Annotated in this window: 48 protein-coding genes and 2 pseudogenes (2 of these 50 only partly in view); 27 read left to right on the top strand and 23 right to left on the bottom strand. The window is 71.3% G+C overall.

Going from position 1 to position 57,358, the window contains the following annotated elements; genetic code table 11:
- Positions 1–590, bottom strand: partial view of an FG-GAP repeat domain-containing protein gene (locus tag WME89_RS13220; RefSeq protein ID WP_438009534.1) — the start only. Its footprint begins 634 nt before the window's first position; 590 of the gene's 1,224 nt are visible here — the first part of the coding sequence; its start codon is at positions 588–590; its stop codon lies off the left edge, out of view.
- Between the two features lie 481 nt (positions 591–1,071).
- Here WME89_RS13220 and WME89_RS13215 point away from each other — a divergent pair, with 481 nt between their 5' ends.
- From WME89_RS13215 to WME89_RS13200, 4 genes and pseudogenes are all read left to right on the top strand, one after another.
- The gene (locus WME89_RS13215) at positions 1,072–2,061 is read left to right on the top strand and encodes a serine/threonine protein kinase (protein ID WP_438011929.1); all 990 of its coding nucleotides are present in this window, start codon (positions 1,072–1,074) and stop codon (positions 2,059–2,061) included.
- A pseudogene (locus WME89_RS13210) lies at positions 1,964–2,434 on the top strand (AAA family ATPase); the annotation flags it as partial. The gene WME89_RS13215 and the pseudogene WME89_RS13210, both read left to right, overlap by 98 nt.
- A 1,355-nt stretch (positions 2,435–3,789) precedes the next feature.
- On the top strand, positions 3,790–4,521 hold the full coding sequence (locus WME89_RS13205; RefSeq protein ID WP_438009533.1) for a glutathione S-transferase family protein: 732 nt from the start codon (positions 3,790–3,792) through the stop codon (positions 4,519–4,521).
- Positions 4,522–4,583: 62 nt separating this feature from the next.
- Complete coding sequence (locus WME89_RS13200) at positions 4,584–5,036, top strand: GNAT family N-acetyltransferase (RefSeq protein ID WP_438009532.1); 453 nt, start codon at positions 4,584–4,586, stop codon at positions 5,034–5,036.
- A 33-nt stretch (positions 5,037–5,069) separates the two neighbouring features.
- Here WME89_RS13200 and WME89_RS13195 read toward each other — a convergent pair whose 3' ends face one another.
- The gene (locus WME89_RS13195; RefSeq protein ID WP_438009531.1) at positions 5,070–5,396 is read right to left on the bottom strand and encodes a hypothetical protein; all 327 of its coding nucleotides are present in this window, start codon (positions 5,394–5,396) and stop codon (positions 5,070–5,072) included.
- 357 nt (positions 5,397–5,753) lie between these two features.
- Positions 5,754–7,070 carry an L-fuconate dehydratase gene (locus WME89_RS13190; RefSeq protein WP_438009530.1) on the bottom strand — a complete coding sequence of 439 codons (1,317 nt, stop codon included), beginning with the start codon at positions 7,068–7,070 and terminating at the stop codon, positions 5,754–5,756.
- A 340-nt stretch (positions 7,071–7,410) separates the two neighbouring features.
- Between WME89_RS13190 and WME89_RS13185 the strand changes: the two genes are divergently transcribed.
- From WME89_RS13185 to WME89_RS13175, 3 genes are all read left to right on the top strand, one after another.
- Positions 7,411–8,727 (top strand): hypothetical protein, encoded by a 1,317-nt coding sequence (locus WME89_RS13185; protein ID WP_438009529.1) that lies wholly within the window; start codon positions 7,411–7,413, stop codon positions 8,725–8,727.
- Between the two features lie 161 nt (positions 8,728–8,888).
- Positions 8,889–9,908, top strand: a complete 1,020-nt coding sequence (locus tag WME89_RS13180; RefSeq protein WP_438009528.1) for an AraC family transcriptional regulator — start codon at positions 8,889–8,891, stop codon at positions 9,906–9,908.
- Positions 9,909–10,198: 290 nt separating this feature from the next.
- Entirely contained in the window at positions 10,199–11,026 is an 828-nt protein-coding gene (locus WME89_RS13175) for a BPTI/Kunitz domain-containing protein (protein ID WP_438009527.1), read from the top strand.
- Between the two features lie 179 nt (positions 11,027–11,205).
- Here the strand turns inward: WME89_RS13175 and WME89_RS13170 are convergent, their stop codons facing one another.
- The 4 genes from WME89_RS13170 to WME89_RS13155 all read right to left on the bottom strand — a co-directional run bounded on the left by WME89_RS13170 (position 11,206) and on the right by WME89_RS13155 (position 15,488).
- Positions 11,206–12,900, bottom strand: a complete 1,695-nt coding sequence (locus WME89_RS13170) for a hypothetical protein (protein ID WP_438009526.1) — start codon at positions 12,898–12,900, stop codon at positions 11,206–11,208.
- Positions 12,901–13,567: 667 nt separating this feature from the next.
- Positions 13,568–14,155: a protoglobin domain-containing protein gene (locus tag WME89_RS13165; protein ID WP_437667206.1), complete on the bottom strand. Its 588-nt coding sequence runs from the start codon at positions 14,153–14,155 to the stop codon at positions 13,568–13,570.
- A 224-nt stretch (positions 14,156–14,379) separates the two neighbouring features.
- Positions 14,380–15,039 carry a MarR family winged helix-turn-helix transcriptional regulator gene (locus tag WME89_RS13160; protein WP_438009525.1) on the bottom strand — a complete coding sequence of 220 codons (660 nt, stop codon included), beginning with the start codon at positions 15,037–15,039 and terminating at the stop codon, positions 14,380–14,382.
- Positions 15,040–15,062: 23 nt separating this feature from the next.
- Positions 15,063–15,488, bottom strand: coding sequence for a DUF4419 domain-containing protein (locus WME89_RS13155; protein WP_438011928.1), 426 nt, complete (start codon positions 15,486–15,488; stop codon positions 15,063–15,065).
- Between the two features lie 5 nt (positions 15,489–15,493).
- Here WME89_RS13155 and WME89_RS13150 point away from each other — a divergent pair, with 5 nt between their 5' ends.
- The 11 genes and pseudogenes from WME89_RS13150 to WME89_RS13100 all read left to right on the top strand — a co-directional run.
- Positions 15,494–16,195, top strand: coding sequence for a histidine phosphatase family protein (locus WME89_RS13150; RefSeq protein ID WP_438009524.1), 702 nt, complete (start codon positions 15,494–15,496; stop codon positions 16,193–16,195).
- A 452-nt stretch (positions 16,196–16,647) separates the two neighbouring features.
- Positions 16,648–18,702 (top strand): sodium-translocating pyrophosphatase, encoded by a 2,055-nt coding sequence (locus WME89_RS13145; RefSeq protein WP_438009523.1) that lies wholly within the window; start codon positions 16,648–16,650, stop codon positions 18,700–18,702.
- A gap of 38 nt (positions 18,703–18,740) precedes the next feature.
- Positions 18,741–19,904, top strand: a complete 1,164-nt coding sequence (locus WME89_RS13140) for a pyridoxal phosphate-dependent aminotransferase (RefSeq protein WP_438009522.1) — start codon at positions 18,741–18,743, stop codon at positions 19,902–19,904.
- Positions 19,901–20,110: a hypothetical protein gene (locus WME89_RS13135; RefSeq protein WP_438009521.1), complete on the top strand. Its 210-nt coding sequence runs from the start codon at positions 19,901–19,903 to the stop codon at positions 20,108–20,110. The genes WME89_RS13140 and WME89_RS13135 overlap by 4 nt, the downstream gene beginning before the upstream one ends.
- A gap of 260 nt (positions 20,111–20,370) precedes the next feature.
- A complete protein-coding gene (locus WME89_RS13130) occupies positions 20,371–20,778 on the top strand; it encodes a hypothetical protein (protein ID WP_438009520.1) in 408 nt (135 codons plus the stop codon).
- 104 nt (positions 20,779–20,882) lie between these two features.
- Entirely contained in the window at positions 20,883–21,434 is a 552-nt protein-coding gene (locus tag WME89_RS13125; RefSeq protein ID WP_438009519.1) for a hypothetical protein, read from the top strand.
- The gene (locus tag WME89_RS13120) at positions 21,434–22,453 is read left to right on the top strand and encodes an HTTM domain-containing protein (RefSeq protein ID WP_438011927.1); all 1,020 of its coding nucleotides are present in this window, start codon (positions 21,434–21,436) and stop codon (positions 22,451–22,453) included. The genes WME89_RS13125 and WME89_RS13120 overlap by 1 nt, the downstream gene beginning before the upstream one ends.
- A gap of 163 nt (positions 22,454–22,616) precedes the next feature.
- Positions 22,617–24,545, top strand: coding sequence for a sensor histidine kinase (locus tag WME89_RS13115; protein WP_438009518.1), 1,929 nt, complete (start codon positions 22,617–22,619; stop codon positions 24,543–24,545).
- A 21-nt stretch (positions 24,546–24,566) separates the two neighbouring features.
- Positions 24,567–24,860: a hypothetical protein gene (locus tag WME89_RS13110; RefSeq protein ID WP_438009517.1), complete on the top strand. Its 294-nt coding sequence runs from the start codon at positions 24,567–24,569 to the stop codon at positions 24,858–24,860.
- A gap of 194 nt (positions 24,861–25,054) precedes the next feature.
- Complete coding sequence (locus tag WME89_RS13105) at positions 25,055–25,885, top strand: EI24 domain-containing protein (RefSeq protein ID WP_438009516.1); 831 nt, start codon at positions 25,055–25,057, stop codon at positions 25,883–25,885.
- Between the two features lie 179 nt (positions 25,886–26,064).
- A pseudogene (locus WME89_RS13100) lies at positions 26,065–26,181 on the top strand (DUF6886 family protein); the annotation flags it as partial.
- A gap of 28 nt (positions 26,182–26,209) precedes the next feature.
- Here the strand turns inward: WME89_RS13100 and WME89_RS13095 are convergent.
- The 5 genes from WME89_RS13095 to WME89_RS13075 form a co-directional block, all read right to left on the bottom strand.
- A complete protein-coding gene (locus tag WME89_RS13095) occupies positions 26,210–27,340 on the bottom strand; it encodes a substrate-binding domain-containing protein (RefSeq protein ID WP_438009515.1) in 1,131 nt (376 codons plus the stop codon).
- A 75-nt stretch (positions 27,341–27,415) separates the two neighbouring features.
- Positions 27,416–28,786: an ABC transporter substrate-binding protein gene (locus tag WME89_RS13090; RefSeq protein ID WP_438009514.1), complete on the bottom strand. Its 1,371-nt coding sequence runs from the start codon at positions 28,784–28,786 to the stop codon at positions 27,416–27,418.
- A 559-nt stretch (positions 28,787–29,345) separates the two neighbouring features.
- Positions 29,346–29,750 (bottom strand): hypothetical protein, encoded by a 405-nt coding sequence (locus tag WME89_RS13085; RefSeq protein ID WP_438009513.1) that lies wholly within the window; start codon positions 29,748–29,750, stop codon positions 29,346–29,348.
- A 189-nt stretch (positions 29,751–29,939) separates the two neighbouring features.
- Positions 29,940–31,913, bottom strand: coding sequence for a metallophosphoesterase (locus tag WME89_RS13080; protein ID WP_438009512.1), 1,974 nt, complete (start codon positions 31,911–31,913; stop codon positions 29,940–29,942).
- Between the two features lie 9 nt (positions 31,914–31,922).
- A complete protein-coding gene (locus tag WME89_RS13075; RefSeq protein WP_438009511.1) occupies positions 31,923–33,980 on the bottom strand; it encodes a hypothetical protein in 2,058 nt (685 codons plus the stop codon).
- A gap of 510 nt (positions 33,981–34,490) precedes the next feature.
- On the opposite strand from WME89_RS13075, the gene WME89_RS13070 reads away from it, so the two are divergent.
- Positions 34,491–34,694: a hypothetical protein gene (locus tag WME89_RS13070; RefSeq protein WP_438009510.1), complete on the top strand. Its 204-nt coding sequence runs from the start codon at positions 34,491–34,493 to the stop codon at positions 34,692–34,694.
- A 3-nt stretch (positions 34,695–34,697) separates the two neighbouring features.
- Here WME89_RS13070 and WME89_RS13065 read toward each other — a convergent pair whose 3' ends face one another.
- The 4 genes from WME89_RS13065 to WME89_RS13050 form a co-directional block, all read right to left on the bottom strand.
- Positions 34,698–35,981, bottom strand: coding sequence for a ferritin-like domain-containing protein (locus tag WME89_RS13065; protein ID WP_438009509.1), 1,284 nt, complete (start codon positions 35,979–35,981; stop codon positions 34,698–34,700).
- A gap of 556 nt (positions 35,982–36,537) precedes the next feature.
- Entirely contained in the window at positions 36,538–37,242 is a 705-nt protein-coding gene (locus tag WME89_RS13060) for an SCO family protein (RefSeq protein WP_438009508.1), read from the bottom strand.
- Positions 37,243–37,515: 273 nt separating this feature from the next.
- A complete protein-coding gene (locus WME89_RS13055; RefSeq protein WP_438009507.1) occupies positions 37,516–37,956 on the bottom strand; it encodes a DUF3574 domain-containing protein in 441 nt (146 codons plus the stop codon).
- 148 nt (positions 37,957–38,104) lie between these two features.
- On the bottom strand, positions 38,105–39,706 hold the full coding sequence (locus WME89_RS13050; protein WP_438009506.1) for a hypothetical protein: 1,602 nt from the start codon (positions 39,704–39,706) through the stop codon (positions 38,105–38,107).
- 395 nt (positions 39,707–40,101) lie between these two features.
- Between WME89_RS13050 and WME89_RS13045 the strand changes: the two genes are divergently transcribed.
- Complete coding sequence (locus tag WME89_RS13045; RefSeq protein WP_438009505.1) at positions 40,102–41,061, top strand: hypothetical protein; 960 nt, start codon at positions 40,102–40,104, stop codon at positions 41,059–41,061.
- Between the two features lie 52 nt (positions 41,062–41,113).
- On the opposite strand, the gene WME89_RS13040 is transcribed toward WME89_RS13045, so the two are convergent.
- From WME89_RS13040 to WME89_RS13030, 3 genes are all read right to left on the bottom strand, one after another.
- Positions 41,114–43,039: a PAS domain S-box protein gene (locus WME89_RS13040; protein WP_438009504.1), complete on the bottom strand. Its 1,926-nt coding sequence runs from the start codon at positions 43,037–43,039 to the stop codon at positions 41,114–41,116.
- Between the two features lie 13 nt (positions 43,040–43,052).
- Positions 43,053–43,847, bottom strand: a complete 795-nt coding sequence (locus tag WME89_RS13035) for an alpha/beta fold hydrolase (protein WP_438009503.1) — start codon at positions 43,845–43,847, stop codon at positions 43,053–43,055.
- 234 nt (positions 43,848–44,081) lie between these two features.
- The gene (locus tag WME89_RS13030) at positions 44,082–44,453 is read right to left on the bottom strand and encodes a DMT family transporter (RefSeq protein ID WP_437625474.1); all 372 of its coding nucleotides are present in this window, start codon (positions 44,451–44,453) and stop codon (positions 44,082–44,084) included.
- 185 nt (positions 44,454–44,638) lie between these two features.
- Here WME89_RS13030 and WME89_RS13025 point away from each other — a divergent pair, with 185 nt between their 5' ends.
- The 4 genes from WME89_RS13025 to WME89_RS13010 all read left to right on the top strand — a co-directional run bounded on the left by WME89_RS13025 (position 44,639) and on the right by WME89_RS13010 (position 48,602).
- A complete protein-coding gene (locus tag WME89_RS13025) occupies positions 44,639–45,736 on the top strand; it encodes a type III polyketide synthase (protein WP_438009502.1) in 1,098 nt (365 codons plus the stop codon).
- Entirely contained in the window at positions 45,730–46,323 is a 594-nt protein-coding gene (locus WME89_RS13020; protein ID WP_438009501.1) for an isoprenylcysteine carboxyl methyltransferase family protein, read from the top strand. Before WME89_RS13025 ends, WME89_RS13020 begins: the two co-directional genes overlap by 7 nt.
- Positions 46,320–47,423, top strand: a complete 1,104-nt coding sequence (locus WME89_RS13015; RefSeq protein WP_438009500.1) for an NAD(P)/FAD-dependent oxidoreductase — start codon at positions 46,320–46,322, stop codon at positions 47,421–47,423. The genes WME89_RS13020 and WME89_RS13015 overlap by 4 nt, the downstream gene beginning before the upstream one ends.
- Positions 47,424–47,570: 147 nt before the next feature.
- Positions 47,571–48,602, top strand: coding sequence for an OmpA/MotB family protein (locus tag WME89_RS13010; protein WP_438009499.1), 1,032 nt, complete (start codon positions 47,571–47,573; stop codon positions 48,600–48,602).
- Between the two features lie 45 nt (positions 48,603–48,647).
- Here WME89_RS13010 and WME89_RS13005 read toward each other — a convergent pair whose 3' ends face one another.
- Together WME89_RS13005 and WME89_RS13000 are read right to left on the bottom strand one after the other, a co-directional pair.
- Positions 48,648–51,266, bottom strand: coding sequence for a VIT domain-containing protein (locus WME89_RS13005; protein ID WP_438009498.1), 2,619 nt, complete (start codon positions 51,264–51,266; stop codon positions 48,648–48,650).
- On the bottom strand, positions 51,263–51,766 hold the full coding sequence (locus WME89_RS13000) for a helix-turn-helix domain-containing protein (RefSeq protein ID WP_438009497.1): 504 nt from the start codon (positions 51,764–51,766) through the stop codon (positions 51,263–51,265). The genes WME89_RS13005 and WME89_RS13000 overlap by 4 nt, the downstream gene beginning before the upstream one ends.
- A 286-nt stretch (positions 51,767–52,052) precedes the next feature.
- Between WME89_RS13000 and WME89_RS12995 the strand changes: the two genes are divergently transcribed.
- Positions 52,053–53,558, top strand: coding sequence for a lysyl oxidase family protein (locus tag WME89_RS12995; RefSeq protein ID WP_438009496.1), 1,506 nt, complete (start codon positions 52,053–52,055; stop codon positions 53,556–53,558).
- 125 nt (positions 53,559–53,683) lie between these two features.
- Positions 53,684–54,778 (top strand): DUF2252 family protein, encoded by a 1,095-nt coding sequence (locus tag WME89_RS12990; RefSeq protein ID WP_438009495.1) that lies wholly within the window; start codon positions 53,684–53,686, stop codon positions 54,776–54,778.
- 21 nt (positions 54,779–54,799) lie between these two features.
- Here the strand turns inward: WME89_RS12990 and WME89_RS12985 are convergent, their stop codons facing one another.
- Positions 54,800–55,858, bottom strand: coding sequence for an SDR family oxidoreductase (locus WME89_RS12985; protein WP_438009494.1), 1,059 nt, complete (start codon positions 55,856–55,858; stop codon positions 54,800–54,802).
- 129 nt (positions 55,859–55,987) lie between these two features.
- Between WME89_RS12985 and WME89_RS12980 the strand changes: the two genes are divergently transcribed.
- Complete coding sequence (locus tag WME89_RS12980) at positions 55,988–56,878, top strand: LysR substrate-binding domain-containing protein (protein ID WP_438009493.1); 891 nt, start codon at positions 55,988–55,990, stop codon at positions 56,876–56,878.
- Positions 56,879–56,900: 22 nt separating this feature from the next.
- On the opposite strand, the gene WME89_RS12975 is transcribed toward WME89_RS12980, so the two are convergent.
- On the bottom strand, positions 56,901–57,358 hold the 3' portion of the coding sequence (locus WME89_RS12975) for a phosphotransferase family protein (RefSeq protein ID WP_438009492.1). The gene runs 748 nt beyond the window's last position; only the last 458 of its 1,206 coding nucleotides appear in the window; its start codon lies beyond the right edge, outside the window — the gene reads right to left on this strand; the stop codon is at positions 56,901–56,903.

Genomic DNA, 57,358 nt, shown 5'->3' with positions numbered 1-57,358 from the left:
TTGGCGGTGACGACGTCGTCGCGCCCGTCACCGTTGAGGTCGCCGACCGCCGTCTTGAGCGGGCTGTCCCCCACCATGAAAGAGCTGAAGCTTCCCCAGCTCGGGCTCCCGCCGCCCCAGCGGACCCGCACCCGATCTTCATGGGTCACGGTCGCGAGGATGTCCTTCAGCCCATCGCCGTCGAAATCGCCGATGGCGACGTCGGTCGGTCCGTCGCCCATGGTGTACTGGAAAGCGCCAGGGAACCCGCCGCTCCCGTTGCCGAGCTTGATCCGGATCTGGTCCCCGAGCGCCGAGGCCACCACGAAGTCGAGGGCGGTGCCCGCGTTGAGGCGGCCCACGGCGATCGCATCGCCGGAGTTGGGCACATCGAGGACCTCCACCGGGCCCGAGTAGCAGAGCTCGCTGGGCGAGTGGATGCCGTCGTTGCAGACGGCGAGCGCCTGGGAGGCCTCGCCCACGAGCGCGCCCTCCCCGTCCGCGCCGGCGCCCTCCTCGGCGTCGCCTGCGCCGGCGGCGCACCCGGAGGCCGCCGCGGCGATGAACATCGAAAGAAGAAGAATGGCTGTCTGGATCCTGTTCGTACGCATGATCGAGTGTCTCCCGGCAATCGCCGCCTCGGCCTCGCCACGGCCAGGCGTTATCGCAACCGGCGTACCAGCGGAGAAGCCCCGGCGATCACCCGGGTCTCCCCGCGCTCCCCTGGCGGAGCGTCACGGCGGCGCGACGCGCGGGTGTCGCGCCGCCGTGACACTGTTACGGGCCCGGTACAGCACCTGCTCCATGCTCGCCCTCATCGAGCACGGCGTGCCGCGCCCGGGCACATGACCTGGCTCATGGATTTGCTCGGCCGCTGACTCGCCTCCACCGGTGTGACCTGATGCTCACGATGGTCATCGTCCCCTGCCTGCGCACAGCCATTTTACCGGCCCTGCGGTGTAGAGGTTCACGATGCAAGCGAGCTCTGCGATGAGCCGATCTCTGCGGTGGCCCGACCTCCGGGGCGCGATCTGTACGTGAGTGTCAGTCTGCGGCGACCAGGGCGTTTGGTGCTAGCCGTCGACCCAGGTCCTGACTGTATGCTCCCCGCATGCGGAAAGAAAGCGCTGTTGGCGGCTCACCCGAGGCGCCGCTGCCGGGGTACGACGCCGACGACATCCTGCACCAAGGGCCGCACGTGATCGTCTGCCGGGCGCGCCGCGCCGGCGACGGGTTGCCGGTCAGGCGATCGCGAAGGAGCTCGCTCACGCGGGCGTCGTCAGCGTCCTCGGCGTCGAGGAGCGCGGGGGGGTGCCCGTCCTCGTCATGGAGGACTTCGGCGCCACGTCGCTCGACGCCGTCCTCCGGAACGACGCGCTCGACTTGCCGACCACCTTGCGCATCGGCACCCGCGTCGCGGGCACCCTCGCCGCGCTGCACCGCGCCGGCGTCATCCACAAGGACATCAAGCCGCACAATATCCTGGTCCGCCTCGATCCACTCGAGGTCAGGCTCACCGACTTCGGTATCGCCACGCGCCTCTCCCACGAGGTGCTCAGGGCCGAGAACCCGGACGTCGCCGAGGGGACCCTCGCCTACATGTCCCCCGAGCAGACGGGCTGGATGAACCGCAGCCTCGACTGCCGGACCGACCTCTATTCATTCGGGGTCACCCTCTACCAGATGATCACGGGCTCCCTCCCGTTCGCCGCGTCCTCCGCCATGGAGCTCGTGCACTGTCACCTCGCCAGGGCGCCCGCGCCGCCGCTCTCCGTGTCACCGCACGTCCCCGGCGTGCTCTCCGATATCGTGATGAAGCTCCTCTCCAAGGCCGCGGAGGAGCGCTATCAGCGCGCGGAGGCGCTCCAGGCAGATCTCGAGGAGTGCCTCCGGCGGTACGAGGCCGACGGCCGTATCGATCCCTTCCCGCTCGCCGCGCGAGACGCGGGCGGAGAGCTCTGCATACCCGAGAAGCTCTACGGCCGTGAGGCCGAGACGGAGGCGCTCGCGGCCGACCTGCGGGCGCGCGGCGGCCGGCGCCACCGAGCTGCTCCTCGTCGCAGGGCACGCCGGCGTCGGTAAATCCGCCCTCGTCCACGAGGTCTACAAGACCCTCGCGCGCCGGCGCGGCGACTTCGTCTCCGGCAAATTCGGGCAGCTCGCGCAGCGCGCCCCCTATGCGGCCATCGCGCAGGCGTTCGGCGAGCTCTGCGGTCACATCCTGTCCGAGCGAGAGGAGCGCCTGTCGGCGTGGAGGGCCCGGATCGCAGCCGCGCTCGGCGCGAACGGGCAGGTCGTCGTCAACGTCGTCCCCGAGCTCGCGCGCATCATCGGCCCGCAGCCCCCGCTCCAGCCGCTCGGACCGAGCGAGTCGCAGAACCGCTTCAACCTCGCGTTCCAGAGCTTCGTCCGCGCCGTCACGGACGAGCAGCTCCTCGTCGTCTTCATCGACGACCTGCAGTGGGCCGACCCTGCCTCGCTGAAGCTGCTCGAGCTCCTGCTCACGGAGCCGGAGGGCGCCGAGGGGCGCCGCGGCCTGCGCCTGTTCGACGTCGACCTGCCCGGCGACGCCGCCGCGCTCGAGGCGGCCTCCGGCGCGGAGCTCGCCGAGGTCGCGAGGTGCCTCGGCGACCGCCGGATCGAGGACATCGGCGCGGGCCAGGAGCTCACCGACCCGGACAGGCTCGCGGAGCTCAAGCTGCTCGCGTGCCTGGAGACGCCGGCCTACCTCCTGGACCCCCGCCTCTACCAGCTCGTCGTGGCCAGGATGGCGAGCCTGTCGCTCCGGCACGGCAACTCGGCGCTGTCGAGCTGGGTCTACGTGACGTACGGCTTCATGCTGGCCGCGTTCCTGGGCCGCGTGCGCGAGGGCTACGAGGTCGCGCAGGCCGGCGTCTCCCTGGACGACCGTTACAACGTCGCCGAGCTCAAGGCGAAGACCTGGTTCCTCTTCGCGGCCACCATGATGCTCTCGAGGCCGCACCGCGAGGCCCTCGACGCCTACCAGCGGGCCCTCGACGCCGCGATGGAGACGGGCGATTTCCTGTTCGCGAGGTTCGCGTCCAGCCACATCGCCGTCATCAAGCTCAGCCTGGCGGACGACGTCCCCGGCATTCGTGAGGAGGTCGAGCGGTTCCTGCGCTTCGCCCGCCGCACCCGGGATCCGGTGTGCACGGCGATGCAGACCGTCGCGCGGCAGATCATCGAGAACCTCGCGGGGCGGACCTTCGGCCGCGCCTCGCTGAGCGACGCCTGCTTCGACGAGGAGGCGTTCGCCCCGACGCTGGAGGGGCCGGGGCTCGCGACCCCCGCCTGCTGGTACTACACGAGCAAGCTCGCGCTCGCGTTCCTTTACGGGGATCACGAGGGCGCGCTGGAGATGGCCCTCCGCGCGCACGAGCGGCTCGCCGGCGGGGCCGGTCAGTACTTCGCGATCGCCGATCTGCCGCTCTATACCTGCCTCACCATCACGGCGCTCGGCCCCCGGGCGAGCCGGGAGGAGGGCGACAAGCTCGCCGCGCTGCTCGCCTCGAGCCACGACAAGCTCGCCGCGATCGCGCGGGACTGCCCGGAGTTTCGCCACATGGCCCTGCTCGTCGCGGCGGAGCGGGCGCGCCTCGCCGGCGAGGAGACCGATCGCGTCCTCGCGGCGTACGATCAGGCGATCGACGCGGCGCAGGGCGCCGGATACGCTCGTTACACGGCGCTCGCGTACGAGCTCTGGATGACCTCCCGCTCTCCTGGTCTGTATACTGCCGCGCTCGCCGGACCGCGCGCTCGCGGCGCCACCATCACTACCAAGGACCCACGATGCTCACGCTCCACCAGGGCCCCGCCGCCTGGGGCACGCCCAACATCAGCCCTTTCTGCGTCAAGCTCGAGACATGGCTGCGCATGGCCGGGCTGCCCTACCAGGTGCGCCCGTCCGAGATGCGGGGCGCTCCCAAGGGCAAGATGCCCTACGTCGACATCGACGGCAGCAAGATCGGCGACTCCCAGCTCATCATCGAGCACCTCCAGCGCGTCCACGGCGACAGGCTGGACGCCCACCTCACGCCCGAGGCGCGCGCCCGGGGTCACGCCATCCGGCGCATGGTCGAGGAGGGTACCTACTGGGCCCTCGTCTACGCGCGCTGGGGCGAGGACGAGGGCTTCGCCGCCTACCGCCCCACCTTCCTGAAGTTGCTCCCGCCGGTCATCGGCGGCCCCATCTTCAACCTCATTCGCAGGGACGTGCTGAAGACCGGGCGCGCCCAGGGCACCTTCCGGCACAGCCGCGAGGAGATCCACGAGATCGGCAAGGCCGACGTCAGCGCCCTCGCCACCCTGCTCGGCGACCAGCCCTTCATGCTCGGCCCCGAGCCGAGCTCGGTGGACGCGACCGTCTACGCCTTCGTGCTCGGCCTGCTCCGGTTCCCGGCCGATTCGCCGTTGAAGCGGCACGCCGCGGCGCAACCGAACCTCGTCGCCTACTGCGAGCGCATGCGCCAGCGCTATTACGCGGACTGGACGCCCCCGCCTGAGGGAGCGCCCGTGACGTGAGCGCGCGGCCGCCGCGCCCGGGGCGCCTTCTCGGCGCCGGTCGCCTCGGCTACCTTCGCCGGGTGTTCACGCGACGCGCTGGCGCTGACGATCTCCCCGGCCTCACCGAGGTCTTCGTCCGCTGCTTCAACGCGCCGCCGCTCTCCGACGGCTGGACGATGGAGACCGCCGCGCGCAAGCTCCGGGAGATCCATGATACGCCGGGGTTTCTCGGCGTGGTCGCCGAGGAGGACGGGCGGGTGCTCGGCTTTGCCCTGGGCAACCTGGAGCAGTGGATCTCCTGCCCCCATTACTTCCTGCGAGAGATGTGCGTCGAGCCCGAGCGCCAGGGCGCGGGCGTCGGCACCTGCCTCCTCGAGGCGCTGCTCCGCGACCTGGAGCCCCTCGGCGTGCAGGCCGTCTACCTGCTCACGACGCGCGGGACCCCCGCGGTCGAGTTCTATCGGAAGCACGGCTTCGAGGTCCACGAGGGGACGCTCGTCCTCCTCAAGGCGCTCGACGGACCCGGAGCGTGAGAGTGCCTCGACGGCTGGCGGCGCGGACGCTCATCACTTGAGCTTCGAGTGGTCGAGGTTGACGTTGTCGAGCCACCAGCGGTACGTGCGCCCATCCCCGAGGGGGCCGTGGATCCCTTGCAGGGTCCCCTTGTACTGGAGGCCGCCGGTGACCTTGATGATGTACCTGTCGCCGGTCACTCCGTCGCGCTGCGCGACGGAGGTCTCGAAGGAGACGGAGGCGGTCCTGTCGATGAGGTCCACGTCGATGTTGTGCGCGTTCTCGAGGCAGACTTTTCCTTTTTCGTCGTAAACCGAGCCCGGGGTGGTGATCGGCCCCGTCTGCTCGTAGCGCTTCTCGTACTTGCGTAAGTGGCTCATCGTTCTCTCCTTGCAGTCGTGCGGCGGACTGATGGGCACGCGATGTGCCACGCCTCAGCAGGTGACCGGCGCGGCGGTGAGGCACGAGGCGCCCCCGGTTTCTGCGAGAACACGCGTGAACGCGCGATCGCCTGTGCAGGTGGGGCAGATCCGAGGAGGTCGGCCGAGGGACGCACGCGCCTCAGGCGGCCGGCCAACGTCGGCCAGAGGCCGGCCAACGTCGGCCAGAGGTCGGTCCCATGGCGCCTCGCCGCGGACAGCCGGCTGGCGCCGGCGGCGCGGAGCTGATGAAGGCGCTGGCCGCTCCGCCGCCCCTCGGGCGCTCTACCCCTCAGGGCCGCCGACCCGCTCGCGCGGTCAAGGCGAATGCCCTTCTGTCACCCACGCCGCGCCTCTCGGAAACTCGAACTGATCGAGCGACTCGGGTCGCATGGTGATGCTGTACCCCGGCGCGCCGGGCGGCATGTAGCGGCCTGCCTGGATCACGACCGGATCGACGAAGTGCGCGTGGAGGTGATCGACGTACTCGAGGAGGCGATCCTCCAGCGACGCGCTCACGCAGATGTAGTCGAAGAGCGAGATATGCTGCATGTACTCCGAGAGGCCCACGCCGCCGGTGTGAGGGCAGACCGGGACGCCGAATTTGGCCGCCATGAGCAGCACGGCGAGCACCTCGTTGACGCCGCCCAGCCGCGCGCCGTCCACCTGGCAGAACCGGATGGCGCCCGACTGGAACAGCTGCTTGAACATGACGCGATTGTGGGTGTGCTCCCCCGTCGCCACGCCGATCGGCGAGATCGCCCTCGCGATCGCGGCGTGGCCGAGGACGTCGTCGGGGCTCGTCGGCTCCTCGATCCACCACGGGTCGAACGCGGCGAGGCGCCCCATGCTGGCGATGGCCTGGCCCACGTCCCATACCTGGTTTGCATCCATCATGAGCTTGCGCTCGGCCCCGATCTCCTCGCGGACGATCTGCGCCCGGCGGACGTCGTCCTCGATGTTCGCGCCGACCTTGATCTTGAAGTGAGAGAAGCCGCGCGCGAGCCCCTCGCGGCACAGGCGGCGCAGCTTCTCGTCCGAGTACCCGATCCAGCCGGCCGAGGTCGTGTACGCGGGGAAGCCGCGCTCCCGCATCTCCTCTTCCCGCGCCCCGCGCGTCGGCGCGCTCCGGCGGAGGATCTCGAGCGCCTCCTCGGGGCCGAGGACATCCGTGATGTAACGGAAGCTCACGCAGCGGACGAGCTCCTCCGGGGTCATGTCGACGAGCAGCTTCCAGAGTGGTTTGCCCACCATCTTCGCCCACATATCCCAGGCGGCGTTGACGACGGCCGCCGTCGCCAGGTGGATGATCCCTTTCTCCGGGCCGACCCAGCGGAGCTGGCTGTCGCCGGTGATCTCGTCCCAGAACGCGCCCATGTCGGCCGTCATGGCGTCGACGCGCCTGCCCACGAGCAAGGGGCGGAGCGCCTCGATCGCCGCCACGCAGAGCTCGTTGCCACGGCCGATCGTGAACGTCATGCCATGGCCTTCGAGCCGGTCCGGGCCATCGGTCCTGAGCACGACGTAGGCCGCCGAATAGTCCGGTCTGCGGTTCATGGCGTCCGAGCCGGCGAGAGACAGCGAGGTCGGAAAGCGGATGTCGCGGGCGATGACCTCGGTGATGCAGACGGACATGGATCCCCCCTTCGTGGCCACGCCGGACAGCGCGCGTGCCCTCGCGGGTCCGATGCCGACCGAGGCCAGCGGATCACGCCGGCCGGCGCCTCCGGGATGCGCGGGCTCCGTGAGCTGCCGGCGCTGTCCTGGCTCCGCCCGCCGGCTCAGGGCGCTCGAGCGGGGAGCAGCGCGCCGGAGCGGCGCGCGCGGCTCACCACCGCGTCGGCGAGGCGAGGCCGCTTCGACCAGGTTCGTGGCCGGCGCGACCAGGCGCGATCCACGGCGGCATGTTTACCTCCTTTCACGCGTCGACCCGGGGATGGTCGACGCGCTTCGTCACGATGCTTGGAGGTATCTCATGATGCATGGAATTCGACTCTCGAGCAGCACGAGGAGCCATCAGCTCGCCGTGCTCGTCACCGCGGCCCTCGCCGTCGCGGGGTGCCACGTCAACGCGGGAGATGACGACCACGACGGGAGCGGCGGCGAGCCGGCCAGCACGGGCTCGGGCGGCAGCGGCGCCGCGGACGGCAGCGGCGCCGCGGGCGGCGGTGACGCCACGGGCAGCTGCGGAGGTCCGGAAGGCGATGGCGGCGCAGGCGACGGCCTCGCTCCGACGCACAGCGGCATCATCTCCATCCAGGATGTGTCGATCCTCGGTGCGCCTCAGGCGGGGCACGGCCTCACGGTGCAGGTCCTGTTCACCGCGGCGAAGCCCCCTCGTTACGAGGAAATGCCCGGCCAGATCGCTGGATGCAAGGCCTGGGTCCACGACGTGCAAACCGATCCGCCGCCGCCGCTCACCGATCAGGGCGTCGTCACGATTGCCGGGCTCAAAGGAGGGTCGGTCGATTGCCGCTTCGAGGGCAATGGCTACGTCTGCCCGACGCACCGCGGAGCGGGCCAGGCGAGCGTGACAGCCGGGGAGATGGGCACCGCGTCGTACGTGGTCCGTGGCGCGGAGTTCTCCGCGGCCGACGTGGGTCGCTACCTGCGTGTGGGCGGCGCGGCGACGGGCGGGAACAACGGGGCGTTCCCCGTCGTGGCGGTGACGTCGAGCGAGGCCGTGGTCGTGGCCAACCCGCGCGCGGCCGAGGAATCGTTTGCCGCCGACTACCTCGTGCTCGCCGGCGCAGGGCCCGTCCCAGGCAACCCGAACGATCCCATCGAGAGCGGCGATGAGATCACCGTGGGCATCGAGCCCGGCGGCGAGATGGCCTTCACGTTCCCCGATGCAGGACCCATCGTGGCGGGGGAGGCCTTCCAGCTCGACGACGCCTCGCGGGCCGCGCTCGGCGCGGTGCCGCTCGATGGCACGCCGATGACCCTGGGCTGCGGCGGGGAAGGCGGGAGCTGCGGCGCCGCGCAGGGGACGCTCGTGCGGTTCACCAGCACCGACGGCAGCGTCGATGGGGCGCCGCCGTCCGCGATGCCGCCCCCCGTCGGCAAGCAGGTCGAGGTCCAGTGCGTCACGCTGGCAGGGGACGGCTCCATCACGGTCCCGGCCGAGGTGATGAAGCTGCTCCAGGAGGCGCACCAGGCGTCCCCCATCACACGCATCCGGACCGCGTTCATGCGCGAGGGCGTGGCGAGCGCGACGAACCCCGGGCCAGGCCCAAGGAACACGACCTATGTCGTGGCCGGCCACGGGATCGTGGGCTTCACGAGCCCCTGAGCCCGCACGGACCAACACGCTCCTGATCGCCGCGTCATGCCTGACGCGCCCACGGAGTCTGCCGCTGCACGGATCGCCGTCCGCGGGGCGCTCCCGTCACTGGCATGCTACATGCTGGCGCCGGGCGCATGGTGCGACCCAGACCGACCGTCGTGGCGGGAGTGCTCCAGCGAGTCGTGGACCATGCGCTGCGGGACGGCGTGCGGCTCGACGCCATCCGCCGCGCGGCGCGCCTGCCGCCGGCGCTCACCGAGGACCCCGGGCGACGCGTCGAGTTCGACCACCTGGTCGACCTGTGGACGTATCTGGGGCAGACGCTCGATGACCCATCTTTGCCGCTCCGGGTGGCTCGAGCGGCGGCCATCGAGGATCTGCACGTGCTCGGCTTCGCGATGATGACGGCGCCGTCGGTGCGTGATGCGCTCGACACCATCGCTCGTTTCGGCGCGCTGCTCACCGACTCGGGTCGTTGGGAGATGACGGAGACATCGAGACGTGTCCATCTCCGGTGGTACCGGATGCGGCCCCTCACCCTCGGGCACCGGCTCTCCAACGAGACGGCCGTCGCGCAGGGCCTCGGCTGCCTGCGGCGGCTCGCCGGCCCCGACGTCACGCCCGTCGAGGTGACCTTCCGCCATTCGGCGCCGCCTCGCCGGGCCGGGCACAGCGCGTTCTTCGATTGCTCCGTGCGCTTCGACGCGCTGCACGACGGGCTCTCGTTCCACCGCGAGATCCTCGACGCGGTGCCCCCCTCGGCCAACCGTACGCTCTGGGAGTACCTGTGCGGATCCGCGAAGGGGCTGTCGGCGCAGCTCGCGCCGCGGTCGCTCGTGGACGCCGTCCAGCAGGAGGTCGTCCGCGAGCTGTCGAGCGCCGGCGGCGGTATCCCGTCGCTTCCGTGCGTGGCCCGCGTCCTCGGCACGACGGAGCGGACCTTGCGCCGGCGCCTCGAGGCCGAGGGGACGAGCTTCCGCCGCCTCGTCGAGGAGGTGCGCCGCGAGCGCGCCGGCAGCTTGCTCCGGGGGGAGGCGGCCAGCGTGACCGAGGTCGCGCTCCAGCTCGGCTTCTCGGACACGACCGCGTTCAGCCACGCGTGCCGGCGATGGTTCGGCAGCGCGCCACGCGCGCTGCGCGGGAGCCTCCGGGCCACGCCGGAGGTGGACCCGTCGTTGCCGCGTTGACGAGGCGGGACGCCCGACAAGGTTGAGCCCCGGAGCCCGGCGTCCGTGTCGAGCGCGCGGAGCGCGGCGCCCCTTGGTCGAGCTCGGCGAGCGCGGCGGCCCAAGGACGCAGGCCGCGCGCCGATGAGGGGCGCGCCGCACCTCGAGCGCGTCGTCACGGTGTGCAGTGTCGCCTGGCACACCGCCACCTGACATGCCATCAAGCACGGATGCATATCCTACCATCGATTGCCTTATCCACGGATGGCCGGCGGCGCACCGATTGCAATGTCTCTGGAATGTATCGGCGCTTGTCCCTCGGTCCGGTCTTGCTCACCTCTCTCGTGCTCGCGGCGGGCTGCGGCGGCGCGGGGAACGACGGCGGCTCTGGCGGCGGGGGCCCGGGCGGCGGCGGCTCCGTCGCGGGCAGCGGCGGCGGCTCCGTCGCGAGCAGCGGCACCGGCGGCGAATTGCCGGACCGCTGTACGCTGCCGCAGGACCCCGGGCCCTGCGACGCGGCGATCCCGAGCTACTGGCACGACCGCAGCACCGGCGAGTGCGTGCCGTTCACCTATGGTGGATGCGATGGCAACGAGAACCGCTTCGAGTCGCTCGCGGCGTGCCAGGAGGCCTGTCCGGGCACCGCCCCGGACAGGGATGCATGCGCGGCGCCGGGCGATTGCGTCCTCGCGCCGCCGCGCTGCTGCGCGTCCTGCGACCCGGTCGACGCCAGCGCGTTCGTCGCCATCCACCGCGACGCGGTGGCGGATTTCTGGAATGCCAGCGGGTGCGGGGAGACGCCGTGCGCGCAGTGCACGGACGTCAGCGAGGCCGAGCGCACCTCCCAGTATTTCGCCGCCGCGTGCGAGAGCGGGCGCTGCGTCGTCGTCGACGTGCGCGAATCCCCGCTGACGGAGTGCACGCAAGACGCGGACTGCGCCCTGCGCGACGGCGTCGGGTGCTGCGAGTCGTGCGACGGGAAAGGCATCGTCGCCCTCAACCAGAGCGCGGATCTCCGCGCCCTCGTTTGCCCGGCAGAGCCCGTCGCGTGCCCTCCGTGCGCGCCCGTGTATCCGGAAGGAATGACCGCCGTGTGCTCGGAGGGCAGGTGCAAGCCGCAGCCCTCCGAGACGCCCTGAGGGCAGCGAAGGTCGCCGCGATCCCGGAAGGACGCGAGCGATGGGCGGTCAGGGTCGAGCGATCGCCGCCGGAAGCGGGGCGCCCGGACACAGCGCTCAAGGCGTGTGGAGCAGCGCCTTCGTGCGCGGCGCGGACAAGCTTGTCCTTCACGCCGCGTCCCGCTCTTCGAGCGGCTTGATCACGATGCGACAAGCGCTCGTGACGCCTGACGGCTATCCGCACGGCGCACCTCCCTCGCGAAGGCGTACAGCAGGAAGTAACAGAACCCGAGCATCGCCGCGGTGAGCAGCGTGTACCTGTCGTCGTTCCAGGAGGTCCACCTCCAGATCCCCTGGCTGAGCGCCGCGAGGCAGAGGAGGGGGATCTCGAGCTGCCGCTTCCGCCGGGTGAGCGGGGCGCTCAAGAGCATGAACGTGTAGTAATAGCAGGTGATCTGGGACAGCAGAATGATGAATATCTGCCCCAGGCACCCGGCCACCCAGAGCGAGCGCACTCGCCTGCACACATGGACGAAGAACCCGAGGCTCGCGGCGATGACTGCGTAGCCGAAGAGCCGGTACTTCGCGTAGCGTTCGCTGCGCATCTCCTTCCATGTCTCGAATGGATCGAGCAGCGATGTATCCATCGTGTACTTCATCCTGCCGGACTCGACCCCCGTCCCGAACCTGTGGGCCACGAGGACGCGGAGGCCCATGTGGTTCGTCACGGGGGTCTGGTCGTGCACGCGGAGCGTGTGCTCGTAGAACTGGCGATAGGAGTCGCTGCCCGAAACGCCGACGCTCACGGTCAGCAGCGCGGCCGCGGCGAGGACGCCGCCGAGGAGCACCTGCACGTGCGAGCGAGCCATGCGCTTGTGCCGGAAGATGTAGACCCCCGCGACGGCGAGCCACCCGATGACGACGAGGCCTGGGAAGATACGAAGCAGCCCCGCGTAGACCATGCTCGCGCCAGCGAGCCTGTGGTACCTCTTCCGCGCCAAGCAGGCCGAAAGGACGACGAAGAAGAGCCAGTCATGCCGCAGGAATGCGCCGCCCGTCCAGAAGAACGGCGCCGGCGACTGGCACCCCCAGAAGATCGCGGCCAGCGCGCACACCCGCCACCCGAAGGCCCAGTAGAGGGCGGCGAAGACGCCGATCAGATAGGCGCTGTCGAAGCAGGTCAGGAGCTGCATGTACCCCTTCGTCGCCGGGTGGAGCTCGGCGAGGATCCGCCCCATGACGGTCCAGACCGGCGGCGGGTTGTAGCCGTGGTCCCGCTGCATCGCCTCCCAGTAGCCCTTCTCCGAGGCCGTGCGGAAGAACCGCACGTCAGCCTTGAAGGCGCTCCAGCGCGTGGAGGAGAAGTGCGCCTTGCACTCCTCCGGAGCGGCCAGGGCCCCGGACGCGTGGACGAGGAGGTTGTCTGCTCCAATGTTCCTGATCTTCCTGTCCGGGTGGCGCACCTCGGCGCTCATGTCGAGCGTGACCAGCTGCCCCGTGACGTCGTCCGTATAGGTGACGACCCCGATCTCGTCCTGAGCGATGACCGTACACTTGTACAGGTTATCGTAGCCCATCTCGGGGAAGTACTTGGCCCCCAGGTAGTAGTGATAGTACTCCCAGCGGTGATAGAACGAGGGGTAAGCGAAGCGAAAGCCGTCGAAGTACGCGACGACGGCCATGATCGACAGCCCGGCGGCGACACGCTTCTTCCATCGCTCTGCGACCGGCCGGCGCTGACGCGCGCGGTGAGCCTCGTGGAGGAGGCACAGGACAGCCGAGACAGCGATCGCGCCTTTCGTGATGTCGATGGCGAGGGAGTAGTCCGAAGCGCCCCAGCGGAGCAGGGAGCAGAGCGCCACGGCGACGATGATGCTCGCGAGGCACCAGGCCATGGACCAGCGGCGCTCCTGTGCCCGTGCGGCTGCTCGTCCTTGGTCCGGAGCCGTGGTGCTCACTGGAGCCTCGCTCGAGGCTGCGCGGTTTGACGATTCCACGGGAGCTGCTCGGCGCGATCTGACCGAGACGCGGCCGGCGCCGGGGAACGCGGCCCGGGGCGCGCAGGAGTGGCCGCTGCTTCGTCCGTCACGCGGGTCGGTCCGCCCGCCGCGCCCGCCCACGGTCCGTCTCCCAGCTCTGTGCTGCACGCGGAGAGCAGCAGCACCATCACGATCGACGAGGCTCGGCGGATGTTGATCTGGGCCCGGTAGCTCATGAGTACCTCTGAAGCTAGGTCTGCCAATCTCATCGATTTCATTCGATGGACGATGGACGAGCCGACGCTCCCGGGTCGATCCTCGGACCGAGCGCCGTTGTCCTGCTCATGCGCGGCATATCCCGCAGGTCGTGGGTGAAGGTGCCCGCATCGAAGATCTGTAAATTAAGACTATTTACTTGTCAACCGTCCGAGGGCGCGCGCCGTTCTCAACGTCTCACCGCGCGCGGTTGCCCTCCCTCAGGCTGTGGAGTGGACGCGTCTCCTTCGGTGCATCGATAGGGCCTGCCTTCCCAGGCTGGTCCACAGACTTCGTCGCGATGCCCCCCCCTTCATCCCGAGGCTACTTAAAAGTCACCCTCCTTCACATAGGGGTGGCTCCACAGCGTCATCTGCAGGAGACACGACTTGACCCAGGCGGCATACATCTTTTCCACGTCCCCGGCCGGATGCCCCTGCTTCGCGAGGAAGGGCCGAAGGGTGAACGTCACGGGAAAGACGAGCGCGAACAGGTCGCGGAACGGGACGATCGCGGTCGACGGCGCACCATCGGTCGCGTTCTTCTTGGAGCGATGGTGTCGAAGGCCGATCTCATGCTGGTAATCGAGCCAGCTCTGGTCGTACTGCGCGCGCGCGGTGTCGAGGATCCATTGACCGAAGCGCTTGCGCACGGCGCCGAGGTAGTCGCCGAGCGGCTTGCCGTCCGACCTGGCGGAGAACGAGGCCAGGAGGTGCGGCTGGCTCCCGACGAAGCCGTACCAGACGTCCAGGATCGCCTCGACGTGGTCCTTCACGACGTCGTGCGACGTGCGCAAGTACTTCACGTCCTCCTCGCCGAAGAGGACGCTCGCCTTCATCCGTTCGAAGTCGGCGAGCGTCACAGGGGACGTCGCGACCGCCGAGGTGCCATGGGTGTAGCCGGGGATGCTGCTCATGATGGTCGTCTCCTTCTCGGAGCAAAGCTCCGCTCTCGCCGTCGGCCGACATGGCCGCGGAAACTCGTGATTCGGTCCGTCTCGGAGCAAAGCTCCGCTCTCACCGTCGGCCGACATGGCCGCGGAAACTCGTGATTCGGTCCGTCTCGGAGCAAAGCTCCGCTCTCACCGTCGGCCGACATGGCCGCGGAGACTCGCGATCAGGTCTCGCTAGAAGAGTTCGCTCAGACGCGTCGCGTGAACTGCTCCCAGAGATCTCTTCGAGCCGTCTCGGCCGCGCGCTCGTGCTCAGGGCAGTCGAGCCGAAGCTGCTCGTTCGCGAGCGGCGCGTCCACGAAGGCGCAGTGGTGCGGCGACGCTCCTTCACGGACGTTCGGGCGGAAGTGCGTGCACGTCACGCACATGCCGCTCACCGGGACGAGCCCCTGCTCTTGCAGGGTACGGATCATCTTCACCACGCCCGAGAAGAACGCTCGCTGCTCGTCCGGCGCGAGATCGTTCAACGCGGTCGCCATGAACTCCGGCCACGAGCGCGCCCGTGCGCCGAGCGTCGCCCCCTTCTCGCTCGGCGTGAGCAGGCTCGCGCGAGGATGACGCGGATCCGGGGACTTCGTGAGGAGCTTCTTCTCGACGAGCACGCGCACGGAGTCGCTGATCGTCGGCAAGGTGACGCCGAGGCGCTCACCCAGCTCCGAGCCCGTGAGCGGGCCGTGCGCCACGAGCGCCGCGAGGATCTGCCCTTGCGTGGCGGACAGCCCCTCCTCGTTCGCCTGCTGCCATGCCTGCTGCTTCATCGCGAGCCCGATCTTGTGCAGGCCCGTGGCGATGCGCGACGAGAGCGGCTCGGTGTTCTCGTCGAAGTAAGGCAGGCTCTTCGAGCTCATGGCCAAGGAGTAACTTAGGACTCCTAAGTTGTCAAGCAGCAGCTCTGCCCGGCGCTCGAACGGCGACCCCGCAGGCCGTGGCCCGCGCACGCCTCGACCCGGGAGGCGCTCACGCCGCCATCGAGGCGCAGGGCATCCCCGACGCGAGCGGCCAGTTCAGCCATGTGGGGTTGCCCTGCCTCCCGCACCGCCCAGCCGATCGCAGGGCGCAGTGCGAGCCCATCGTCGTCCCGAGCTATCCCGACGACACCGGCGAGGAACGCCATGTCGAGCTCCGATCCCATGGAACGCCACCGGAACGGCGCTGCCGAGATCCCGGAAGGAATCAAGCGTCGCCCATGACGATCCGCGGCTTGACCCGATACCCCCCGGCGGCGACGATACCCTGGATGAGCAGGCCGATCGTATCGGGAAGGGGCAGCGCCTCCGGGCGGCGGCTCCCGGGCCAGGCGCGATGACGACGCGGGTGTTTCTCGTACGCCACGGGGCCACCGTGCTCACGGCGGAGGATCGGTTCGCCGGCGAGACCGACGTGGCCCTGTCCGACGAGGGGCGCGAGCAGGCCGGCAAGCTCGCCGCGCGGCTCGCGAGCCAGCCTATCGAGGCCGTGTACGCGAGCCCGATGAGCCGCACCGTCGAGACCGCGCGGATCGTCGCGGGGCCTCACGGGCGCGAGGTGCACCACCGCGAGGCGTTCCGGGAGATCTCGCACGGCCGTTGGGAGCAGCTCACGCGCGCCGAGGTCGAGGCGCAGTATCCCGACGAATACGGCAAGTGGGAGCACGACCCGTACACGTTCGCCCCGGCGGGGGGAGAGACCGGCCTCTGCGTGACGGCGCGCGCCCTGCCGGCGCTGCTCGAGATCGTCGCGGCGCACGGCGGCGCCCACGTGCTCGTCGTCTCGCACAAGGCCACGATCCGGCTGCTCATCAGCGCCCTGCTCGGCTTCGATCCGCGCACGTACCGCGACCGCCTCGACCAGAGCCCCGCGGCGCTGAACATCCTCGATTTCAAGGACCCCACGCGGCCGCGCCTCACCCTGTTCAACGACACCTCGCACTACGCGACCACGGCGGCCGAGATCCCGGGCATCCCGTCGAACCGGCTCTCGAAATGGTGGGACGCGCCGGCCGGCGGCAAGGCGCGCGGGCAGTAGCTGGCCCTGGTTGCCGCGCAGGACATCGGGGCAGCGGCCGCAGCCGCCGTCCAGGAGCGGTCGGGGGCTTGCCTGATGGCGCGCATTGCTGCGACGCCGGGAAGCGCGCCGCCCGGCATCACGGTGCTCGGGCTCGCAGGTCCTCGAAGACGCGCCGTTTGATCACCCTCCTGCGCGGCTCGTCGACGAGCTCGTGCGCGTCGTGCGCGTCGTGCGCGTCGTGCGCGTCGTTCTAGTGTGTAATATTCCGATATCACGGTCACGGTCGGCAGGTGCGAGAACCAGCAGGACCGACGTTGCGGACGCCACGTTCCCCGGACGTCAGCTCCCAGTTTCACCCGGGCTGCCCCGCGAACCGTGGCACCGCGATTTTTGCGCTTGAATCGCCGTCATGGACGGAAGAGTGAGCCGGCGCTCGCTCCGGCCGGGGGCGAGCGAGAGGACCATCACCCGTGGATGCATTGTCTTATCAGTCACTCTTGACGGGCGCCGTCGCGCTCATGGTCGCACGCACCTTCTATGTGCGTGTCAAGAAGGCCCCTGAAGGCAACGAGACGATGGCGCGCATCGCGCGCCACGTCCGCGAGGGGGCGATGGCCTTCCTCGCGCGCGAGTACAAGGTGCTCGCCGTCTACGCCGCCGTCGTCTTCGCGCTCCTGGCCGCGACGCTCGGGCTCCTCGCCGCGGGCGCCTTCGTTACCGGCGCGTTCCTGTCGCTCATCGCCGGCTTCTTCGGCATGAAGGCCGCGACGTACGCCAACGTCCGCACCGCCGAGGCCGCTCGCGCGCACGGCAAGCCCACCGCGCTCGTCACCGCGCTCGACGGCGGCGCCGTCATGGGTCTCTGCGTCGCGGGGCTCGGCCTCATCGGTCTGGGCGGCATCTACGCCCTGTTCCGCAACGACGAGCACCTCGCGACCATCGTCCACTCGTTCGCCGTCGGGGCGAGCTCGATCGCGCTCTTCGCCCGCATCGGCGGCGGCATCTACACGAAGGCCGCCGACGTCGGCGCCGACATCGTCGGCAAGGTCGAGGCGAACATCCCCGAGGACGACCCCCGCAACCCGGGCGTCATCGCCGACAACGTCGGCGACAACGTCGGCGACATCGCGGGCATGGGCGCCGACATCTACGAGAGCTACGTGGCCGCGGTCGTCGCCGCGATCGCGCTCGGCCTCACGATGCCGATCGCGAAGCTGCAGCAGCTCGCGCCGTCGGCGAGCGAGCAGGCGCTCCGCGCGATGGCCGTGTCGCTGCCGCTGCTCCTCGCGACGATCGGCCTCGCGGTCTCGGTCGTCGGCATCCTGATCACGCGCACGCTCAAGAACCTGCCGCCGGCCCGGGTGCTGCGCCTCGCGCTCATCGTCCCGCCGTTCCTGGTCGTGCTCGCGGCGGCCGGTATCCTCCCGGGGCTCGGCTTCAGCTCCGGCGCCGTCATCACCCTCGCGGCCGGCGCGGCGGGCGGCGGCATCGTCGGCCTCGTGACCGACTACTACACGTCGATGGGCCCCATCCACAAGGTGGCCCAGAGCTCGCTCACCGGCCCCGGCACCAACGTCATCCGCGGCATCGCGGTCGGCCTCGAGAGCGTCGCGATCCCCCTCATGACCCTCTGCGCCGTGGGCTGGATCTCGAACCACTACCTCGGCCTCTATGGCATCGCGCTCGCCGCGGTCGGCATGCTCGCGGGCACCGCGATCGTCATGACCGTCGACGCGTACGGCCCGATCGCCGACAACGGCGGCGGCATCTCCGAGATGGCCGGCCTCGGCAAGGAGGTCCGCGACATCACCGACGAGCTCGACGCGGTCGGCAACACCACCGCGGCCGTCGGCAAGGGCTTCGCGATCGGCTCGGCGGTGCTCACCGTCGTCGCGCTGTTCGCCGCCTTCAACATGGAGGTCGACGCGGTCCGTCGCGCGAAGGGCCTCCCGGAGCTCGTGCTCTACCTGACCGACGCAAAGGTCCTCATGGGGCTCCTCTTCGGCGCCCTCCTCCCCTGCCTCGTCGGCTCGCTCACGATGACCGCGGTCGGCCGCGCGGCCGGCGCGATCGTCGAGGAGATCCGCCGTCAGTTCCGCGAGATCCCCGGCCTGCTCGAGGGCAAGCCGGGCGTCGAGCCGCAGCCGAAGGTCATCGTCGACATCGCCACGTCGGCCGCCATCCGCGAGATGATCGCGCCCGGCGCGATCGCGGTGCTCGCGCCGGTCTTCGTCGGCTTCGTGGCCGGCCCCGAGGTCCTCGCGGGCACGCTGGCCGGCGCGCTCGTCGTCGGCGCGGTGCTCTCGCTGATGATGGCGAACGGCGGCGGCGCCTGGGACAACGCCAAGAAGCACATCGAGAAGGGCGGCCTCGACGGCCACGCGAAGGGCTCCGACGCCCACAAGGCCGCCGTCGTCGGCGACACCGTCGGCGACCCCTTCAAGGACACGTCGGGCCCCGGCATCTCGATCCTCATCAAGGTGATGGGCGTCGTGTCGCTCCTCATCGCCCCGCTCATCGCCTGAGCGGACGTGTCGTGTCGGCGTGACAGGAGGATGGCCGGATGAGGATCAGCCGCCGCTCGCAGGTGCCGCCGTTCGCGGTCATGGAGGTGCTCGCCGCCGCCAACGCGCGGCGCGCGGCGGGCGAGCCGGTCATCAGCCTGTGCGCGGGCCAGCCGGGCTCGGGGGCGCCCGCCGTCGTGCGCGCGCGGGCGGCCGCGCTCCTCGCGGACGGCGACCTCGGGTACACCGAGGCGCTCGGCATCTCGGCGCTGCGCCGCGCGCTCGCGGAGCACTACGGCCGCTGGTACGGCGTGGACCTCGACCCGTCGCGCGTCGCGCTCACCACCGGGTCGTCGGGCGGGTTCCTGCTCGCGTTCCTCGCGGCGTTCGAGCCGGGCGACCGCGTGGCGCTCGCTCGCCCGGGCTACCCGGCGTACCGGAACATCCTCCGCTCCCTCGGGGTGGACGTGGTCGAGCTGCCTTGCGGCCCGGAGAGCCGCTTCCAGCCGACGACGGCGCAGCTCATGGCCGCGCACGACGGCGGAAAGCTCGACGGCCTGATCCTGGCGAGCCCGGCGAACCCGACGGGGACGATGGTCGACGCCGCGGAGCTCGACGCGCTGGCGCGCTGGTGCGCGGCGCATGAGGTCCGGCTGGTGAGCGACGAGATCTATCACGGCCTCGCGTACGGCGCGTGGGCCGGGCGCCAGGCGACGGCGGCGCGCCACGGCGACGCCGGCGCCATCGTCGTCTCGAGCTTCTCGAAGTACTGGGCCATGACGGGCTGGCGCCTGGGGTGGCTCGTGCTCCCGCCGGACCTCGTCCCGCCGGTCGACGCGCTGGCGGGGAACCTCGCGCTGTGCCCGCCCGCCCTGGCGCAGCACGCGGCGCTCGCGGCCCTGACGCCGGAGGCGTACGCCGAGGCGGACCGGCTGGTGGAGGGCTATGCGGCCGCGCGCGACCTGCTGCTGCGGCGGCTGCCCGAGCTCGGCTGGAAGGTCGCCCCGCCCGACGGCGCCTTCTACCTGTATGCCGACGTCGGCACGGACGACTCAGTCGCGTGGTGCGAGCGGCTGCTCGCCGACACGGGCGTGGCGCTCACGCCGGGCACGGACTTCGATGGCGCAGGCGGCGCGCGGTACGTCCGGCTGTCCTTCGCGGCCCCGGTCGAGCAGGTCGACGAGGCGGTGACGCGGATCGTCGCCTGGCAGCGCGCGCGGTGACCGCATCCGCCGGCGGCCGGCACCGCGGGCGCCGTGAATCCCAGCTCGGCGCCCAGTACGGACATGACGGCGATATCTGGGGATTCACGTCCTCGTCCTATTCCGCGGTCGACAGCGACGCTTCTATCACCGTGCTCGTCGACCTCGAGGTCGGCGACGCCCGCAGGGTCGTCGATGACCTGTCAGATGTCCTGATAGCGCGCTGAGCCGAGCGGGGCGCGGTCGCCGCGAGCCCGACACGCGCGATCGTGCGCACCGGAGCCTCGAGCGCCAGGCGCTGACCGCCGCTTGCACACTCGAGCCTCCGTCGGCCGGGGCTCCCTGCGCGGAGCCGGGGTTGTCGGGAGTCGACGCCGCGGCGCGGAGCGCCGTCGATACGCCGCGAACGGGCCTCACGCTTGCATCATCATGGCCGCAGCCTGGATGGGGTGTCACCCATCGAGCCGCTCGCATTGAAAAGGAGTCCATGATGAAGCTGGTGAGAGCTCTTGGCGCGCTGGCGCTGTCCAGCATCGCCCTCGGCACGACGCAGTTCGCTGCAGCGGAGACCACAACGCCGATCCAGGATCTCGTGATCGTCGAGGAGACGGCGAGCCCGGAGCTCGACGCCTCCCGGGTCGTCGTGGTCCCATATCGCGCTTACCGGCCGTACGGCCTTTATGGCTACCGGCCGTACAGCGCTTACGGCTACCGGCCGTACGGCCTTTATGGCTACCGGCCGTACAGCGCTTACGGCTACCGGCCGTACGGCTATCGGCCGGGCTTCCGGCCCTACGGGTGGTATCGGCCGTGGCGCTCGCTCTCCTCGGAGGTTGATGCAGCTCCGGGAGGGGACATCCCCACGCCTGCGGTGAACCTCCCCGACGATCGGTGATGGCGCGCTGCTCGCAGCGCCGAGGCGCCGCGGCCCAGCCCCGGCGCCTCGGCGCCGCGCGGCAGCGCAGGGCCTGAAGGCGCGTGAAGTCGGAAGGGATCCTCATGGTTGGAAGAGCACGAAGTCGTGGGCGCACCGTCTTCATCGTGGCCGCCGCCGCAGTCCACCTCGGCTGCGTCGTCCTCGGGGCGCTCCACGTCGATCCGCAGAAGGCGGGGGGACTCGGCGGGGTGATCGCCTATCATGGCGCGCTCTCCGGCGCCGGTAGCGGCTACAACTTCTTCGCTCCCGCGGTCAGCGCGCTGCCCTGGGCCAGGTTCCAGGTCACGGACGCGAACGGCGCGGCCCACGCCGAGGTGCTGGAGTCCGGAGCCAACCAGGAGGCGGATCTCCGCGTCAGGAGCATCCTCTCGCTGTTCTTGCAGGCGGAGGACGAGGCGCTGCGGCGCTCGCTCGTCGCCTCGTGGGCGGGTAAGCTGTTCGCGAGGCACCCGGGGGCCAAGAGCGTGGTCGTCCGGCTGGAGACCTGCGATCTGCCCTCGATGCAGCAGTACCGCGAGGGCCGCCGGCCGGCGTGGGACCTGCTCTATCAGGCGAAGGTCGTCCCGCAGTCCAGGGTTCCGGCCGCCCGGCAGAGAAACGGCGGTGCGCCGTGATGGGGCCGCGCGGGCTGTCCTGCAGAGCGGGGCTCTCCCGCGTCGCCTCGCTCATCGAGCGCTTCGCGCTCGCCCCTGCGTCCGCGGAGCCCCTCGCGGCGCTCCGCATCGGGCTCGCGACCGTGCTCCTCGTCCAGGCGGCGCTCGTCGCTCCCGCCCTCTTCGAGCTCTACGGTCCAGCAGGCATCCTCCAGGGCCCGCTGCGGGAGGCCTTCGCCCAGATCGATCTGCCGGGAATCGGCTGGCTGGCCGAGCGCCTCGGCCCTTTCGGGGTCCGCGAGACATCGCTCCTCGCATGCACCGGCGCCGTCTACGTGCTCTCCCTCGTCTCGCTGCTCTGCGGGTTCCGGACGAGGGCCTCTGCCCTGAGCGCGTGGATCACCCACAGGATGCTGATGGTGACGGCGGACGCCACCGTTTACGGAGCGGATCTCTTCGCCAACATCTTTCTCTTCTATCTCGTCTGGATCCCGTCGGGCGCCGCGCTGTCCATCGATCGATGGATGCGCGACCCGAGCCGCGCGGCCGCCGAGCCGACGCCGGCCGCGCGGCTCGGCCTGCGCGTCATCCAGCTGCACCTCTGCATCGCGTACCTCGCCAGCGGGCTGGAAAAGGCGTCGGGCACGTCGTGGTGGAACGGCGAGGCGATCTGGCGCTCGGTCATGCTCCCGGAGTACCGCCAGCTCGATCTCTCCTGGTTGGCGTGGCATCCGTGGATCGCGCAGGCCGCGGGGTGGGCGGTGCTCGGCGTGGAGATCGGGTACGCATTCCTGATCTGGCCGCGGCTCACCCGGCGCGCCATCATCGTGGCCACGGCCCTCCTGCACCTCGGGATCGCAGCGTTCATGGGGCTCGGCGTGTTCGGCGCCATCATGCCGGTATTCACCCTCGCCGCCTTCGGCGTGCCGGCGGACGCCCGCGCCCCGGCGCCGTCGCGGAGGCGCTCGCGCACGGGCTCGACGTGCCCGTCGTCCTGCACGACGACGAGCTCCCGCGCGCTCACCGGGCCGCGATCCTGACGGGTCGGCGCGGCGCGGGCGATCGCGTGCCCGTGCCCGACGACCGAGCCGTGCGGGCCCGGGGCAACGGGGGCCAGCCGAGCGGGCGGGCGTGCAACACGGGTACACCCCCGGTGGCATGGCTCGTGAGGCTCGGCTGCCCGGGCTGTGGACCACCTCTGCCATGAATGGGAAGCGAAAGAGAGACTGGTTCGATTGGATGCCCCTCGCGGTGCTGGTGCCGATGGGCCTCGTCCTGCTCTTGAGCTTTCATGAGATCCGAGCCATCCATCGCAAGAACGTCACGTCGGCCCTGCAGGCGGTGCTCTCGACGGCCCGTGAAGGGCTCTTGACGTGGGCGCGGCAGGCGAAGGCCACCACGGGGTTCTGGGCGAGCAAGCCGAGCGTACGGCGAGCGGTCGCCGCACAGCTCGAGCAACGCCGTGAGAAGATGTCGCTCCACGACAGCCCGCTCCTCCATGAGCTGCGGTTCGAGCTGGATAACGTCGTTCAGCCGACCGGATGCCTCGGCTTCGACGTCCTCGCGAGGGATGGTACCCACATCGCGTCCGATCGCGACGATTTCATCGGTACCACCATCCTGAGCGCGCACGATCCAGACACCATCGCCGCGGCGATGCGCGGATCCATCGTCATCGGCACGCCCTTTCCCCTGTGGTCTCCCGTCCCTGGCAAGATCGTCCCCATGCTCCTCGTCGCGGCGCCGGTGCGCGCCATGGCCGAGGGAGGGGAGATCATCGCGGCGCTCGTCTTCCGCATCGATCCTGGGAGGGAGTTCGCGGAGATCGCTCAGCAGGGGCAGATCGGACCAGGAGGGGAGACCTACGCTTTCGACAAGCGCGGTCGCATCGTCACGGAGCTCAGGTTCGCTCAGAGCTTGCGCGACCTGGGTCTCCTGGCGGCCGGCGAGCGAACGAGCCTCAACGTGGAGGTGCGCGATCCCGGAGGCGAGATCCCCGAGGGTTTCCGGCGCACCTTGCCGCGAGCGGAGCAGCCGCTCACCCGTATGGCGGCCAGCGCCATCGCGAAGAACGCCGGGGTGGATGTCGATGGATACCGCGATTATCGCGGTGTGGAGGTCGTCGGCTCATGGCTGTGGGATCCGGAGCTCGACCTCGGCCTCGCGTCCGAGGTCGACAAGGTCCATGCATACAGCCTGTACGATACGACGCGCCGCGTGGTCCTCGTCGCCTGCGCCCTGATACTGCTCACCACCCTCACGATGACGACCCTCTTGCATCGGCGCGCGTCGGACCTGGCGGACGGCGTGGTGCGTGAGCAGCGTCTGCGCAAGGAGCTCGATGAGCGTGTCCGTCGGCTCGACTGCGCGGAGGCGGAGCTCAAGGACGCCGTCCGGCTTCGTGAGGAGTTCCTGCGGTTCGCCTCTCACGAGCTGCGTACCCCGCTGACGAGCCTTCGGCTCCTGTACGAGCACATGCTGCGACCGCGTTCTCCATCTCTCGTGCAGAAGATGGGCGCGAGGGAGATCGAGCGCTTCCTGAAGATATCCTCGCGTGAGCTCGCCCGGATAACGCAGGTCATCGACAACATGTTCGTCATCGCGAGCTTCGCGACCGGTCCGCCGGCGCTTACCCTGGAGGTCGCAGAGCTCAACGAGCTCGTGCGCAGGACCGCTCGGCAGGTCGCGGCGCAGCTCGAAGCCGACGGGTGTTCCCTGGAGCTCCGGCTCGACCGGCCTGTATTCGGCTACTGGGACGAGGCGCGCATCGGGCAGGTCATCACGAACCTGCTGTCCAACGCGTCGCGGCACGGGGTTGGACAGCCCATCACGCTGTCGGTCAGCGTGCACGCCAGCTTCGCGGTGATCTCGGTCCACGACCGCGGCGTCGGGATCACGCCGGAGCAGCGGGAGAGGCTCTTCGAGCCATTCCGATGGAAACCGGACGCGCACGGCGGGCTCGGCGTCGGGCTCCACGTCTGCAAGCTGATCGTCGCGGCGCACGGCGGCGAGATCCTGGTCGAGAGCGAGAACGGCGCGGGCACGACCGTGTCCGTCCGGCTGCCGCTGCCTCCCGAGGTCGGGGAAGATGACGCAGCACGAGCGCCGGCGTTCAACGGGACGACGACGTAGGCGCGTCCTGGAGCCCCGGGCGTGATCGTCGTGCAGCCGATCGCGTCCGAGGACGTCGCCGCGGCCCTGGCCGATGTCACGCTCGGGGCGCCCATCAGCGGCACCCTCGAGGTGGCCGGTCCCGAGAGGCGCCCGCTCGCCGAGCTCGTACGCAAGTATCTGAGCGCGAACAAGGACCACCGCGACGTGGTCGTCGACGCCGAAGTTGCCCGCATCGTCGCTCTGGTTCTCCAGCGGCGTTCCACCGAAGCCGATGCCGCTGTTGAACACCCCATGAGCACCGTGTTGTCAGCGCCGTCCACTGCGATGGATTGACCGGACTCCTACTGGCCATGGACGTAGCGAGCGCTGGCGACGTGCGTTCCGGTCGTGTCCCACTGCGCCACGAAGGTGTCCGTGCCGCCCCCGAAGCCCAATGCCCCTCCGCCCGCGGTCATGGATGATCGCCGCCATGCTGGCGCGCGAAAGGCATTGACCGGATGCCCGACCGCTGAGACGTTCGAAGCCGAATGATCACCCACGCTGCTCCCCCCGGCTCTCCCCCCGCGCCCGCGCAGCGCCCGCCCGCGGGGCTCGTGCCGCTCGAACGCCCCGGCTTCGGCGCGGGCCTCAAGGCCATGCTGGGCGGCTACGGTTACCTCTTTCGCACGCCGGACCTCTGGCCGCTCGCGCTCGTCCCCACGGGCATCGCGCTCGTGCTCACGGTCGTGCTCGCTATCGGCGGCGTGAGGCTCGCGCCCTCTCTCGTCGAGTCGATCGTGAAGGAGCCGGGGACGGGGGTGCTCTGGACCGTGCTCATGGTCGTGCTGCGGATCCTCTCGCTCGCGGTGGTGCTCGTGGCCGCCCTCGCCATCTCGTTCGGGCTCGCGAAGCCGCTCTCGGGGCCCGCGCTGGAGCGGATGGTGCGCAGGGCCGAGGCCGACCTCGGGGCGCCCGTGTGGCCGGAGATCGGCTTCTTCGCCGACATGTGGCGCGCGCTGCAGTCGTCGCTCGTGGCGCTCGCCTTCACGCTCCCGATCGTCATCGTCCTCGGCGTCGTCGGTTTCCTCTTCGCGCCGGCGAGCGTCGTCGTGATCCCGCTTCAGCTCGCGGTGACCGCGCTCGCGGGGGCCTGGGACCTCTGCGACTCCCCGCTGTCGATCCGCGGCGTGCCCGTGGCGGCACGGATCGATTTCGTGCGCCGGAACCTCGCCGCGGTGATGGGCTTCGGCTTCGGCCTCGCGCTGCTCTCGTTCTTGCCTTGCTCGCTGCTCATCGTGCTCCCGGCCGGCATCCTCGGGGCGGCTCGACTCGTCGTTACACTGGAGCGGTGGGAGACCACGAAGCGACCGCCGCGCTGAGCTCGGGCGGGCGGCGCGCCCAGGATCGTGCGCGTGATGGGTTTCAGATCGCTACCTTGCCTTCGAGGTAGAACACACACGCGCCCTCCCTTTGGCCGTGGCGGCGTTCGGGTCGTCCTTCTTGAACGCAGGCTGGCCCGTGCGGACGCAGTGCTCGAGGCTCGAGCTTCCGCCAGCTCTCCGGCTCCCCTGTGCCGCATGCTTTTACCGCGACGGAAACCGTCGAGCCGTTGGGCCCTCCGGACCCCGTCGGCGATCTCATGGAGCTGCACAAAGACGCTGGGATCCAGCTGCGTGTCATGGCCAACTCAAGCTACGGCACCGCTACTGCGTCACGCCGATCGAGTCGAGGAAGGCGTTGTACTCTTCGACCTTGTCCCACGGGACCACGTCGAGGCCGACGTCGAGCCGGCTCTCGTCGACCATCCGAGGGGCGAGGATCGCCCTGGTCGCGTCGAGGCCGATGATCTTGATGCCGTAGAGGATGTAGGGCACGAGGTACCCCGCGTAATACTGCCGCTGGGTGTGCGTCGCCTTGATGAGCCCCCGGCGCATGAGCTCGACGGTCTTCGGCTCGAAGTCGAAGGCGACGACGGGGAGCTCCGTCGCGCCCGCGGCCTCCGTGGCCATCGCGCACCGGTACGAGACGCTGTGCAGGCCGAGCAACCCCACGACGGGCGGGTCCGCGGTCTCGATCTGGGCCTTCATCGCTTCGACGTCAGCGACCTCCCCCGGCGGGGACCAGGTGATCGGACGCACAACGACCGTGTATTTGGCTTTCTCGAGGACGCGCCGGGCCCCGAGCATTCGAGTCATCCCGTCGACCCAGGACGGGTCGTCGGCGCCGTGGATCACCACCGTGCCCGGCGCCGGGGGCAGCAACGCGAGCAGGGTCTCTCCTGCCGTGACGCCGGCCAACTCGCTGATGGTTCCGACATAGATGGAACGCTTCGAGCCCTTCGCGTCGGTGTCGAGCGTCACCACAGGAACCCCGTCGTTGACGGCCTCCTCGATGCCGGCCGCGATGGCGTCGCCGAAGGGCGAGACACCGATCCCTTCGGCGCCGTCCGCCACCGCCTGTCCAATCTGCTCCCCCTGGGCCTCCGCCCTCTCCTGCTGATTGCTCCCCTGTCCGCTGGGCCCGATCACGTTCCCCGTGACCCCGAGCTCGCCCATCGCTCGGTTCGCCCCCGTGGTGATCGGCGTGAAGAACCCGCCGAGATCCTTCAGCAGGATCGCCATCTGCATGGGCTCGATCGCGCCCTCGTTGATCTCGTCGACGAGCGCGTCGAGCGTCGCCTCGACCTCCTTCGCGGTGAACTCGCTCCTGGGCGTCGGCGCGCGCTGGATGGGCGAGGCTTGCTCGCCCTCGCCGGTGGTGTCAGCCGATCCGCATGCCGCCGTCATCAGCGCGAGCCCGAAGGCCGCCGCCCAGCGTCGTCCAATCCTGTTCATGATACCCCCCTCATGCTCCGTGGTTCGTCCTGTCGTACGCAGCATCGTTACGTGAAGCTCTATCTCGCGGGGGGCTCATCGCCCGCCGAAGCAGCCGACGGCGACCGGGGCGAGATCGACCAAGGCGTCGCCGTCGACGGTCCACAGCTGCATGAAGTAATGCCTGTTCGCCCCGTAGTCGTCGAATTCGTACTCGGCGGCCGCGCCGACGTAGCGGAGCGGGATGCCCGCGCGAAGCTTGGTCATCGCCGCCGGGAGGTCGCGCCACGAGGCCGCCTCGTGGGCCGGGTCGTTGAGCTCGCGGATGATCTCGTGCAGATCGTATCCGGAGGTCGGGATCGCCCCGCCCTTCGCCTGGGCGTACGCGAGGCCCATCGCGATGAGGACGACCCCGTCGTAATAGAAGTGCGCCGCGGGCAGCGGCGCCTCGCCGTCCCAGAAGCTGGAGAAGCGCCCGATGAAGGTCGCGGCATTCCCGGTCGTGCAGTCGATCACCTGCGGGCCCTGGGGCATCGGGCGGCACTCGCTCCGCAGGCTGAGCGACGGCGAGACCCCGACGTATCCGTCGAGGGAGCCTGTCGGGATGTTGGCGAGGAGCACCTCGGTGCGCAGCGCAGGGCCGAGCAACCAGGTGCCCGGGCGCCCGGAGACGGCCCATTCGGTCACGATGGTCGAGCCGGTGGTGGGATACGAGGCCAGGAGCGTCCGGCCGGCGTTCGCGCCGAAGGCGGACTCGATCTTGCTCGCATACGTCTGCTGGCCTGACGTGAACGTCACCGAGGGGAGGATCCTCCCCCCGAGCGCCGCGAAGTGGGTCGTGAACTCGCTGCTGACGGTGGTGTTGTAGTCGTCCAGCGCGGCCAGGGTGTTCACTGTATCGATGCCCTCGTCGAAGGCGAGGCGCGCCAGCGTGCAACCGACGTCGAACGAGGAGGGGGCGAGCCGCATCCAGCCTCCCATCACCTCGCTGCGCGCGACGGCGGGCGCGGCATAGCCCGGCAGCATGTGGAACACGTCGAGCGCCTTCACATCCCGCGCGATCTCGCGGGCGAGCCCGTTCTCTTCCGGCCCGATCAGGTAGCGAACCTGATCCGTGTAGAGCAGCTTGAGCAGCTCCTCGAGCCCGCGCTCCAAGCTGGAGTGGCTGTCTCGGCTCTGGAGGTGGAACGGTTTCCCGTCGACCCCCCCCGCGGCGTTCAGATCCTGTATCGCGAGCAACATCGCTTGCTCGAGGTTGCGGCCGATGGCCGACTCCCTGCCGGAGAAGGGCAGGAGCGCCCCGAGGAGGATCGCATTCTCGGGGTGATGGGGCTCTTCCGGCGCGCATGAGGCGGAGAAAAGGGACGCGAGCCCCACGACCAGCCCGGTCTCCAGCCAGCGCGTGCGCCGCGGGCGAGGCGCGGAGCACACGCCCGCTCGACGGATGTGATGCGGCGCGACGAGCATCCGAAGGTACATTCTTCCCCCGGGGAATACGCCATCACATCGAGTTTCGTTCTGTCAAGGGCACAGGAGCGCAAACGACGAGCATTGGAGCGGAGACTCACACATCGATGCAATACAGAACACATCGGCCAATACCGGTTCTCATGCATCGCGGTGTTTGTCCGTGGATCGCGGCTGTCAGGCCGAGAGGTGAGCGCATACGCGAGGACGGAGGGACCCCTGAGCGCGGCGAGCCCCAGCTCACGATCTCGTCGGGTATAGAGCGGGGATGTTCCCTTCCCACACGACGAGGCGGCGCGGCCCCACGATGCGACGCCGCAGGCGCGGGCGGGGCCGCGGGCTCCTCTCTCGCCGGCTCCTCCGCCCTGGGAAGCTCTGGTTCACGGTCGGGCAGCAGCGCCGGATCCGCGCGCAGGCGGGCGCGGTCGCCGGGGCGCGCGATCAAGAGGAGCATCGCCTCGGTGAGCAGGTTCGCGGTGGTCTCGAAGCCGGCGGCGACCTTGCGCAGGTACGCCCTGCTCTCGCGGATCGTCGCGCGGATCTACTCGAGCCTATCCGACTAGGCGGACTGGTCGATTGCCCGTAGCGTCTCGCGGAGCGCCTGGGCCTCGGCCCCCTCGAGGATCACGGACGCCGACAGGGGCGTGGGCACGTGTTCGCGAAACTCCACGGGCTGGAAGGCGGCGAGGGCACCGGACGCGGTGTAGGCGAGATCCAGGCGCACAGCGGAGGTGTCCGGCTCGCCCTCCGCGTCCAGGGCGAAGGGGAGCTTCGCGATGGCGGCGAAGTCCCGCCTCGCCAGGGCGGCGGTGAGGGCTTCGGCAGGGCAGGTGAAATAGCGGAAGCCTTCCTCCACCTTCTCACGCGTAGGGGAGTAGACGAGCTCGCTCAGGATCAGCCATTTGCGACGGGTGGTGAAGCGGGTGTCGGCGCGCAGCGAGTCGGATAGATCTTTGATCTCCATGGCTCCGTTCATACCGCAAGCGGGGCCAGGAATCTTCCCCTAGTCGCAGGGGCGGGGCACGCTCGGCTCGCGCTCACTGGCAGGAGACGCGCTCGGCTGCCAGCACCTGCCTCGACGGCGTGGGCAGGGGCCCAGGGCCGTCGAGGCATGGCCGAGTTGCCGGAGGGTGAGCATGGCGCGGGCGAGGCGTCATGCGCGGAGGGCGGTCGGGACCTCGTAGGCGAACGAGCCGCGCTCATCGAGGTGATAGGCGGAGACATCACGGTCGATCTTCCGCCCGCCGGCGCTCGTGAACATGCGCCGGGGAAAGACGCGCACGCGGGCCTGCGCGGCGCCGGGGAGCAGCTCGAAGCGGCCGGCGCTGAAGCCATGGAGGCGGGTCACGCCGCGGCCGGCGGGGCCGTCGTGCTCCTCGAGACCGAAGAGGGAGGCGCCCTGCAGGGCGTGACGCGCGTGGCCGCCGCCGTGGGCGGTCGAGGTGGCGGTGCCCTCGTGCATGTGGCCGAAGAAGTGGGCGGCGAAGCGACCGGCCGCGTCGACCTCCTGGCGGAAGTCGTGGCGTGCCTGCGGGTGGAGCCACTCGGGCGGGTGGTGGGTGAGCAGCAGGTTGATGTGGTGGCGCTGCAACCACTCGGGGGCGTACTCGTCGCAGACGACGTGGAGCTGGCGTGGGTCCACGGCGAGGCGCTCCTGGTAGTCGCCGCCGGTGAGCTGCAGGAAGGCCGAGTTGAGGCCGATGACGCCGAGCTCGACGCCGTGGAGCGACAGCGAGTACGAGCTGTCGCCCGGCAGCATGCCGAGCTTCCGGCGGTCGCGGACGTGCCACCGGCAGGAATCGACCCAATCGGTGTAGGGTTTGAAGACCTGCGCGAGGTGCTCGCGGTAGGCGAGGCCGTTCTTCTCGTCGAACACGTGGTCGCGCAGGCGCGAGTTGGCGTGCCACTGCGAGAGGGCGAGCACGTACGGATCGAGGTCCTTGGGGCGCTCCAGGTCGTGGTTGCCGGGCACGGTGATCAGCCGCGGCTGCGAGCCGAGCTGGTCGAAGCGCCGCCACAGCCTGTCGAGGGTAGCGTCGAGCTTCTTGAACTCGTCGGCGCTGCCGCGCTGGGTCAGGTCCCCGGTGAACAGCACGAGGTCCCACGGGCCGCACAGGTCGTGCAGGCGCGCGAGGTCTTCGAACAGCGCGGCCATGACGTTCGGCCACAGCCAGCTCGTGCCGCTCATGCCCTGGTGGAGGTCGGTGAGGTGCAGCCAGCCGAGCGAGGCGGGCCTCGCGGGCGTGGACGGCGCTGGCCGCGGGGCGCTCGGGCCCTTCTCGGGAGGGGGGGTCGAGCGTGACAGCTTGGCCGAGGCGTCGAGACCCGGAACGGCCGGGCCGACGGTCGTGGCGAGACCCTGAACGGCCGGGCCGACGGTCGTGGCGAGACCCTGAACGGCCGGGCCGACGGTCGTGGCGAGACCCTGAACGGCCGGGCCGACGGCCGTGGCGTCGCGTCCGGCGGTCGGCCGCGCGGGCTCCGGCGCGGGGGGCGCGGCCGGGGGTTCTTCGAGCTCGCCCGCGTCCGAGTCCGCGGCTTCTCCGGCGAGCTGGGCCCCTTGCCAGAGCAGCACGTCGGCGCCGTGGGGCGAGATCGTGTGTTCCTCGAGGAGCTTGCGGACGCGTGCGCTGTAGTCGAGGTACCCGGTCGGCTTGCCGAGCGCGATGGGCGGGCCGCCGTCGATCGCGGCGAGCCCCCGCGCCATCGTCGCGGTCGCCGGCGGGAAGCGCATGGGATCCCGGGCGTGCAGGAGCATCGACGGGAACAGCCAGCCGCCGCCCGGCAGGCTGCGCCCGCGGCGGAGCGCGACCAGGTGCTCGGCGAGCCAGGCGTCGTCGGCTTGCCATAAAGAAGGCACCGCCGCGTTGACGCCGTCGAGCGCGGCGGCCAGCAGGTTCGCGTTGTTGCCGACCAGGCCGGTGGCGAAGCGATTGTTCACGTCGCGGCCGTCGACGTGGTCGGCGTTGAAGAGCTGGAGCAGCCGCCGGAGGCCGGTCTCGTCGAGCCGCCCGAGGGAGCCCTCGATCAGCATGCGCACTCGCGCAAGCGCGCCCTCCCGCCGGGCGATGCGCTCCGGGTGCAGCTGGGCCCGCGTCTGGCGCAACACCTGTTCGCGATCGAGCATAGGCGGCGACTATACCCCGGCGCGGCTCCCGTCGGCCGCCTCGCGCGAACGGGCGTCGCCCTGGCCGGGCGAGGCCACCTGAGCGATCATGCCCTCGTGGGAGCCCTGCTCCTCTCCGCGTTGGGTGTCGCGCTGAAGCCCGGCCTCGGCGGGGCCGGGCTTCGATGGGCGCCGCGCGCCGTCGCCCTCCGGGATGAGGTGGCGGCCCGGGTCGTCCACGAGACGATCGGTCGCCTGCTCGGGCTGCCGGTGGCGACGGCGCCGCGAGAGGGAGAGGCCAACGAGCGCCGCGGAGAGGAGGGCGACACCGCGGCCCGAGCAGGCTGCCTGCCCGATGCTGCACGCGGCGGCGGCCGACGGCTCCTCGTCGGGCGCGTCGGTGTCGGTGTGCGTTGCGGCTCGTGGATCGCGAAAGGACGCCGGCGAGGCGCCGGGCATGTGGAGGTCCCCCGCTCGCGTCCATGGATTCAGGGGCTCGCCCGGGGCGAGCGCCGTGAGCGTGAGGTCGTGCTGCTCCTCGTCCTCGGCGTTGACGGGCGCCGCCTCGCCCGGCGACGCGCCGAGGAAGGCCGGCGCCTCTGCGGGCGACGCGCCGAGGAAGGCCGGCGCCTCTGCGCTCGTGACCTTGAACAAGGTGTCACCGATGGCGACGTGCCAGTCCCCGTCGAACCAGCGCCCGTGTCCGAGGTCGCTGCTGATCTCCTCCGGGGCGGCACCAGGCCGCCCGATATAACGCTTTTTGTTGTTGAGGAACATGACCTCGCCGGTGCCGCTGATGCCGTCGTGCCCGATGCGCAGCTCCTGCTGATCGAACTGGCTCGGCGTTGCGAAGTTGCTCAGCTGGTACTCGTCGCCCGAGGGAGTCCGCAGCCATACCTGGTTGACGGCCCCGTCGCTCTTCAGGTAGGCCGCATGCCCTGCGTGCAGCAGCAGCCCTGCCGCATCGCCGGTCCTGGAGTCGCCGAGGAACACCTCAGCGCCGTCGGCCGTGTAGAGGTAGCTCGAGCTCACGGATCCGTTCCACCACCGGCCGGCGACGTTCGTCCCGTCGGTGATCGGCCGTTGCAAGTAGCCGGGATGGTTCCCGAGGCGGATCTCGCCTGGCCCGCGGATCCACGGCTCTTCGTGCGTGCTGTAGTAGATGTCGCCTGACGCCGTGATGTCCGCCTGGAACGGCGACGCGCTGCCAGGGTCGAGCCACAAGCTCGTCTCGATGCCTGTCGACAACGTGTGCACGATGGCCTCGTCGTCGTCGGCCCTCGTCCACAGGAGCGTATCGCCGTTCACCGCGTCGAGCCGCGCCGGCCGCCTGTGCGTCCGGTCCAGCATGTTGTCCTTCCACAGGAAAACGGATCCGTACCACGCTTGCAGCGCGGCGCCGGTCGGCGTGAGCGCCGCGTAACCAGGCTTGTGCATCCAGTCGGGGTGGGGCCGGAGCTCCCCGAGCCACGTCACCTGCTGCGTCATGCGATCGACGAGGCCGATCTGGAGCACGTGATCCATGAACAGGACGCGCGTCGCGTCGAAATCGACGATGGCGCCGGGGGCGCGCTGGACGGCCGTGAGCTTCGGGCTCCGCTCGACGTAGACGCGCGGGAGCGCCCAGTCGTAGAAGCCGAGTCCCCCGCCGATGGTCGGCCCGTACCAGACGGGGCCCACGTCGTCCGTGGCTTCGAGCCTGATCGTGAGCACCTCGCCCGACTGAAGCGGCGATGACAGGTCGTGCAGCACGTGCATCCTCCCTGGCGACGTCTTGACGCCCATCAGCACCTCATCGCGCACCTGGCTCCGGACGCGCGCCTTGAACTGCGTGCAGGAATAGGGAGGCGTCCCGACGCACGTCGCAGCGATGCGGGTGTCTCCGGTGAGCGTGCGGTTCGCCCGCGGGTTCGTCACCCACACCCTGGGCGGCGCGTATTTGTGCACGGTATACTGCCTCGTCGACGTTCTTCCGAGCTTGTCGTACGCGGTGAACGTCAAGGTGTGAGGGCCGTAGGGTATCGTGCTCGTGTCGATCGTCGCGTAGTAGCGATTGTTGTAGTCGTTGAAGGTGAGAGGGGTCGTCACCCCTGCGTATTCCGCTTCGACGGAGTAGACATCTTGGTATGGTATCGCGGCGATGCTGACGGCGATGGTGTTGAGGTCGGATATCGCGCTCTTGTAATCCCTTCTCCAGGTGGTTCGCCCGAAAAACTGAATTTGGTCCAGGACCACCTCTGCCAGCGCGGAGGTGGTCGAGAGGGACATCCACGATGCAACCGCACAACCGACGAGCGTCCGAGGGAAACGCATGGGGCCTCCTGGGCTAGTACGCGGCTCTGATGCCGCCGCGGTTCGGTCCATTCAACCGGCCGGGCCCGCGACGCGGCGCATTACGCCTATCCGGTACACCGCACGTCATGACCAAGGAAAACGTGCATGCCGCCCTGGGCTCGCCGGGGAACGAGCCGGCAGCGCGCAGTGACCGGGCGAGGCCCAGAGGACCGATCAGGTTGATTTTTCGACAACTCTGGTCGCTTCGATGGAAGGCTCAACGGTCTCGTCGGGCCATGATCTCGTCCGCGTCCGGAGGTGCGGATGGAACGATGGTCGCCGCCGGTGGAGCTGTCTCGGCAAGAGCAGGCGCTGATGAAGCGGCTGACGCGCCTGAGAGTACGGCTCGGCTTCTCGGGCAGCACCGGCACGAGCTGTTCGGCCAGGCGCGCGGGCGGCGCGATGTCGTCGACGCGCGTCCAGCGCCCCTCCGCCTCGCGGCCGATGAGCGTCGCCGGGGTGTGCTGATCCTCAGAGAGCGAGAGAGAGCGAGCCTGCGGCCGCGCTTCCCGGCAAGGTGGGCGCGCCGAGCAGGGCCGCGGCGGCCGGGCGCACGACCTCGTCGAGCGCGCGACGGAGGACGGCGGCGGCCTCCGTCGCGCCGAGCCGCCCGTGGGCCGTGAGCTCGGGGCTCGCCGCGGCGCCGCTCGAGAAGCCGGCCAGGACCTCCTCGGCCGCCGCGAAGGCGTCGATCACGGCGGCGCGCACCTCGGCGCCGCCCGTGGCGACGGCCCACGCGACCGCGCGCCAAGCGAGCTCGGCGTGGCGCGCCTCGTCCGCGGCGATCACGGTGAGCGCGGCGCGGACCGCGGGATCCTGGGCCTGACCGAGCTGCTCGGCCGCCAGCACCGCGGCGAGCGTCTCGCCGACGCAGCCCTCGCGCGCGGCGCTCGCGGCGACGGCGGCGAGGTCCTGGCTCACCGCGACCGCGCCTCCGAAGGGGAACGCCGAGGGGCCGACCGGCGCGCCGCCGTACGCGCCGGCGAGCGCGAAGCAGAGGCGCGCGTGGCGGATCTCGTCGAGCGCGGCGTGATGCGCGGCTTCCACGAGCTCGGCCGGGGCCCCCACGGCGAGCAGCTCGAGCGCAAACCGCCCGAACGAGGCGACCGAGGCGTGCTCCAGCAGCGCGTCGCTCGTCCACGCGCGGGCGAGCTCAGCGCGCGCCTCGGCGGAGAGCCGGCGGACATCGCGCGTCGTCTCGTCCGCGGCTCGCGCGGCTCGCCACGCCACGCCGGGCACCGCGGCGGCATGGAGAGAGCGCGCGCCGACGAGGAACGGCCGCCCGCTGCTATTGGCCATCGTGACGCATTCACCCGGGGGCAAGAACGTGTAGCAGCACTGATTCGTCGCCGGGTCGATCTCCGGCCCGCTCACCAGCAGCGAAGGAATCAGGCAGCCGTTTCTCGGGAGCTGGGCCACGACGTCCTCGTTCGAGGGGCAGCCGCCGTCGTCCGACGCCGGGAAACAGGCCCTCTCGAGTATCGACGAGACATCCCCGCCCTGTCCCCCGGCCCCGCCCAGTCCTCCGGCGCCGCCCAGTCCCCCGACCCCGCCCTGTCCCCCGGCCCCGCCCTGTCCTCCGGCCCCGCCCTGTCCTCCGGCGCCGTCCTGAGCCCCGTCGGAGCCGGATGGCTGCGAGGACGTGCTCACGGTACCGCCGCAGCCCACGGGAGCGAGCGACGGTGCGGCCGCGAGGGCGAGGAGACGCACGAGGCGAGCGGCGAGGACACGTCGAAAGACCAGGCTCGAATCCATAGGAGACCCTCCGTAAAAGGCGGCACAATGGCAGTAGCGCGCAAGACCGTGCAAGCCGTGCGCCAGAGTGACAGGCCAGGTTTTTGCGGCTTTGTCACGCCTGCACAGGGCCAAAGTATGCCTATATGTGCCGGCGCGGAGGCGAGCCCCTCGGCGAGCTGCTCCGCTGCAGCGCTCGAAGAGGCGGTGACCTGCGCGCGCCCTCGCCGGCTCGTGAGGAGGGGCTTGTGTATTGGCCGAGACCGCGGAGGGCGGGTCGCACATCGCTCCTGGCGGTCCGAGAGAGCGCAACGGGCAGTTCACGCCGGCGAGGGTCCGATCATGGCCCCTTGGCTCAAGGGAGTGTCGCCGCGGCTTCCGGTCAGAAGCGCTGCCGGGGCTCCGCTCGTACCGACATGCCACGGTGGCGGGACGCGCCCATCAACCATCCGCACCGGCACCTCGAGGGCTTGCTTCGCCTCTTCATCCTCGGTGCGGTCGTGAGCTCAGCCCTGGCCCGTAGCGCCTCCCGGTTGCGCGGCCACGGTCGGCAGGCGCGGGAACCAGCGGGATCGACCTAGCGCGCCGCGCCGGCCGGTCTCCGGCCAGCTCCGGCCGGGTCCAGCGGCGAACCGCCGCTCGCGCGCTGCGCCGCCGGGCCTCGCGACAGGAAGGCCCGGACCTCCTCGGCCAGGCGCGCGGGCGGCGCGATGCCGTCGACGCGCGTCCAGCGCCCCTCCGCTTCACGGCCGATGAGCGTCACCGGGGTGTGCTGCTCCTTGATGGGCGCGCGCCCGCCCAGCGCGTCGAGCACCCGGCCCACGCGCTCGCGGCTGCCCGTCAGGAAGACCCAGCCCGGCCGCCGGCCGAACTGCTCCGCATAGCGCTTCAGCCGCTCCGGCGTGTCCGTCGCCGGATCGAGCGAGATGGAGACGAGCCGCACGTCGCGCTCCAGCGCGTCGCCGAGCTCGGCCTGGAGCCGGCCGAAGATGGCCGTCATCGGCGAGCAGATCGTCGTGCAGGTGGTGAAGATGAAGTTGACGGCGAGCACGCGCCCCTTCGCGAGCTCGCGCAGGCGGACCGGCGCGCCGTCCTGATCCACGAGCTCCTCGTCCGGCACCGCGACGCCCGGCGCCGGCGCCGAGCGCACCGCCGCGGCGACGCCCGACCCGCCGACCGGGGGCACCGGGCCCCTGCCGGCCTCGACGTTGCCCGCAGGCTCGCTCCCGCGGCTGCACGAGGCGACCGCGAGCGCGCCGGCGAGGAGCAAGGCGTTTGACATGGAAGACGAGAGAGAGCGCATATCGGCCTCACCGCGGATCCCTGTCGGGCCGCACCGAGCGGCTGCCGTCCGAGCGCCGCCCGCCGCCCGCCAGCCGCCAGCCAGCCGCCACCTGGAGGGCGAGCGCCGCGCGCAGGCGGCGCCATCTGCCAGGAATGGCCAGCAGGTCTTGAGCTTTGTCTGCTCGGTCCTTTCAGGTCAAGGACCTTTGCGATGCGCTGGAGATCTGGAGATGCAGAGTCGAGGCAATCAAGTGCCCCGGGCGCTTCGCCGTCAGAAATCGACGCAGACGGGCTCGTCGATCCGCAGCACGGACTCCTGGTCGAAGCGCCGTTTGTACTCCTCGCGGATGGCCTCGATGCTGTCCAAGGCGGCCTGACCGCCGTCGTGGAGGAGCATGATCAGCCGGCTGTCCTCCCGGATCAGCTCACCGGTCGATGCGAGGAACTGGCCGTCGATGTCGAACTGCGTCAGCCCGTCCCCGAAGCGCGGGGTCACGACCTCATCGACGAACCCCTGCCACTCCTCCGCCGTGACCGGGGGCTCGTCGCCCCGGTCGAGGCCGAAGAAGAGCTCGGTCCGGATCATCAGATCCCCGCTGTCGCACGTGACGTCGGCGCCGGGCGCGGGCCCCACGTCTTCCGCGGCGCTGTCGCACCCGGTCGTCGCTAGGAGCACGGCGAGGAGGGGACGCGCGAGCAATCGGCTGGGCATGAAGGCTTCCTCCGAGGTGAAGGCTGTCGGGCACAGGCCCTGTGCGCCCGGCAGCCTATCACAGCCGCCGCAGAGGAATGCGCGGGGAGAGGGCTCGCTCCACGGCCGGGGGCGGTGGGACCGAGGAGCGGGGAGCGGCTGGCCGCGCTCAGTACATCAGGTTGCCCTGGCCGAGCACGAACGTGATGCCGTCGCCGAACTCGGCCCGGGCGGTCGTCACGCGCGCGAGGGCGTTCGTGATGCGGTTGAGGCGCTCCGCCGCCGAGGCTGCCGCGATCCCCTGGTTGATCTCGGTGCGCGCGAGGGCCAGCTGGCTCAGCGCAGCGGGGTACAGCGCGCTCGGGCTATCCGGGTCCCCCATCACCTCGAACGCGTCGTCGATCTCGACGCGGGCGAGCTCCATCAGCTTCTGCTGCACGTCGGCGCGCGTGTTCGAGAAGCGGCTGACGAGCGTGAGCGCGGCGTTCAGCCGTTGCTTCGCGATGTCGACGTTGAAGGCGCCGTTCAGCGCGCGCAGGAAGCGAGAGATGGCGACGGAGTCCGTCGGCTGCAGGTTGAGCGGAGACCCGAAGCGCTGCTCGAGCTCCTTGGCCGCGGGAGAGTTGTTGAAGGTCGCCGACGCGTAGAACGTGACGGCATCGTTGATGTCCTGCGCCCCCCTGGAGTTGATCTGCAGGTTGTTGTGGAAGAAGGGCGGCGTGTCCGCGGCCTCGATGAGCGGCGGCGGGTTGAAGGTGCCGTCGCCGAAGGCGTCGGGGGTGCCGCTGTTGAAGCTGTCGAAGTTGGGCTGCGCCAGGTCGCGCCCGCCGAAGCCGCCGTCCTGGAGGTTCCGGTCCTCGAAGCTGCCCACGTTGAGCGGCGACGCCAGGTCGCGCGTGCCGGTGTTGAAGTTCCGGTTGTTGCCGGTGTCCTGGAAGTTCGCGCCGGCGTTGTGGTGGCACACGTTGCAGCGGCCGCGGTCCGGGTCCATGAACGCGAGCCGGCCCTCCTCGGCCTCGGCGTCGCGCAGGCGAACGCGCGCCAGATCGAGCTCGTTCTGCCGGCCCAGGCTGAGCTGGAAGGCCAGGGTCACGTCCTCTTCTTGCGGCGTCGGCAGGCGGAAGTCGACGCCCGGCTCGCGGTCGAGGCTCCTCGGAAAGTGCTGGGTGACCGCGTCCTTGAGGAAGCCGCGCAGCGTGCCGTCGCTCGAGCCGTCGCCGCCCCAGCCGGTCCGCTCCGCGGGCGGGTTGGTGGTGCCGTCCCCAGGATCCGCGCGGATGCTGGTGCTCAGGGAGAGGACGTGGTTCACCCCGCGCGAGACGAACCGGTGCGCCGGATCGATGAAGCCGTCCACGTTCTCGAGGATGGCCGCGTCGTCCAGGAGATCCGAGGTCTCGAGGTCGGCGAGCTCCGGCTCCCGGTTGAAGACGAAGAGCGGATCACCCGGGTTGCTCCGGTTCAGGGCCGTGATGAACGGCACGTCGATCGTCGTGTTGTTGGCCACGGGGTGGCAGCTGCCGCAGGTGCGGCCATTGCCGTCGAACGTCTCCGTGAAGAACACGGCAGCGCCCGCGCAGACGTCCTGCGAGACGAGCCCGGCGACGACGCGCGGGTCCTGCGCGCACTGGGCGAGCCGGTCCCCCAGGGTGACCGATTGAGAGACCGTGTCGAGGTGCGCGGCAGCGCCATCCTCCGCCTCCGAGCACCCCGCGGCGAACAGAGCCACCCCGCCCCCGAGCGCCATCGATAGCAGAATTCCAGAGCGTCCCATCGAGATTTCCTCCACTGCGAGCGGCAGCTTCGACCTCGTGACTCACCCCACGAGGGGCCACCGCCAGGAATGCGGCGCGTGCCGCCCCGCGCGCGACGCTGGGCCCATGAGACGACCAGACGACGCGCGGAGCGAAGACGAGCGATGCGCGATGCGCGATGATGCAGGGGAGCCGCCAACGGTATCCACCGTTCAGCGCAGCCCGAACAACAGCGCACGTCTTGGTAATGAATCTTTACAAAGTGAACCGTGCCACTCCGCTGTGCCCTGGTGAATGCCGGCGCCACGGTCGTCCTTCGCTCGAAACGCGACCGACTGCGTCGTTTTCCTGCTGACCCCTCCTGCCGGACCGACGCCGTGGTCGAGCCTGCTCGGTCCAGCCCAGGCTCGCGCAGATGCGGTCAGCGGCGGCGCCCTGCTCGCACCTCGGTGTCGGCCTCGCGCTCGGCCTGGCCGTCACCCCGGACGATCGCCTCACCGTCTTCAGCTTCGGATCCTACGATCTGCTCGGGGAGGAGGAGGAAGGCGGGCTCGCTGTCGTGTTCGGCGTCGAGTTCTATCGCCTCGACCTCAGGTACCAGCATCGCTTCAAGGACGGCGAGCTGCGGCTGGGCGTCCTCCTCGGGCTCGATCGGACGGCTCTGGACGGCAACCGCACCGCGCGAGATCGCATGTTCGCGACCCGGGCCGACGTCACCTATCGAGTCCATCCCGACGCCGAGGTCCGCCTGGGCGTGGACCAGTCGATGGACTCGTACGTCACCGACATCGTCGGGTACACCGTCACCCGCGGGGGCTCCCGGCGGCTCGAGCAGGCGTTCGGCTCGCGCGACGACACGGCGCTGGGGGCCCACGCCGTGACCGATGAGGATCTGGCGCTCCTCGAGTCGCTGACGGCCGGCGTGTACGTGGAGGGCAAGGCGACGAAGGCGGGTGTGACCAAGGTGTTCCGGTGGAGCTTTGTCGCCCATGATTTCTGCTCTCCGGGGTTCGATGAGGCCGCTGAAGAGGTCTCGGGGGCGACATTTCGCGTGGGCTCCGGCGCGACCGAGCGGGTCGACCTCGCGATCCGCGGCGATCACCTCTTCTTCGATCGCCTGGAAGCGGGGGCCGAGGTGCGATTCGACCCCATCGCCGGAGCGGACACCGATCCTGCCTATGGAAACGCCGACGGCGAGGTGACCCGGGAAGAGCTGGTGCGCGTGCCGCTCTCGGCCATCGAGGGGGCTGACGGCGCTTATCTCGCCGAAGCGCCGATCGACCTCGCCACCTGGATGTACATGCTCATGGACCACACGGCGTACCTCGGCGGCACAGAGGCGTGCTCGCCCTTCGATCGGGAGGACGCCCGATGAGGTGCGCGCTCGATCCTGGCAAATCCGCCGGGCCAGCGCTCGAGCCCGGCGCTCAGCCGCCGGCGCCGGCGGCGCGGGGGAGCACCACGACGAACGTGGTCCCCTCGCGCTCCGTCGATCGAACACTCACCCGGCCGCCGTGCGCGCTCGCGATCTCGCGAACGATGTAGAGGCCGAGCCCGACGCTGCGCGACCCCGGCCTCGCCTGCGCGCCGCCCCGCTGCATGGGCTCGAAGATCTTCGCCTGGAGCTCCGGCGGGATGGGCCGCCCCGCGTTGTGCACCTGGATCTCGAGCGCGCCCGGGAGCACGGCGGTCGTCACCGTGACCGGCTGGTCCGGCGTGCCGTACGTCAGCGCGTTGTTGACCAGGTTCGTGAGGATCTGCGCGATCCGGTCCGGATCGGCCAGGCCCAGGCCGTCCCCCGTGCGCCGGTGCTCCACCCGGCGCGCGGGCCAGGCGAGCATCACCTCGTCGAGGCAATCGGCCGCGACCTGGTGCAGGTGGATCTCGCGGCGCGCGACGCGCAGTCCGCCGCCGAGCCGCGCCTGCGTGAAGTCGAGCAGGTCCGTGATGAGCCGGTTGGCGCGGTGGGCGGCGGCCGCGATCCGGCTGGTGGTCACGCGCTGGAGCTCGGCGTCGGCGTCCTCGAGCAGCTGCGTCCCCAGGAGGACCGCGTTCAGCGGATTGCGAAGATCGTGGCTGACGATCCCGATGAGCTGCTCTGCCAGCAGCGCGCGCTGCTGGGCCTCGCGCTCCTGCTGACGCAGGCCGGTCACGTCGCGCGTGAGCCCGAGGACGGTGACGATCTCGCCGCGCGCGTTGCGCTCGGGGACGAGCTGGGTCTGGAGCTCGCGCGGGTGGCCGCCGTGCACCTCGTAGGTGAACGCGAGCGTGCCGTGGCGCCCCGCGAACGCCTCGTCGATCGCCGCGACCCAGGCGTCCGTGTCCGCGCTCGCCATCCCTGTCGGGTCGATCGGCTTGCCGATGAAATCCACCACCGGCTTCCCGGTGAGGCCCTCGGCGGCGGGGCTCAGGTACACGAAGCGGCGCGCCCGATCGAAGCGCACGATCACGTCGGGCGAGTTCTCTGCGAGGGTCCGGAACTCGTTCTCGCGCTGCCGGACGGCGTCCTCGCTCCTCCGGCGGTCCGTCACGTCCTCGATCACCCCGGAGAAGTGGACCGGCCGGCCACCTTCGTCGAAGAACGAGCGCCCGGTGGAGCGGACGATCCGCTCGACGCCGTCGTGGCCGAGGAGCCGGTACTCGACCGAGTACGTCACGCGGCGCCCCGGATCGATCGCGGCGGCGTACGCGGCGGCCTCGGCGGCGCGGTCTTCCAGGTGGATGCACGCCGCGTACGCCTCGGGCGTGACCTCCTCGGAGGGCGGAAGCCCGAGCAACGCAGCCACGTCGCGCTCGTAATGGCGGGCGCCGGTCCGCAGGTCGACGGTCCACAGGCACAGGCGCGCCGAGTCGAGCGCGAGCCGCAGCCGGGCCTCGGCGTGGGCCCGCGCCTCTTGCGCCTGCCGCTCGCTCGCGAGGAGCTCCTCCGCGCGCCGCCTCGCGAACAGCAGCTCCCGCTCGTACTTGCGCCGGTCCGTCGCGATGAACACGGCCACGTCGACCGGCGGCCGGACGTCCGGGGCCGCGCCGGCTTTCGCCTCGCGGCGGGCGGCGTTCACGAGGACGGGGAGCACGCGGCCGTCGCGCCGCACCACCTCGAGCTGCACCTCGGCGACCGATCCCTGCATCTGCAGGAGCGGCATCCAGTGCGTGTGGTGGAACAGCTTGCTGCCCATCGTGAGCAGGTCCTGGAAGCGCTTGCCCAGGAGCTCGGCCGCGGTGAACCCTGTCCACCCGCACATCGTGCGGTTGACGCGCTGGATGGTCCCGTCGGCGGCCGTCGTGAGGAGGCCGCACGCCGCCAGCTCGTAGAGGTCGAGCGCGTCGCCGGAGCCGTCCTCGGGAGAGGTCATCGGCCGGTCCGGCTCACGCCAGGAGAAACTCTCGCATGGCGTCCACGACCGGCGTGGGCGCGCTGAGATGAGGACAATGACCGATGTTGTCGACGACGCGGAGCGTGCTGCCCGGCAGCGCCCTGTGCAGGTAAACGCCCACGGAGCGCGGGGCGATCAGGTCGTCGGAGCACTGCAGGATGAGCGAGCGCGCGGTGAACCTGGGGAGATCGGCCCGGTTGTCCGAGAGGAAGGTCACGCGCGCGAAGTGCTTCGCTATCTCCGGGTCCGTCCTGCAGAAGCTGTTGGTGAGCTCCTCGCTGAGCTCCGGCCGGTCCGGCGCGCCCATGATGGTGGGGGCCATGGCGCTCGCCCATCCGAGGTAGTTGCTGTCGAGCGTGTCGAGGAGAGACTCGATATCGGCGCGCGTGAACCCGCCGATGTAGTCGCCGTCGTTGATGTAGCAGGGCGACGGCCCGACCATGACGTGCTCGCGGAAGCGCTCCGGCGCCGCGATCCCGGCGAGCAGCCCGATCATCGCGCTCACCGAGTGTCCGACGAACACAGCAGGCCCCCTCGCGACCGCCCCCAGGATGTCGAGCACGTCGCGCGCGTGCCCCTCGAGCGAGCCGTACTTCTCGTGATCGTACGCGGACAGGTCGGAACCGCCGCAGCCGGCGAGATCGTACAGGATGACGCGGTAACGGTCCTCGAACGCGCCGGTGAGGTGCCGCCACATGTTCTGATCGCACCCGTAGCCGTGCGCGAAGATCATGTCGACGTCCCCCCGGCCGAGGACGTTGACGTTATGCCGCCTCAGGATGCTCACGAGCGACGCTCCTTTTGTTGGGCCTTTCATGGCATGACAGACGGTCCCCCGCCACCCGGAGGGGCGAGCGCAGCGGCCTCGCGCCGGCGACATTCCTCGACGCGGGGTGATCCGCCGCCCCCGCGCCGAGCTGCCCCGCCGCCGGGCCGACGGCCTCGTCGCGCTGCGCCGCGGGGGCCGCGCGGCCCGGCGACACCTCACGCCCGCCCATGCACGCTCTCGAGCGCCCGGCGACTAGGTCATGTTGTAAGCGACCATCGCGATGCCCGCCGCGATCATGACGATGCCGCCGATCTGCAGCGTCGTGAGGGTCTCGCGCAGGTAATAGACCGAGAAGACCGAGATGATCAGGAACCCCCCCGACGACATGATCGGATAGGCGATCGACAGGTTGATGCGCTTCAGGGCCAGGACATAGAAAAGGATGTTCGAGGCGAAGAGCACGAGCCCGAGCACGAGGTGGTAGTTCGTCGCGAGCGCGAGCCCCTTCTGGACGAGCGACAGCCCCTCCATCGACGGCACGCGCCGCGAAGCGAGCTTCATGAGGATGTTCGCGGTCGCGTTGAAGACGAGGGCGATGATGAGGAAGAGGTAACCTTGAGCCATGTCTCTTGTGCGGCGCGCGCCGGCGCGCCGCCATTCCCGGCAGACCTCTGGCGCAGCAGGCGGCATGGATCAACCGTGAAGCGCGCAAGCCTTTCATCGCGCAAGGTTCGGTGAACCTAGGGCGGCGCCTGACGGCGAAATCGCCGTGGTCGGCCGCCTGCCCCGGTGCGAGACTGCCGCCCGCCATGAGCTCCGACCACCACGAAGCGCCGTTTGCCCCGACGATCGCCGCGGTGGGCACGGCCCTGCCGCCGCACTATGCAACGCAGGAAGAGACGTGCGCCGGGCTGCGCCGGCTCTGGGCCGGCAAGGGCGACGCGCTCGCGCTCGTCGAGCGGGTCCGGCGCTCGATCGAGGTGCGGGGGCGGCACCTCGCGCTGCCGATCGACGAGTACTATGCGGCCTCGACGTTCGCCGAGCAGAACCGCCGCTGGAACGCGTGCGGGATGGAGCTCGGCGAGCGCGCCTGTCGCGCCGCGCTCGAGCGGGCGGGCATCGGGCCCGAGGACGTCGACCACATCGTCTTCGTCTCGGTCACCGGCATCTCGGCGCCCAGCCTCGACGCGCGGCTCGTCAACCGGCTCGGCTTCCGGCGCGACGTCAAGCGCACGCCCGTCTTCGGCCTCGGGTGCGTGGCCGGCGTGGCGGGCGTCGCGCGCATCACCGACACGCTGCGCGCCTTCCCGGCGCACACGTCGCTCCTCTTGTCGGTCGAGCTCTGCTCGCTCACGCTGCAGCGCGACGACACCTCGGCGGCGAACGTGATCGCCGCGCAGCTCTTCGCCGACGGCGCCGCGGCCGTCGTGGCGCGCGGCGCGCAGGCCGCCCGCAAGAGCGGCCGGACGGGCGGGGCCGCGGTGCTCGACTCGCAGGCCGTCTTCTACCCCGAGACCGAGCACATGATGGGGTGGGACGTCGTGGACAGCGGCTTCCGGGTCGTCCTCTCCGCGGGCGTGCCGACGCTCGTGCGGGAGCACGTGCGCCGCGACGTCGACGCCTTCCTCGCGCGGCACCGCCTGTCGCGGGGCGATGTCCGCCACTGGATCGTCCACACCGGCGGGCCGAAGGTGCTCGAGGCGGTCACCGAGACGCTCGAGCTGCCCGAGGAAGCGCTCGCCTGCTCGTGGCGCTCGCTGCGCGAGATCGGCAACGTGTCGTCGGCGTCGGTGCTGTTCGTGCTGAGCGACTTCCTGGACGAGGCGAGCGCCCAGCCCGGGGACTACGGCGTGATGATGGCGTTCGGCCCCGGCTTCTGCTCGGAGATCGCGCTGCTCCGATGGTGACCTCGGAGCTGCTCTACCTCGCCTTCCTCGGCGCCGTGTCGATCGAGCGGCTGGCCGAGCTCGTCATCTCGCGCCGCAACGCGCGGCGCGCCTTCGCGAAGGGCGGCGTCGAGGTCGGGCAGGGGCACTTCCGGGTGATGGCGCTGATGCACACCGCCTTCCTCGCCGCCTGCGCGCTCGAGGTCGACGCGCTCGACCGGCCGTTCCCCGGGGTGCTCGGGCTCGCGGCGCTCGCCGCCGCGCTGCTCGCGCAGGCGATGCGGTACTGGGTCATCGCCACGCTCGGGGAGCAGTGGAACGTGCGGATCATCGTGGTGCCGGGCGCGCGGCCGGTGTCCGGCGGGCCGTACCGTTACCTGCGCCACCCGAATTACGCGGCCGTGATCGTCGAGATGGTCGCCATCCCGCTCATCCACGGCGCCTGGCTGACCGCGCTCGTCTTCAGCGCGCTCAACGCGGCCGTGCTCCGGGTGCGCATCCGCGCCGAGGAGGCGGCGCTCGGGCCCGCGTACGCGGCGCAGATGGGCGACCTGCCGCGGCTCGTGCCGGGCCGCCGCGCGACGGCGGAGCGGCCCTCCGCGCCGTGAGCGCGCGGTGCGACATCGCCGTCGTCGGCGGCGGGCCGGCGGGCCTCGCCGTCGCGATCGGCTGCGCGCAGCGGGGCCATGACGTCGTCGTCCTCGACCAGGCGTCGTGGCCGATCGACAAGGCGTGCGGCGAGGGGGTGATGCCCGAGGGCTGCCGCGCGCTCGCGGAGCTCGGCGCGCTGTCCGAGCTCGATCCGGCCGAGCGGGCGCCCATCGAGGGCATCCGATACATCCGCGCGGACGGCCTTCGCGTCGAGGCGCCGCTGCCGGCGCCCGGCGGGCTCGGCGTGCGCCGCACGGCGCTCTCCGCGGCCCTCGCGGCGCGGGCGCGGGCCGCCGGCGCGCGGCTCGCCGCGGGCGAGGCGCTGTTGCGCGTCGAGCGGGCGGACGGCGGCGCCCGGCTCGTCACGCGGCGGGGCGTCGTGGAGGCGCGCTACGTCGTCGGCGCGGACGGGCTCGGCTCGCGCGTGCGCCGCGCGCTCGGCTGGGACGCGCCGGCCTCGGGGCCGCGCCGGCTCGGCCTGCGCCAGCACTTCCGGCGCGCGCCCTGGTCGTCCTTCGTCGAGGTGCACGTCGCCGATGGCGTCGAGGCGTACGTGACGCCCGCGGGGCCCGAGCGCGTCGGGGTCGCGTTCCTGTGGGACGGCGACCGGCTCGAGGGCCGCGCGTCGGCCGAGCGCCTCGTGCGCCGCTTCCCGGCGCTGGCGGAGCGGGTGGCGGGGGTGCCGGCCGACTCGACGGCGCGGGGCAGCGGCCCGCTCGAGCGCGCGTCGGCGCGGCTCCACGACGACCGCTTCGTGCTGGTCGGCGACGCGGCCGGCTACATCGACGCCATCACCGGTGAGGGGATCTCGCTCGCGCTCGTGAGCGCGGCGGCGCTGTCGACCGCCCTCGACGCGGCCCTGCGCGGCGGCGGCGCGGCCCCGCTCGCCGGCTACGAGCGTGTGTTCCGGCGGGCCTTCCGGCGCTACGCGGTGGCGACGCGCGCGGTGCTCTTCATCGCGCGGCGCCCGCGCCTCCGGGACGGCGTCCTTTCCGCGCTCGCGCTCGCGCCCGGGCTCTTCCGGCACGCGGTAGGCGCGGTGCTCAGTCCGCGCTGAGCCCGGGGCACCCCGGAACGGCGCGGCGCCGTTCGCCGGGCGCGCGCGCCTTGTGGGACCAGGACCGCTCGGATAGGCTCCCGCCCGCTCAGCGCACCGGCGCGAGCAGGATGGGCCCGGATGATCCGGCGAGAAGGAGCCTGCCAAGTGCAATTGCCTGCTTTGGGTGTCGCAGCGGAGAGCGTGAAGGGGAGCGCCCATGTCTCCCCTTCTTCCCTCCCCCGGGTCGCGGGCGTGGGACGCCGCCTGGCCGCGCTGCTCGCGCCCGCGCTCCTCGTCGGGTGCGGCTACACCGAGTTCGAGTGGCAGGCCCAGCTCGACAGGTCCGAGCGCCTCCAGCGCGACCTGCAGACGAGCCAGCAGCGCACTCGCCAGCTCGAGGAGGAGGTCGCGCGCGGGGGCGCCGCGGCGCCGCCGAGGGAGGATCCGCTGGGCGCCGAGGGCCTCGACCTCGGCGCGGGGGCTCCGCGCGGCGACGCGGCCGCGGCGCGCCCGGCGTCCGAGCGCGACAGCGGCGTCCTGCGGGCGTTCCTCGCGGTCGCGTCCGGGGATGTCACTGTCGCGCCGCGCGACGGGCGCGTGGTCATCTCGATCCCGACCCGCGTCCTGTTCAAGGGCAACCGCGACGCGTTCTCCCCGGCAGGGGAGAAGACGCTGCGGGACATCGCCACGATCATCCGCGGCCAGGAGGCGTTCAAGGGCCTCGGCTACCAGATCGTCGGCCACACGACGAGCGGCGCGCCGACCGTGGCGTGGCGCAATGGCTGGGACGTGACGGTCGCCCAGGCGCGCGCCGTGCTGCTCTTCCTGGCGCAGCCCAAGGAGGCCGGCCTGCCCATCGCGCGCCTGAGCCTCGCGGCCCACGCCGACCTGGCGCCTGCCGACGCGGGCGGCGGTGCGCCCGCGCAGGCGGCGGATCCGCGCCTCGAGATCGTCGTGGAGGGGACAGCGCAGTTCGTGGAAGGCCCGACCGGCGAGGCGCGCCCCGCTGGCGCAGCCCCCGCGGCTAGCGCGGCTCCCCCGGCTGGCGCGGCTCCCCCGGCTGGCGCGGCACGCCCGGCCGGCGCAGCCCCCCCGGCTAGCGCGGCCCCCCCGGCTGGCGCGGCGCGCCCGGCCACCGCGACCCCCCCGGCCCCTCCGGCGGCCGGCGCGAAGGGCACGGACGACACGTACCCCTGAGGACGCCCCGCGCGCCGCCGCGGCCTTCCCGCCGCGGCGCGCCCGTCATGCCCCGCGCAGCGCCTCGACCCTTCTCCTGAGCGCCGCGGCGTCCCCGAGCTCCCCCGCGACCCCGCGCACCGCCTCCGACGCGGCGCCCGCCGCGACGCCATGGACGCGCGCCCGCAGCCGTCGCCCGCTCGCGACGAGGTAGGCCGCCGCGAGCGCCGCGGCCACCTCGCGGTCCGCGCCACCGCCCTGGAGGAGCGACTCGGCCAGCGCGCAGAGCGCCTCGACCGCCTTGGCCACCTGGGCGCCGTAGATGGGATGGGCCGAGTCGACGCCCTGCTCGCGGCACGTCGCGAGGCACAGCGCCGTGCTGGTGAGCCGTCCGATGTCGGTCGGCTCCCCGCGCTCCCAGAGCCCGGACGCGAGCTGCTCCTCGAAAAAGCGCCCCAGGTCGTCCCCTGGGGTCCCCGCGGGAGCAGCGCTCGGGACCGGAGCGGCGACCGACCCGGGCCCGGACCGCCGCTGCGATCCCGCGGCTCCGCCCGGCGCCACGGCGCCCACGGAGGCCTCGTCGCGCGCCGAGCCGGCCGCGCCGCCCTCGGGCGCCGGCGCTGCGCTCGGCTGGAACAGCCCCTTTGCGCGCGACCAGAGGCCGCCGGAGCTCGACTGCGGCCTGAGCGCGGGCGCCGCCGCGGGCGCCGCGGGCGCCGCCGCGACGGGCGCCGCGGGGGCTCGGGCCATCACGGGCTGCACGGGGGCCATCGGCCTGGCCCCGCGGGACATGGCCATCGGCGCCCCGACGAACGCGGCCGCCGCCATCACCGGGCCGCGGTGGCTGGACATCCCCCACCCCGCCGGAGCGCTCACCGGCACGGGCCGCGCCTCGGGCTGCCCGTGGGCCCGCCGATCGCCCGTGCGCCGCTCGATCACCACGAACGACGCGTGCTTCGACGCGACCCGGTGCCGCACCGCGAGGTCCACGATGCGCTTGCGCATCGCCTCGGCGCGCTTGCCGGACAGCCCGCGCTCCGACTCCTCGAGCTCCCGGACCCGCGCGCCCGCCCACAGCGCCTCGAGCCCCGGCCGCGACGCCTCCGCCGCGAGCTCCACCGGCACCTCGAGGTAGAAGCGCTCCCCGCGCAGGCTCCCGCGCAGCTGGAGGCGCCCGGTCCCCGGCGCGCTGTAGCGGCCATGGAGCACCCACGGCTCGCCGTCGACGAGCGCGGGGAGCTCGGCCGGCGCGAGCTCGCCGACGTCGACCCCCTCGAAGCGCGCCTCGATCCCGGCGACCCGGACCGCCGTCGCCCGCGCGAACTGCGCCGTGACCTTCTCGTCGATGCGCTCGCCCGGGTGGATGAACTCCGCGGCCCCCTGCGTCCGGCGCGCGAGATCGCTCACGAGCAGGTCGCTCACGTTCGTCCCGATGCCGAACGTGTAGATCCGCACCCCCTTGCCCAGCCCGGCGACCTCGTCGACGATCTGGGCCTCATTCCCCACCTGACCGTCGGTCAGGAGCACGACCACGCGGTCCCGCTCCGCGTCGCCGAGCATGCCCACCGCCGCGAGCAGCGGCTGCAGCATCTCCGTGCCGCCCGACGCGACGAGTCCCTCGACGAACGCGTCCGCGCGCTCGAGGGTCTGCTGCGTGAAGGGCACGAGCCACTGCTCGAGCGCCCGGAAATGGTTGGAGAACGCGATCACCCCGAACCGGTCCCCCTCGGCGAGGTGCCGGAGGCAGAGGCGCAGCGCGCGCCGCGCCTGGTCGATGGACTCGCCCTGCATCGAGCCCGACACGTCGACGACGAACACGACGTCGCGCCGGGCGGACGACCGCTTCGCGTCGAACAGGTCGGGCACCACGGTGAGCGCGAAGGTCCCCTCCTGGCCCGGGGTCCTGTCGCAGACGAGGCCTGCCTGCACGCCCGGCGCGCCCGCGGCGAGCAGCACGATGTCCCGGTCCAGCGCCGCCCTGTCGCTCCGGAGCGCGACGCGCTGGCGATACCCCTCCTCGCGCCGCACCTCGACGGCGTGCGACGGGCTCTCGATCGCGACCTCGCGCCCCAGATCGAAGGCGATATCGAGGGTGATGCCATAATCGACCCGCGCGATCTCCGGGGAGATCCGATCGGCGTCGGGGACGAGACCCGTGGGCGCCGCGCCGCCGTGCGCCGTCCGGTCCCCCTGCGGCGCGCCCGGGATGTACCGGGGCGCGACGAGGGTCGGGATCATGAGCCGCAGCGCCCCCTCGTCGGCCTGGAGCCGCTGCACGAAGGCGACCTCGACGACCGTCTCCTCCCCGGGCAGGAGGTTGCCGACGCTCGCCGTGAACACGTTGCGCCGCTCCTCGTCGAGCAGGGCCGCGCCGTGGCCCGTGGCGATCGCCTCGTCGTAGGCCTGGAACGCCGCCTCCCGCTCCTTGACCTCCCCCTCGAGCCTGCGGCCGGCGCACTCCATGGCGAAGCCCGCGATGGTCGCGTCGCCCGGCAGCGGGAAGGTGTAGATCGCCTCGATCGGCCGGCGCTCGTCGTTCCTGTAGCGCTGCCGCACGACGAGGCGCGCCGCGCCGCCCATGACCTCGCCCGAGAGCGAGACGCCGAGCAGCGGGACCGGGTGGCCCTCGGAGGAGCGGAGGCACGACATCGGCGCCGGGAGCGACGGATCGGTGGACGGGTTCATCGCGAGCCTTTCGGGGCAGGGGTTGCGTGACGGGACTCGATATCGAGGGCGATACGGCGCGAGCGCTCCGGCGCGTCGCTGCGCACGTGCAGCTCCACGCCGTCGGCGATCTCGACCCGCTCCCAGCGCTCGCCGCGCGGCGCTCCGGCGACCTGGGGCGGCGGCGCGGGCGCGCCGTCCGGGCCGGCGCAGCGGGTGATCGCCGTGGGAGGCGCCCCGGGAGGCGCCCCGGGAGGCAGCGCCCCCGCCGCGATGCGCTCGATCTCGTCCACGCCCGCGCCCGCGAGGCGCGCCTGGATCTCCTCGAGCGGCCAGTGCGCCTGCTGGAGGGCCTTGATGGCGCGGAGCCGGGCGAGGTGCTCGCGCCCGTAGGCGGTGTCCTTCCCGCGGAACTCGGGGGCCGGCAGCAGGCCGCGCTGCACGTAGTACCGCACCGTGCGCGGCGCCACGCCCGCCTCACCCGCGAGCTCGTCGAGCTTGTACGTCGTCACGGGGAGCATCCTGCATCGCGACACTAACGCTGTCAAGTAGACAGTAGCAGCAGGTATTCGACGCTTCTCACCTCACCCGGTCACGCGTCTCGGTCGCGTCGAGATCGTGCCGAGGGGAGCTCGCGCCCCGTTCGCTCGTATTTCCTCATCGAGGACACCAGCCGGCGTCCATGGACAGTTCCGGCGACATGTGATGTCCTGAGAAGTTCGGGCGTACCGACCTTTGCGCGAAGGAGCGGGTGCCGTGAGGGCATCAAGTGTTCTGAGGCGGAGGACGAGGAGGATCGCGGATCGCATGAAGCTTACAAAATTTGCACTCTTTGGGATGATCGCTCTCGCGGGGTGTGTGGGAGAAGAGGGGAAGGAGGAGGAGGAGACCGGGCGGGTAGAGCTGAGCCTGATCGGCCAGGCGGCGTCCGGGAACACGTACCGGCTGCGCGACGGGATCGTGATGGTCCAGGGGCCTGAGGACACGATCTTCTTCAACACGGAAGACGACCCGAACCGGTTCCGGCTGAGCGCGCAGGTGCCGGTCGGCAGCTACTTCACCTTCCTCCAGGAGGGGTGGCGGCTCGAGCGCCTGAACCTCGACAGCACGGTCGATCAGGTGCAGGCGCAGTTCCTCTCGCCGAACCCCCAGTGGTTCGACGTCTTCCCGGACCAGAACACGACCGTCGCCCTGCGCTTCCGCACCGGCGGGGACGTCGTGGTCCTCGATCAGGGCTCGTTCGACATCGTGATCGACGTCGAGGAGCAGCCCGCCGAGGCCACGCTGTGCGCGAGCGACAGCGACTGCGCGTCGGGCCAGACGTGCTGCCTCGGCGGCTTCATGGGCACCTGCGCCCAGCTCGAGCCGGGCGCGACCTGTCCGCTGCCCGACCTCACGGTCTCCGCGGACGTGGCGCAGTTCAGCCTGAGCATCGGCCACGAGGCCTTCCCGGTCGACAGCTGCGCGATCGTCGAGGGCTGCGTCGGCGGGGCGGGCGATCGCCGCCTGATGCGCTTCTCGACGCAGACGCCCAACGTCGGCGAGGCGGACATGATCCTCGGCGACCCGACCTCCGTTCCGGGCTTCGAGTTCTCCTCGTGCCACGGCCACTACCACTTCGAGGGCTATGCCCGGTACGAGCTCGTCGACGCGACCGGCACGGTCGTCGCGACCGGCCACAAGCAGGCGTTCTGCCTGCTCGACAGCTCGCCCGTGGGCATCCCCGGGGCGCCGGCCACGCCCCGCTACCACTGCGGCTTCCAGGGCATCCAGCGCGGCTGGAGCGACGTCTACCACTCCAGCCTCGACTGCCAGTGGGTCGACATCACCGGCGTGGGCGCGGGGGACTACCTGCTCCGCATCTCGATCAACGCGGATCGCACGCTGCCGGAGAGCGACTACGGCAACAACACGGTCGAGGTCCCGGTGACCATCCCCGACGACTCCCCGCCGGGCCCCGCGGACCCGCTGGCGGCGTGCCCCCTGCCCGAGGCGGGCCCGGAGCGCGACTGCGGCTGGTCGATCGCGCCCGGGTTCGAGGGCGTGGCCTGCACCCCCGGCGAGCCGATCACCGTGGGCTGCGGCTGCGCGGGCGGCACGTGCGCTTCCGATCCGATGATCCGGGTCTGCGACGGCGCCTCCGGCTGCACCCAGGCCACGGCGCTCGTCTCGGTCGACGACACCTGCGGCCGGTGCCCGCAGACGCCGTTCGTGTGCCCGGAGAGCGGCGTCTACACGGTGCTCGTCGGCTCGTACGGCGCGGGCGCGCCGTTCACGTGCGACGTGGCCGCGGTCGCCGCGGTCACCCCGTGACCCGTCTCCCGGCTCACGGCCTGCCCGCGCGCGTGCTACGAGAGCGCCGCGCGGGCGGCGACGCGCTCGCGGGGTGACGGCGCGTCATCCATCGAGCGCGTCGCGTGCCTGGCCGAGGAGACGCGATGGACCCCATTCGAGAGAGCGATCTGCCGCCCGTCAAGGAGCTCACCCGGGCGTTCTTCCGGGCGGTGAATCCCCACGTCGAGCCGGCCGAGTTCGAGGACAAGTGGAAGGCCGCGCTGCGCTCGCCGATGCGCTTCATGCGGAGCTTCCCGCAGGCGTGGCACGTGGATCTGCTCGACGTCCCGCGGACCAAGGTGCCGGGCGGCCGCTGCCTGTGCTTCGGCGACGCGCACCCCGAGAACTTCGGGCTCATCACGTTCACGGTGGGGCCGCGCTACGTGTTCAACGACCTCGACGACTCGGGCCCCGGGCTCGCCGCGCTGGACGCGCTGCGGTACTTCACCGTGCTCCGGCTCCTGCTCGACGACAGGAAGGCGCTCGGCGAGCTCATGGAGCTCTACGAGGACATGATCCAGGGCAAGGAGCCGCTGCGCGAGCTGCCCGAGGCGCTGTACCCCGACGTGGCGGCCAGGGACGCGCGCCAGCTCGCGAAGTGGACCGAGGGCGAGGCGTTCCGGTTCGACGACGCGGCGCTGAAGCTGTCGCGCGCGGACTCCGGCACGGCGGGGCGGCTGCTCGAGGCGCTCGGTCAACTCGACGCGCTGGCGGACGTCGAGGCGCTCGAGCTCGCCCACCGGGACCGGGACTCGGGCGGCTCGGGCGGGCTCGAGCGGTACCTGGTCCTCGCGCGCGAGCGGGGCGAGGAGCGGCGGCTGCGCCTCCTGGAGCTCAAGGAGACGACGCACGCGGCGACGAGCTGGAGCTGCTTCCTGCACGAGGACGAGGACAGGCTCGCGCAGGCGAAGGCGTCGGTATGGCAGGGCCTCGAGGTGCCTTTCTATGTCGAGGTGCAGGTGGGCCGGAGCGTCTACCTGCTCCGGGACCGCCTGGGGCGTGCCTCGATCGATATCGAGAAGCTCGCGAAGCGCGATCTCCGCGCGGTGCTGGAGGCGCAGGTGAGCATCCTCGCGCGCCAGCACGCGGCGGCCTTCGCCGGGCTCGACCTGTGCAAGCTCGACGACTGGCTGAGGGAGAGCCTCCAGGTGCTGTCGAAGCGGTGGCTCAAGGCGTACGAGCGGGCGCGGAGGGGGTGACCGGAGGGCGCGGCGCCGGGCTCAGGGGATGATCTTGCGCCGGCGGAGGTCCTCGAAGATCCCCCGGAACATCGCCTCCGTCTCGACGTGCTCGTGGAAGCCGGCCCGGCGCGCCCTGGAGCCGTCGGCGATCACGTCGTAGTCCCACGAGAACACCGCGTCGCCGAAGCGCCAGGACGACACGTCCCTGTAGGGGTGCCGCCCGAGCCCGTGCTTCTCGATCATGGCGTTCCAGAGCGGCTCCTTGTCGGCCATGACGTCCGCGAGGGGCATCGGCAGCGGGGGCGCCACCTCCAGGTCGAACATGCGGGCGATCTTCGGCCACATCTCGCTCCAGCGGAACGTGTCGCCGTTGTTGATGTTGAACGCCTGATTCCGGCCCGGCTCGCTGGTCGCCGCCCAGACCGTGGCCCGCCCGAGGAGGCGCGCGTCGGTCATCTCGATCAGCCTGTCGTACGCGGCCGGCTTGCCCGGGAAGCGCAGGGGGAGCCCGAGCTCCTTCGACATCGCCGCGTAGACCGCGATCACCATGGCCAGGTTCATCGGGACGCCGAGCGCGACCCCGCACACGACCGACGGTCGGATGGCCGACCAGGACCAGGCCTTGCCCTTCTGTCGCGCCTCGAGGAACGCCTGCTGATCGACGTTGAACTCGGGCGGCATGTGCGGCGCGTCGGTCTCGCGGGCGGGGGTCTTGAACGGGCCGAGGTGCGCCCCGTAGACCTTGTAGCCCTGCATCAGGCTGATGTGCTGCAGGCCGGACGCGACCGGCTCGATTGCCTCGACGACGTTGACGAGCATGGCGAGGTTGGGCGGCACGAGCTCGGCCCACGTCGGTCGCTCCTGGTAAGCGGCGAAGAAGACGTGCGTCACCTCGGCCAGGCTGCCGACCTTCTTCCGGCAGTCCGCTCGATCGAGCAGGTCGACCGCCACGTGCCGGACGCGGCCCGCGGGCTCTCCGCCTCGCCGCGACAGGCCGATGACGTCCCAGTCGCCGAGCGACGCGAGGTGCTCGACGACGTGGCGACCGATGATCCCTTGCGCTCCGACGACCAGGGCGACCTTGTTCTGCATGCTCATGGCTTCCTCCTGCCTCGATGTCCGGGCGCGCTCTCCTTCGGTGCTCTCGAGCGCAGGGGAATGGTGGAGCGCCGGGGCTGGGCGGAGAACGGGCTCGAGCCGCGAAGCACCTTTCGATAAAATCGAAAGGTGAGCGCGCTCCTCGAGATGCAAACGTTCCTGGAGATCGTCGACCGGGGCAGCCTCAGCGCCGCGGCGCGCGCCCTCGCGACGGTGCCGTCGACCATCAGCGCGCGGCTCACGGCGCTGGAGGAGCGGCTCTCGGTCCAGCTCGTGGTCCGCAGCACGCGGCGGCTCCGGCTCACCGAGGAGGGCGAGCGCTACCTGGTCGACTGCCGCCGGATCCTCGACGAGATCGAGCGGAGCGAGGCGTGCATCCGGCGCGGGCAGGGCTCGTTGCGGGGCAGCCTCCGGATCACCGCGCCTTCGGATCTCGGGCGCGGTCGCCTGCGCCATGTCCTCGAGGCGTTCACGGAGGCGCACCCGCGCATCAGCGTGTATCTCCACCTCTCGGACGAGGTCGTCGACCTCGTTCGCGGGGGCTTCGATGTGGCCTTGCGCGTCGGGCAGCTCCAGGGAAGCAGCTTGACGGCGCGCAGGCTCGCCACCGGCCACCGGGTCGTCTGCGCGGCGCCCGGCTACTGGTCGCGGCACCCGCGACCGAGCACGCCGGGAGAGCTCGCCCAGCACGATTGCCTGCTCTGGACCCCGGAGGGCCGGAACGAGGCGACATGGACGTTCGCGGCGGACGGCGACGGGACGCAGGCGATCCGCGTGACCGGACGGCGCAGCTCGAACGACGGAGCGCTGGTCCGCGCGTGGGCGCTCGCCGGGCTCGGGGTCGCGCAGAAGTCCTACTGGGACGTCGAGCGCGATCTCGAGGCGGGGCGGCTCGAGTCCGTCCTGAACCGGTTCGTCCGCGCGGCCGATCTCTCCATCGTCTACCCGAGCGGCCGCCATCTCCCGCGCCGCGTCCGGGCCCTCGTGGACCACCTCGTCGAGAGCTTCCGCGGCGCATGAGGAATGAGATCGCGGCCCGGCGCTACTCGCTCGGTCGGGAGCGCACGATCTCGGCTGCCCGAGCGAGCCACTCTGCAGGATCCCGGGCGTGATAGGGGTGCTCCGAAGGCTCGATGTTGTCGAGGAACTTGCGGTAGATGACCGCCTGGCGGGCAGCGGCGACGGGCGCGAGCCATCCGGCGGCGCGCTCCGGGTCGGATCCGGGGAGCGCGGCGCGCCACGCGCGGCTCCAGAGGCCCTGGATCGGGCCGACAGCGCCGGGCGGGATGGCGGCGAGGAACGCCGGCTGATCGAGCAGCGGGTGCCCGACGCCGCTGTCGCCCCAGTCCAGCAGCGCGGCCGACGTCGCGTCGCCGCGCGCGTTGCCGGGGTGAAAGTCGCCGTGAACGAGCGTATCCGGCAACCCGGTCTCGGCCAGGCGGCGGAAGCGCTCCGGCAGGTCGTCGACGAACCCGGCGAGGGTCGTCCGATCGCTGACGG

It is taken from the genome of Sorangium sp. So ce321, from assembly GCF_051530195.1.
Classification (GTDB): Bacteria; Myxococcota_A; Polyangia; order Polyangiales; family Polyangiaceae; genus Sorangium.
Note: the sequence above shows the minus strand (reverse complement) of the source record. Positions and strands in the feature narration are given on the sequence as shown.

Excerpts from the sequence above, each read along its gene's own strand:
- WME89_RS13065 (WP_438009509.1), bottom strand. The coding sequence starts at position 35,981 with ATGGATTCGAGCCTGGTCTTTCGACGTGTCCTCGCCGCTCGCCTCGTG.
- WME89_RS13125 (WP_438009519.1), top strand. The coding sequence starts at position 20,883 with ATGGTTGGAAGAGCACGAAGTCGTGGGCGCACCGTCTTCATCGTGGCC.
- WME89_RS13025 (WP_438009502.1), top strand. The coding sequence starts at position 44,639 with ATGAGCTCCGACCACCACGAAGCGCCGTTTGCCCCGACGATCGCCGCG.
- WME89_RS13080 (WP_438009512.1), bottom strand. The coding sequence starts at position 31,913 with ATGCTCGATCGCGAACAGGTGTTGCGCCAGACGCGGGCCCAGCTGCAC.
- WME89_RS13120 (WP_438011927.1), top strand. The coding sequence starts at position 21,434 with ATGGGGCCGCGCGGGCTGTCCTGCAGAGCGGGGCTCTCCCGCGTCGCC.
- WME89_RS13020 (WP_438009501.1), top strand. The coding sequence starts at position 45,730 with ATGGTGACCTCGGAGCTGCTCTACCTCGCCTTCCTCGGCGCCGTGTCG.
- WME89_RS13055 (WP_438009507.1), bottom strand. The coding sequence starts at position 37,956 with ATGCCCAGCCGATTGCTCGCGCGTCCCCTCCTCGCCGTGCTCCTAGCG.
- WME89_RS13160 (WP_438009525.1), bottom strand. The coding sequence starts at position 15,039 with ATGAGCTCGAAGAGCCTGCCTTACTTCGACGAGAACACCGAGCCGCTC.
- WME89_RS13190 (WP_438009530.1), bottom strand. The coding sequence starts at position 7,070 with ATGTCCGTCTGCATCACCGAGGTCATCGCCCGCGACATCCGCTTTCCG.
- WME89_RS13085 (WP_438009513.1), bottom strand. The coding sequence starts at position 29,750 with ATGGAGATCAAAGATCTATCCGACTCGCTGCGCGCCGACACCCGCTTC.
- WME89_RS13150 (WP_438009524.1), top strand. The coding sequence starts at position 15,494 with ATGACGACGCGGGTGTTTCTCGTACGCCACGGGGCCACCGTGCTCACG.
- WME89_RS13115 (WP_438009518.1), top strand. The coding sequence starts at position 22,617 with ATGAATGGGAAGCGAAAGAGAGACTGGTTCGATTGGATGCCCCTCGCG.
- WME89_RS13090 (WP_438009514.1), bottom strand. The coding sequence starts at position 28,786 with ATGCTCGTCGCGCCGCATCACATCCGTCGAGCGGGCGTGTGCTCCGCG.
- WME89_RS13195 (WP_438009531.1), bottom strand. The coding sequence starts at position 5,396 with ATGAGCCACTTACGCAAGTACGAGAAGCGCTACGAGCAGACGGGGCCG.
- WME89_RS13140 (WP_438009522.1), top strand. The coding sequence starts at position 18,741 with ATGAGGATCAGCCGCCGCTCGCAGGTGCCGCCGTTCGCGGTCATGGAG.
- WME89_RS13005 (WP_438009498.1), bottom strand. The coding sequence starts at position 51,266 with ATGAACCCGTCCACCGATCCGTCGCTCCCGGCGCCGATGTCGTGCCTC.
- WME89_RS13070 (WP_438009510.1), top strand. The coding sequence starts at position 34,491 with ATGGAACGATGGTCGCCGCCGGTGGAGCTGTCTCGGCAAGAGCAGGCG.
- WME89_RS13095 (WP_438009515.1), bottom strand. The coding sequence starts at position 27,340 with ATGAACAGGATTGGACGACGCTGGGCGGCGGCCTTCGGGCTCGCGCTG.
- WME89_RS13050 (WP_438009506.1), bottom strand. The coding sequence starts at position 39,706 with ATGGGACGCTCTGGAATTCTGCTATCGATGGCGCTCGGGGGCGGGGTG.
- WME89_RS13130 (WP_438009520.1), top strand. The coding sequence starts at position 20,371 with ATGATGAAGCTGGTGAGAGCTCTTGGCGCGCTGGCGCTGTCCAGCATC.
- WME89_RS13030 (WP_437625474.1), bottom strand. The coding sequence starts at position 44,453 with ATGGCTCAAGGTTACCTCTTCCTCATCATCGCCCTCGTCTTCAACGCG.
- WME89_RS13170 (WP_438009526.1), bottom strand. The coding sequence starts at position 12,900 with ATGGCCTGGTGCCTCGCGAGCATCATCGTCGCCGTGGCGCTCTGCTCC.
- WME89_RS13165 (WP_437667206.1), bottom strand. The coding sequence starts at position 14,155 with ATGAGCAGCATCCCCGGCTACACCCATGGCACCTCGGCGGTCGCGACG.
- WME89_RS13000 (WP_438009497.1), bottom strand. The coding sequence starts at position 51,766 with ATGCTCCCCGTGACGACGTACAAGCTCGACGAGCTCGCGGGTGAGGCG.
- WME89_RS13105 (WP_438009516.1), top strand. The coding sequence starts at position 25,055 with ATGATCACCCACGCTGCTCCCCCCGGCTCTCCCCCCGCGCCCGCGCAG.
- WME89_RS13185 (WP_438009529.1), top strand. The coding sequence starts at position 7,411 with ATGATGCATGGAATTCGACTCTCGAGCAGCACGAGGAGCCATCAGCTC.
- WME89_RS12995 (WP_438009496.1), top strand. The coding sequence starts at position 52,053 with ATGAAGCTTACAAAATTTGCACTCTTTGGGATGATCGCTCTCGCGGGG.
- WME89_RS13060 (WP_438009508.1), bottom strand. The coding sequence starts at position 37,242 with ATGTCAAACGCCTTGCTCCTCGCCGGCGCGCTCGCGGTCGCCTCGTGC.
- WME89_RS13045 (WP_438009505.1), top strand. The coding sequence starts at position 40,102 with ATGCGGTCAGCGGCGGCGCCCTGCTCGCACCTCGGTGTCGGCCTCGCG.
- WME89_RS12985 (WP_438009494.1), bottom strand. The coding sequence starts at position 55,858 with ATGAGCATGCAGAACAAGGTCGCCCTGGTCGTCGGAGCGCAAGGGATC.
- WME89_RS12990 (WP_438009495.1), top strand. The coding sequence starts at position 53,684 with ATGGACCCCATTCGAGAGAGCGATCTGCCGCCCGTCAAGGAGCTCACC.
- WME89_RS13040 (WP_438009504.1), bottom strand. The coding sequence starts at position 43,039 with ATGACCTCTCCCGAGGACGGCTCCGGCGACGCGCTCGACCTCTACGAG.
- WME89_RS13205 (WP_438009533.1), top strand. The coding sequence starts at position 3,790 with ATGCTCACGCTCCACCAGGGCCCCGCCGCCTGGGGCACGCCCAACATC.